A 55,462-nucleotide genomic window follows, 5' to 3' on the forward strand; every position below is an offset into this window, starting at 1 on the left:
CCTCAAGGAGGATCTCGTTCTTCTTGAGCGCGGGGCTGGCAACGTCTTCCACTACCAGGGTTTCGGCCGGGCCGAAGGCTTTGCACAGAACGGCTTTCATCACGAAATTTCCTCAGCGGGTTGATGGTCTGGCAGTGTAGGTGGCACGCTTGGCCGGTCAACGAGCATGCCCTGGCCTGATGCCGGTGTATAAGCGTTGGGCTTGGGTGCCAGCGCGGCAATGGCTATGCTAGTGCGCTGACTTGAACGTATTTCCAAGGCTGCACACTAGCGCCACACCTTCTTGAGGAACTGCCGTCGTGAAAATCTGCATCGCTCTGCTGTTGGCTCTGTCGTTGCCATTTACCGCTCTGGCCAGCGGTGGTGCAGAGGAAGAGCAGGAAGGCGAGAACGCGGCGCCCAAGGTGGCCTACTACAGCCTGGTGCCGGCTCTGGTTGGCAACTTTGGTGCAGGTCCCAAGCTGAAGGTCTACAAGGCCGATATCGCCCTGCGGGTGACCGGCACCGAGGCCGAAGAAAAGGTCGAGCATCATGAGCCGCTGATCCGCAACCAACTGGTGATGCTGTTCTCCCAGCAGACCGAAGCCAGCATGGGTAGCCAGGACGCCAAGGAAAAACTGCGCCTGGAAGCCCTCAAGCAGGTGCAGGACGCGCTCAATCAGGAAGAAGGCAAGCCCTACGTCGAGGACCTGCTGTTCAACAACCTGATCATCCAGTAACCCGCCACTGTTTGCCTCTCCATGCCGGGCGCGCCGTACGCACCAGCTGGCCCGCCAATGCCTTGATGCGCATGGCGTACCCCACAGCCACATATGCATGCGCAGTGCATCGACCCCTGCGATCCGCAACAGCTCGCATGACTTGGCGCAGGTTCTCAGGCGCCGGGGGATTCTGACGGGCTGTAGCCGGAGGCCTGTGCGGCGCTCCAGATGCGGGTCTGGTTGCGTCCGCTGTGTTTGGCCTGGTACAGCGCCTGGTCGCTGCGGGCGATCAGGCTGCCGGGGTGATCCTCGTTGGCCGGATCGGCGACGGCCAGGCCAATGCTCAGGGTCAGGTACTGCTGCGGGCTGCCGGGGTGGGGGATGGCCAGGTTGGCAATCAGTTCGTGGACCCGCGCTGCAACATGCTCGCCGCCATCCAGGCCGGTGTTGGCCAGGATGATGGAAAACTCCTCGCCACCGTAGCGGCAGGCCACGTCGCCCTCGCGTTGCAGGCATTCCTGCAGCACGCTGGCGACCTTGCGCAGCGCATCGTCGCCAGCCAGGTGGCCGAGCGCATCGTTGTAGGCCTTGAAGTGGTCGATATCGATCATCAGCAGGGTCAGCGGTGCGCCGATCCGGCGCAGGCGTCGCCATTCACCCTGCAGCTGTTGATCGAAGAAGCGCCGGTTGTACAGGCCGGTCAGGCCATCCAGCTGCGACAGGCGTTGCAGGCGGGCCTCCAGAGCCAGGCGCTCGCGGTTGTCGCGGGACACGGCGATCAGGTATTCGCGTTCATGCAGTTGCACCAGCTGGGTATTGATCTCGGCCGCCTGGCTGCTGCCGTCGCGCCGGCGCATCTCGCGCTGGAAGATGCGCGGCTGGTTGTCCTGCTGCGCGCTGCGGGCCTGTTTCAGCCAGGCGTGGAAGCCTGGCAGCAACTGTTCGGGGTCATTGCGCAGCAGCTGGGCGAAGTGTTCGGCACGGTAACCAAGGCTGGCATAGGTGGCCTGGTTCATGTGCAGCAGCTCGCGGCTTTCGGTATCGAAGATGAACAGGCTGTCCTGGCAGGAGTCGGTGAGGTCGAGCACCAGCTGCAGGCGCTCGCGGCTGTCGCGCAGGCGGCGTTCGACGGCTTCGCGGCGGGTGGCCTCGATTTTCAGCAGACGATTGCTCACCTGCAGCGCCTCGGCGCGCCGGGCATTTTCCAGGGCCAGGGCCAGGGCGGCGACCAGCAGCAGACTGATGGCCAGGCTGGCCCCCAGCACCACCCGGGGCAGTGGCGAATTGAGGCGCTGCAGAAGGGCCTGGGTCGGGTTCAGCTGCAGGCTGAAGGTGCGATTGTTGAGCAGTTGCAGGGCCACGCGCTGGGGCATCTGCGCCAGGCTGCCCGGCGCCTGGTGGCTGTACAGGGGGCTGTCGTTTTCCAGCAGCTGCACGCTGAACTCGCCGTTGTCGAGGCTGTCGAGCAATTGCGTCATCAGCGGCTCGACGCGAAACACGCCCTGCAGGAACCCATCGAACTGGCGCTGGCCCTGGGCATCCTGGAGGAACAGGGGGGTATAGAGGACGAAGCCGCGGCCGCCCTGGACCAGCTGGAAACTGTTGGAGAAGCGCTGTTCACCGCTGCTCTTGGCCTGCATGGCCAGAAGGTAGTTGGGATGGTCGGCGCTCAGGCGAAAACTTCGCGCCGCCTCGTTGCCGGCCAGCGGCAGCAGCCAGCGCATGCGCAGATCGGCGCCGACCCACTGGATCGACTGATAGGCTGGAAAGCCCTGCAGGGCCATGTTCGCCTCGTGCTCCCATGCGGCCTGTTGCAGGCGGCCCAGGTTGTTCCACAGGCGTGCGATGCGTTCGAGGCTTTGCACCTCGTTACTCAGGTTGTTTTCCAGTTGTCGGGCGAGGGTGCGTGCCTGGTAGCCGACGTGCTCCTCCAGGCGCTTGTGCTGGTCGCTTTCCAGCAGGCGCCAGAGCATCAGGCTGGCGCTGCACAGCACCAGGAGGAGGAGGGCCAGCGCCAGTCTTGCCGGCCAGACCGAGCGTGCGCGCATGAGGAAACTCCAGGAGCGTCTCAATCCTGATAGCACAGCGCCGCACGAGACTCAACGCATGGCCAGGATTGCCGCCCATTGCCCACTGCTGACCGGCATGACCGATAGCCGGCTGCCGCGTTGCACCAGGGCCAGTTCGCTGAGTTCGCCGGTGGCTTTCAGCTGGGCCAGTGGCAGCACGCGCGGGAAGGCTTCGACGAATTCCACGTCGATGGCGCTCCACGGGTTCTTATCATGGCTGGCCTTGGCGTCGAAGTAGTGGCTGGCGGGGTCCAGAGCGGTCGGGTCGGGGTAGGTGGCGCCGACGATGCGGGCAATCCCGGCGATGCCCGGTTCGGGGCAGCTGGAGTGATAAAAGAAGAATTCATCGCCCTCTTGCATGCTGCGCAGGAAGTTGCGCGCCTGGTAATTGCGCACGCCATCCCAGCGCGCGCGACCGAGGCGCTGCAGGTCATGGATCGACAGTTCGTCGGGTTCGGATTTCATCAGCCATTTCGGCATGAACTTTGCTCCTGTTTGCCGGTCTTCGGTGGCGTAGTTCAAATCGTTCTCGCTACCGACAGCTATAAGGTGCCAGCAGTGGTTCGGTCCAAAGTGCTCCGCAGAGAGCAGAAGGCCAGCCTGGCGCCTTGCATGACCAATAAGAACACCACCACCGGTCAGTCGATGCAGTGTGCCTGGAAAGGGGGAGGCAACCAATGAAGCGTAAAAAGCCGGATCTATTGTGGGTACTGGTGATCCTGTTCAGTCTGGGCATGGTTACCACGGGTTACACCCAGAACCTCTGGGAGCGTCAGGGCGAGCAGGCTGTCAGCCAGGCGCCGCAGTAAACGCAGCATGAACGAGCGCCGCAGGGATCGCGGTGCCATCGTTGTCTCTCGCCAGTAGGCGTTCAGCCGTACCAGCCGCCATCCGTCACCACCGCCTTTAGCCTTACATCCCAGCTGGCCAGTTCCAGCCTGTCCACTTTCTGACATTCATGGGCCAGTCCCAACAGTGTCGGCTTGTGCCAATTTTTGCGCAGTTGGCGATAGGCCAGCTCTCGATCATAGAAACCACCGCCCATGCCCAGGCGGCCGCCATGCTCGTCGAAGCCGACCAACGGTAGCAGGATCAGATCCAGGGTCCAGGCGCGGCGCTGGCGTTTGGGATTGGACAGGGGTTCGGCGATGCGGAAGCGATTGGCTGCCAATCGATCGTGCAGCTGCAGGCGCTGGAAGCGCATTCTGGTGCGTGGCCAGCAGCTGAGTACCGGCAGGTAGACGGCTTTGCCGCGTGACTGGGCGGCACGCAGCAGTGGGCGCGGGTCGATCTCGCCATCGTTGGGCAGGTACAGGGCGATATCGCGGGCGCGGCGAAACAGCGGGTGTTGGGCCAACTGCCGGTAGAGGGCGCGGGCGGCCTGTTGCTGTTGCAAGGGGGAGAGGTTGCGGCGCGCCTGGCGCAGCTGGCGGCGCAGGGCCGGGCGGGACAGATTGCCGGCTTCAAGCATGCGAGCCTGCTCAAGCTCTGCTGCGCATCGGTCATGCTGCGTTAAAACCGTCTTCGGAATGCTCATTTACAGCTCGTAAACTCCGCTTCCTCAGCCGCTTTTGCCTTGCCTGACCTTTGCTCGCGAAAGCTTGAGCAGGCTCGAAAAATGAGGACTCCCCGGTTGTGCCGCTGTCGGGTTAGCCCTTGAACCCGAAAGTTCAAGGTGGAGATTGCAGGAGGCGTTCAGGCTTTCCGTCAGGCGGACATGCACACCGGCCCCACTTGCAACCCCCGTGGTTGTGCGTATCGGCTCAGGGACATCACCGACTGGCAAACACACCAGGGAGCTGGCGCGAGTATACCCCAATCGCCCGCTCTGCAATCAGATGCCGAGGCCATCCTGATCGGTGGCCAGGGCGCTGTCGACGCGCGTCAGCAGGTCGCGCACCCGCTCGCGGGTGTGATCGGCCTCCTGGTCCAGGCGCTGCTGCTTGTGCAGCAGGTCATGGGTGATATTCAGTGCGGCCATCACGGCAATGCGGTCGGCGCCGATGACTTTGCCGCCGGAGCGGATCTCGCGCATCTTGCCGTCCAGATAGCGCGCGGCGCTTTCCAGATTGCTGCGTTCGTCTGGCGGGCAGGCGATGCAGTATTCCTTGTCGAGGATATGTACGGTGACAGTGTTCGGCTGGGTCATGTGTCCTGCTCCAGGGCTTTCAGGCGCGAAATCATCGATTCGACCTTGTGCCGGGCCAGTTCGTTCTTTTCGATCAGATGGGCGCGTTCCTCGCGCCAGGCCTTCTCACTGGCCAGCAGGGCACGGTTCTGCGACTTGAGCTGCTCCACGCGCTGGATCAACAGCTCCAGCTTGCGTGTAAGGGCTTGCAGTTCGAGGTCTTCCATGGGCTCCCTACCTGGGTGATGAGTGGCGGAACTATAAAGGATTGCCGGGCTTGCGCTGCGACCGGATCGCGATTCTCGCAGGCTCTGCCCGCGGCCCGCTGACGCAGGGCTTCGATGGTCTTGCCGCGCCTGCCGGTGCTAGGATACGAAGCCTCCATTCTAGACATTGCGCTGCTTAGCGCCTAGCTGCCCATGACCTCTTCGAATTCGCCGTACTCCGCTTTCGCCGCCCTGCTCGCCAGCAGTGGCAAACCCGTTTCCCCTGCCGAGCTGCACGGCCTGCTGCTCGGTCGCAGCTGCGCCGGTGCCGGCTTCGAACCCGAGGCCTGGATTCAGGACGCCGTCGAGCTGCTCGGCGACGAGCCGGCCGACAACGTGCGCCAGGCGCTGATCGGCCTGCAGGAAATGGTCAAGGGCGAGCTGACCAGCACTGACATCACCGTGGTCCTGCTGCTGCCCAGCGACGATGCGCCGCTGATCGAACGCGCCCAGGCGCTGGGTCAGTGGTGCCAGGGCTTTCTCGACGGTTTCGGCATGATCCTCGGCAGCACCGCGCTAAGCGGCGAAGCCATGGAGGTGCTGCAGGACCTGTCCGCCATCGCCCAGGTGCAGAGCGCCCTGGAAGAGTCCGAGGACGGCGAGAACGATTACATGGAAGTGATGGAATACCTGCGTGTTGCCCCGCTGCTGCTGTTCACCGAGTGCGCCAAGCTGGCGCCGGTGGCGGCGGCCAAACCTTCCCTGCATTAAGGTCGGATATCGCCATGATCAGCATCCCCAAGTCGGAATACGCCCGGCGGCGCAAGGCGCTGATGGCGCAAATGGAACCCAACAGCATCGCCATCCTGCCGGCGGCGCCGGTGTACATCCGCAACCGCGATGTCGAGCATATCTACCGCCAGGACAGCGACTTCCAGTACCTCAGCGGCTTCCCCGAGCCGGAAGCGGTGCTGGTACTGATCCCCGGCCGGGCCCATGGCGAATACGTGATGTTCTGTCGCGAGCGTGATCCGGAGCGTGAGCTGTGGGACGGCCTGCGCGCCGGCCAGGATGGCGCGATCAGCAACTTCGGCGCCGACGATGCCTTCCCTATCGGTGATATCGACGACATCCTGCCCGGCCTGATCGAAGGCCGCGAGCGGGTCTACTACGGCATCGGCCGTAACCAGGAGTTCGACCATCGGTTGATGGAGTGGGTCAACGTGATCCGCTCCAAGGCTCGCCAGGGCGCCACTCCACCGAATGAATTCGTCGCCCTCGACCATGTGCTGCACGACATGCGCCTGTACAAGTCGGCCAATGAAGTGAAGGTGATGAGGGAGGCCGCCGAGATCAGCTCGCGTGCGCACATCCGCGCCATGCAGACCAGCCGTGCCGGCCTCGCCGAGTACCACCTGGAAGCCGAGCTGGATTACGAGTTCCGCAAGGGCGGAGCGAAGATGCCGGCCTACGGCTCGATTGTCGCCGCCGGCCGCAACGCCTGCATCCTGCACTACCGCGAGAACGATGCACCACTCAAGGATGGCGATCTGGTGCTGATCGACGCCGGCTGCGAGATCGACTGCTACGCCAGCGACATCACCCGCACCTTCCCGGTCAGCGGTACGTTCTCAGCCGAGCAGAAGGCCATCTACGAGCTGGTGCTCAAGGCCAACGAGGAAGCGTTCAAGCACATCGCCCCGGGCAAGCACTGGAACGAAGCCCATGAGGCCACCGTGCGGGTGATCACTGCCGGCCTGGTCGAGCTGGGTCTGCTTGAAGGCGCGGTCGACGAGCTGATCGCGGCTGAAGCCTACAAGCCTTTCTACATGCACCGCGCCGGCCACTGGCTGGGCATGGACGTGCACGATGTCGGCGAATACAAGGTCGGCGGCGAGTGGCGCGTGCTCGAAGTGGGTATGGCGATGACCGTCGAGCCGGGCATCTATATCGCCGTGGACAACCAGAACGTGGCCAAGAAGTGGCGCGGCATCGGCGTGCGCATCGAGGACGACGTGGTGGTGACCAAGAGCGGTTGCGAAATCCTCACCACCGGCGTGCCGAAGACGGTCGCCGAGATCGAGGCGCTGATGGCTGCCGCCCGCAGCCAGGCGGCCTGAGTCGATGAAGCGTGTGCAGCTGGCCATTATTGGCGGGGGTATTGATCGGCTCGGCGCCAGCCTGATGCTGGTGTTGCCAGCGGGAGCGGCCTGATGGCGCGGGTACAGCTGGCCATTATCGGCGGTGGCCTGGTCGGCGCGAGCCTGGCCCTGGCCCTGCAGTCCGGGGCCAAGGCGCGTGGCTGGCAGATCGTGCTGGTCGAACCGTTCGCTCCCGGCGACAGTTACCAGCCCAGCTACGACGCGCGCTCCACGGCGCTGTCCTTCGGTACCCGGCAGATCTATGAGCGCCTCGGCCTGTGGCCGGCGATCAGCCCGCGCGCCGAGGCAATCACTCAGATCCATGTCTCCGACCGCGGCCGTTTCGGCGCCGCGCGCCTGAGTGCCGAGGACGAAGGCGTCGCGGCCCTCGGCTATGTGGTGGAAAACGCCTGGCTCGGCCACTGCCTGTGGCAGGCCCTCGACCGCGACGTGGTGAGCTGGCGCTGCCCGGCCGAAGTCACCCGCCTGCAAGCTCTCGGTGATGGCTACCGGCTGACCCTCAACGACGAGGAAATCCTCGACTGCGACCTTGCCGTGCTGGCCGATGGTGGGCGCTCCGGCCTGCGCGAGCAGCTGGGCATCGCGGTGCGCCACACGCCCTATGGGCAGACGGCGCTGATCGCCAATATCAGCCCTACCGAGCCACATGCCGGCCAGGCCTTCGAGCGTTTCACCGACCAAGGGCCGATGGCCATGCTGCCGCTGGCGGACAACCGCTGCGCGCTGGTCTGGACTCGCCCCGGCAATGACGCTGCGCGCCTGCAGGCGCTGGATGAGCGTGCCTTTCTCGGCGAGCTGCAGCAGGCCTTCGGCTACCGCCTCGGCGCCTTGCGTCAGGTCGGTGCCCGGCATACCTATCCGCTGGCGCTGGTAGAGGCCCAGGAGCAGGTGCGCCCGCACCTGGTGGTGCTCGGCAATGCCGCGCACAGCCTGCATCCGGTGGCGGGGCAGGGCTACAACCTGGCCCTGCGCGATACTTTGGCGCTGGCCGACTGCCTGCTGGCCAGCCCGGCGCCGCTCGGCGATTTCGCCACCCTGCAGCGCTACCTGAGTGTCCAGCAGCAGGACCAGGCGCTGACCGTCGGCTTCTCCGACCGGGTCACCCGTCTGTTCGGTCGTAACGAGTCGCTGCTGGTGGCCGGCCGCACCCTCGGCCTGCTCGGCCTCGATCTGCTGCCGCCGGCCAAGCGCTGGTTCGCCCGCCAGGCCATGGGCCTGGGCACCCGTACTCTTTAGGAAGGTCATGAGTAACCGCCGACTGGCCCGCAAGGCGCGTTTGCTGCGCTGGGCGATGAATCTCTACCCGCCCTATCTGGGTGCGGGTATCCGCGTATTGAAGATGGCCCCGGATCTGCGCGCGATCCGTATTCGCATGGGCCTGGGCTGGTACAACCGCAACTATGTTGGCACCCAGTTCGGCGGCTCGCTGTATTCCATGACCGATCCCTTCTTCATGCTGATGATCATGGAAAACCTCGGCCGCGATTACATTGTCTGGGACAAGGCCGCGCACATCGATTTCGTCGCGCCGGGCAAGGGCCCGGTGTATGCCGATTTCCATATCGACGAGACGCTGCTGAGCGACATCCGCAGCCATACCGCCCAGGGCGACAAGTATTTGCCCGAGCTCAAGGTGGAAGTGCGCGACGGCGCCGGCAGCCTGGTGGCCACCGTACACAAGACTCTCTACGTCCGCCTCAAGCCGCGTGTGCGGCAAGTGGCATAAGGAAAAGCGATGCAAGCGGATCTGATCATCGTGGGTGCCGGCATGGTTGGCAGTGCCCTGGCTCTGGCCCTGGAACACAGCGGCCTGGATATCCTGGTGGTCGACGGCGGCCCACTGAGCATCAAGCCTTTCGCGGCCGACGCCGCCTTCGAGCCGCGGGTCAGCGCGCTGTCCGCCGCCAGCCAGCGCATTCTCGAACGCCTCGATGTGTGGCCGGGGATCGCCGCGCGGCGTGCCTCGGCCTACTGCGACATGCAGGTGTGGGACGGCTCCGGCACCGGCAGCGTGCATTTCTCCGCCGCCAGCGTGCATGCCGATACCCTCGGCCATATCGTCGAGAACCGCGTGGTCCAGGATGCCCTGCTCGAACGTCTGCACGACAGCCGCCTGGGCCTGCTCGGCAATGCGCGCCTGGAGCAGCTACGGCGTTCCGGCGATGGCTGGCTGCTCAAGCTGGCCGATGGCCGCGAGCTGCGTTCGTCGCTGCTGGTGGCCGCCGACGGCGCCAACTCGGCGGTGCGCCGCCTGGCCGGTTGCGCCACCCGCGAGTGGGATTACCTGCACCACGCCATCGTCACCAGCGTGCGCTGCGCCCGTCCGCACCAGGCCACGGCCTGGCAGCGTTTCACCGACGACGGCCCGCTGGCCTTTCTGCCGCTACGGCGTGGCGACGATGAGCATTGGTGCTCGATCGTCTGGTCGGCTGTGCCGGCTGAGGCTGAGCGGCTGATGGCGCTGGACGATGAGGCGTTCCGCCACGAACTGGGCAAGGCCTTCGAGTGGCGCCTGGGCGAGGTCAGCCAGGTCGACCCGCGTCTGTGCATCCCGCTGCGCCAGCGCCATGCCAAGCGCTATGTGGAAAGCGGTCTGGCGCTGATCGGCGACGCCGCCCACAGCATCCATCCGCTGGCCGGGCAGGGCGTCAACCTCGGTTTCCTCGATGCCGCGGTGCTGGCCGAAGTGCTGCTGCATGCCCTCGAGCGCGGCGAGCAGCCGAACGACGTGCGCGTGCTCAGCCGCTATGAGCGCCGGCGCATGCCGCACAACCTGGCGATGATGGCGGCCATGGAAGGCTTCGAGCGCCTGTTCCAGGCCGATCCATTGCCACTGCGCTGGTTGCGCAACAGCGGCCTGAACTGGGTCGACGAGTTGCCGGAGGCCAAGGCGCTGTTCGTCCGCCAGGCCCTGGGGCTGTCGGGGGATCTGCCGCTGTTGGCGCGGGCCTGAGTTCAAAGCGATTGTTCTTCAAGGATGAAAGGGCAAAGTATGTTGAAACACATGTTCCGAGTAGCGCTGCCGTTGCTCTTGCTGGTTGCGGCTACGGGTTGTGGCACCTTGGTTGCGCGAGTGGGTGGGGCGGGAGCCTCATACCCGGTGGATACCTACAAGAGCACCAATAGCGATCTGTTGTATCTGGGCGTGCGCAGCGGCGTGAGCGGTAGTGGCAATCCCGAGGCGCTGATCTGCTGGATGATGATTGTCTGTCCGATTGTCGTCGTAGCCTCTCTTCCTGCAGATGTTTTGATCGATACCGTGCTCTTGCCGGTCGATGTGTTCGCCGAAGATGAGCAAGCAGAGTCGGTGCCTTTGTAACTGTGGCTGGCTTATTTGTTGAGAAGCTAAATAGTATTCACTACTATTCGACTCCTTCTTCTCAACATGAGGCGGCATCATGCAGGCTCGCACAGGTCTTATCGCTACCCTGGCTCTCACCGCACTGGCTACCAGCGTCCAGGCGGCCGATGAAGTGGTGGTCTACTCCGCGCGCATCGACGAGCTGATCAAGCCGGTGTTCGACGCCTACACCGCCAAGACCGGTACCCCGATCAAGTTCATCACCGACAAGGAAGCACCGCTGCTGGCGCGCCTCAAGGCCGAAGGGGCGAATACCCCGGCCGACCTGCTGATCACCGTGGATGCCGGCAACCTCTGGCAGGCCGAGCAGGAAGGCGTGCTCAAGCCGCTCGACTCGGCGGTGATCGAGGCCAACATCCCGGCCCAGTACCGCTCCAGCACCGGTGCCTGGACTGGCCTGTCGCTGCGCGCGCGGACCATTTTCTACTCCACCGAGCGGGTCAAGCCGGAAGAACTGTCGACCTACGAAGCCCTGGCTGACAGCAACTGGGAAGGCCGTCTGTGCCTGCGCACCAGCAAGAAGGTCTACAACCAGTCGCTGACCGCCACCCTGATCGAGGCCCATGGCGAAGCCAAGGCCGAAGAGATCGTCAAAGGCTGGGTCAACAACCTGGCCACCGACGTGTTCGCCGATGACACCGCCCTGCTCCAGGCCATCGACGCTGGCCAGTGCGACGTGGGCGTCACCAACACCTACTACTACGGCCGTCTGCACAAGCAGCAGCCGGATCTGAAGGTCAAGCCGTTCTGGCCGAACCAGGCCGACCGTGGCGTGCACGTCAACCTGTCCGGTGCCGGCGTGACCCTGCATGCACCGCATGCCGCCGAGGCGCAGAAGCTGCTGGAGTGGATGACCAGCGCCGAAGCGCAGAGCCTGTTCGCCGACGTCAACCAGGAATACCCGGCCAATCCGGCGGTCAAGCCGTCTGCCGAAGTGGCCGCCTGGGGCAGCTTCAAGGCCGACAGCGTGCCGATGGAAGTGGCGGGCAAGCGCCAGGCCGAGGCGACCAAGCTGATGGATCGCGCCGGCTGGAACTAAGCCTGGCCGCATAGGCGCTGCCCTGCGGCCGAGCGCCGCGCAGCGCCAACAAAGGTGAGTTCAACCGTTATACTCGACGCCCCGGCCAGTCCGGGGCGTTCTGTTTTCTGCCGTCGAGGAAGTTGCGTGGCCCATCCCGCCCAGCGTCGCTGGTATCCCATCGCCTTTGCCATCGCCGCCCTGGTTCTGCTGCCGCTGTCGGTGTTGCTGCTGTCCTGGCACGAGGTCGATCAGAGCATCTGGGCGCACCTGTGGCAGACGCAATTGCCGCGCCTGCTGGGTAATACCCTGCTGCTGGTGGTCGGTGTTGGCACCGGCGTGGTGCTGCTGGGTGTCAGCCTGGCCTGGCTGACCAGCCTTTGCGAGTTTCCCGGGCGGCGCTGGCTGGACTGGGCGCTGATGCTGCCATTCGCCATTCCCGCCTACGTGCTGGCCTTCGTCTTCGTCGGCCTGCTGGACTTTGCCGGGCCGCTGCAGACCCTGGCCCGCGACTGGTTCGGCAGCGGCCTGCGCTTTCCGCGGGTGCGCTCCAGCGGCGGTGTGATCATCGTCCTGGTGCTGGTGTTCTACCCCTACGTCTACCTGCTCGCCCGCGGCGCCTTTCTGGCCCAGGGCAAGGGCCTGATGGAGGCGGCACGGGTGCTCGGCCAGTCGCCCTGGCAGGCATTCTGGCGTGTCGCCCTGCCGATGGCGCGCCCGGCCATCGGTGCCGGCCTGGCGTTGGCGATCATGGAGACCCTGGCCGACTTCGGCGCGGTCTCGGTGTTCAACTTCGATACCTTCACCACGGCCATCTACAAGACCTGGTACAGCTTCTACAGTCTGTCCAGCGCCACCCAGCTGGCCAGCCTGCTGCTGCTGGCGGTGCTGCTTGTGCTCTATGGCGAGCGCCGTGCGCGGGGCGCCACACGGCCGGCCAGCGAGCGACCGCGGGGCAAGCCGCTGTACCACCTGCGCGGCTGGCAGGCGGCGCTGGCCAGCGGCTGGTGTGGCCTGGTGTTCACCTGCGCCTTCGTCGTGCCGATGGCGCAGTTGCTGGTGTGGTTTTTCCAGCGCGGTCGTTTCGATCTGGATGAGCGTTATGTTGGGCTGATCCTGCACACCCTTTATCTGGGTGGCCTGGCGGCCCTGCTCACCGTCAGTGTCGCCCTGCTGCTGGCCTTCGCTAGGCGCCAGGCACCGACCCGTGGTATCCACGCCGCGGTGGGCCTGGCCAACCTCGGCTATGCGCTGCCCGGCTCGGTGCTGGCGGTGGCGGTGATGCTGGCGTTCAGTTACCTGGACAATCACCTGGTCATCCCGCTCTCCAGCTGGCTGGGCGGGGCTGGCAAGCCGCTGTTGCTGGGCAGCCTGGGCGCTTTGCTGCTGGCCTACCTGGTGCGCTTCATGGCGGTCGCCTACGGGCCGCTGGAGAGCAGCCTGGCGCGCATTCGCCCGTCATTGCCGCAGGCTTCGCGCAGCCTCGGCGTAGGTGGCCCGCAGCTGTTCCTGCGGGTCTATCTGCCGCTGCTGGTGCCGGGCGCGCTGAGCGCCGCGCTGCTGGTGTTCGTCGATGTGCTCAAGGAAATGCCGGCGACCCTGCTGATGCGCCCCTTCGGCTGGGACACCCTGTCGGTACGGGTGTTCGAGATGACCAGCGAGGGCGAGTGGGCGCGTGCCGCGTTGCCGGCGCTGAGCCTGGTGCTGGTCGGCCTGTTGCCGGTGATCGGTCTGATTCGGCGCTCGGCGCGCCAGCCGGGACACTAACCCCAGGCGCTGTGCCTCGCTCGTCTGTGCTTCGCCGACCTTGACCGGGCGGTCATTTTGCGAGATGACCAGACGCCTTTGCGGGGCTACAATGCGCGCCTGCTGACGCAGCCCGACCATGAACCCCGCATCCGCTGCAGGCCCCGGCCGGCGCGGGCGGGCGTCTAGCGCAAGGAGTTACCCATGGGACAACGTACCCCTCTGTACGAACAGCATCTGGCGCTTGGCGCCAAGATGGTCGATTTCGGTGGCTGGGACATGCCACTGCACTACGGCTCGCAAGTCGAGGAGCACCATCAGGTGCGCCGTGACTGCGGCGTGTTCGACGTTTCCCACATGACCGTGGTCGATGTCACCGGCCCTCAGGCCCAGGCCTGGCTGCAGTACCTGCTGGCCAACGACGTGGCGCGTCTGAAAACTCCGGGCAAGGCCCTCTACAGCGGCATGCTCAACGAGCGCGGCGGCGTGGTCGACGACCTGATCGTCTACCTCACTGACTGGGGCTACCGCGTGGTGGTCAACGCCGCCACCCGCGACAAGGACCTGGCCTGGATGCAGGCACACACCGCCGGCTTCGACGTCACCCTGGCCGAGCGCGCCGAACTGGCCATGCTCGCCATCCAGGGCCCGCAGGCCCGCGCCAAGACCGCCGAACTGGTCAGCGCCGCGCGCGCCGCGATGATCAATGAACTCAAGGTGTTCCAGGGCCTGCCGGAAGGCGACTGGTTCATCGCCCGCACCGGCTACACCGGTGAAGACGGCCTGGAAATCATGTTGCCGGCCGAACAGGCCGCCGCCTTCCTCAGCGAGCTGGTCGGTGCCGGCATCGCCCCGATCGGCCTCGGCGCGCGCGATACCCTGCGCCTGGAAGCCGGCATGAATCTGTACGGCCAGGACATGACCGACGACGTTTCGCCGCTGGCCGCCAACATGGCCTGGACCATTGCCTGGGAGCCGGCCGGGCGCCAGTTCGTCGGTCGCGGCGCCCTGGAAAGCCAGCGCGCCGAAGGCAGCCAGCCCAAGCTGGTCGGCCTGGTGCTGGAAGAGCGCGGCGTGCTGCGTGCCCACCAGGTGGTGCGCATCGAAGGCGTTGGCGAAGGCGAGATCACCAGCGGCAGTTTCTCGCCGACCCTCGGCAAGTCCATTGCCCTGGCCCGCGTGCCAGCGGCCACCGGCGAACGCGCCGAAGTAGAGATTCGCGGCAAGTGGTACCCGGTGCGCGTCGTGCAAGCCAACTTTGTGCGTAACGGCAAAGCCACTATCTAACTGCTAACTTTCCCGGGCGGGCTACCCGCCACCTGATCCTGAGGACACCCTGATGAGCACTATTCCCGCCGATCTGCGTTTTGCTGCCAGCCACGAGTGGGCCCGCCTCGAAGCGGATGGCACCGTCACCGTGGGTATTTCCGACCACGCTCAGGAAGCCCTGGGTGACGTGGTCTACGTCGAACTGCCGGAAGTCGGCAAGCAGCTGGCCGCTGGCCAGGAAGCCGGTGTGGTGGAGTCGGTGAAAGCCGCTTCGGACATCTACGCACCGATCGCCGGTGAAGTCATCGCGGTCAACGAGGCGCTCAGCGACAGCCCCGAGCAGGTCAACGGCGAACCCTACGCCGCCTGGTTCTTCAAGCTGCAGCCGAGCAATGCCGCCGACCTCGACAGCCTGCTGGATGCCGCCGGCTACCAAGCCGCCTGCGACGCCGACGCTTAAGACGGCTTAAGTTCCGGCCTGAAACCCTGCTTGTAGAGCCTCGATTCGTCGAGGCTCTGTCATTTCCCGAGAGCCACACCATGTCCCAGACGCCCCGTCTCGCCCAGTTGCACCAGCCCGATGCCTTCCTCCGTCGTCACCTCGGCCCCGATGCCGGCGAGCAGCAAGCCATGCTCTCCGTCCTCGGCGTCGCCGACCGTGACGAACTGATCGTGCAGACGGTGCCACCGGCCATCCGCCTGAATGGCCCGCTGGCCCTGCCGGCGGCACTGGACGAGCAGGGCGCCCTGGCCAAGCTCAAGGGTTATGCGCAGCAGAACCAGCAGTGGACCAGCCTGATCGGCATGGGCTACCACGGCACCCTGACTCCGACCGTGATCCTGCGTAACGTGCTGGAGAACCCGGGCTGGTACACCGCCTACACCCCCTACCAGCCGGAAATCGCCCAGGGTCGCCTGGAGGCGCTGCTGAACTTCCAGCAGCTGACCATCGACCTCACCGGCCTCGACCTGGCCAGTGCCTCGCTGCTCGACGAAGCCACTGCCGCTGGCGAAGCCATGGCCCTGGCCAAGCGCGTGGCCAAATCGAAGAGCAATCTGTTCTTCGTCGACGAGAATTGCCACCCGCAGATCATCTCCGTGGTGCAGACCCGTGCCGAAGGTTTCGGCCTGGAAGTGCTGGTCGGCAACCTCGATGAGCTGAGCCAGCACCAGGTATTCGGCGCCCTGCTGCAGTACCCGGACACCCACGGCGAGATCCGCGACCTGCGTCCGATCATTGCCGCGCTGCACGCCCAGCAGGCCCTGGCCTGCGTCTCGGCCGACCTGCTGTCGCTGCTGCTGCTGACCCCGCCGGGTGAGCTGGGCGCCGACGTGGTGTTCGGTTCGGCCCAGCGCTTCGGCGTGCCGATGGGCTACGGCGGCCCGCACGCGGCGTTCTTCGCCACCAGCGATGCCTACAAGCGCGCCATGCCGGGCCGGATCATCGGCGTGTCCAAGGATGCCCGCGGCAACACCGCGCTGCGCATGGCCCTGCAGACCCGCGAGCAGCACATCCGCCGCGAGAAGGCCAACTCCAACATCTGCACCTCGCAGGTGCTGCTGGCCAACATCGCCAGCTGCTACGCCGTCTACCACGGCCCGCAAGGCCTCAAGCAGATCGCCCAGCGCGTGCACCGGCTGACCGCCATCCTCGCCGCCGGTCTGGCGCAGAAGGGTGTGCAGCGCGACAACCAGCACTTCTTCGACACCCTGACCCTGGAAGTGGGCGGCATGCAGACCGCCATCATCGAGTCGGCCAAGGCGGCGCGCATCAACCTGCGTATCCTCGGCCGCGGCAAGCTGGGTGTGAGCCTGGACGAGACCTGCAGCGCGCAGACCGTCGAGCAGCTGTTCGCCATCTTCCTCGGTGCTGACCACGGTCTGAGCGTGGCCGAACTGGATGCCGGTGAACTGCCGCAAGGCATCCCGAGCGAGCTGCTGCGCAGCTCGGCCTACCTGAGCCACCCGGTGTTCAACACGCACCACAGCGAAACCGCCATGCTGCGCTACCTCAAGCGCCTGGAGAACAAGGATCTGGCCCTCAACCAGTCGATGATCCCGCTGGGCTCCTGCACCATGAAGCTCAACGCCACCAGCGAGATGATCCCGATCACCTGGCCGGAATTCGCCAGCCTGCACCCCTTCGTGCCGACCGAGCAGGCCCAGGGTTACAAGCTGATGATCGACGAGCTGGAAGAGTGGCTGCGCGCCATCACCGGCTTCGACGCCATCTGCACCCAGCCCAACTCCGGCGCCCAGGGCGAATACGCCGGCCTGCTGGCGATCCGCAAGTACCACCAGAGCCGTGGCGATGGCCACCGCGACATCTGCCTGATTCCGGCTTCGGCCCACGGCACCAACCCGGCTACCGCGCAGATGCTGAGCATGCGCGTGGTGGTGGTGGACTGCGACGCCGCCGGCAACGTCGACTTTGATGACCTCAAACTCAAGGTGGCTGAGGCCGGCGACAAACTGGCCTGCCTGATGATCACCTACCCGTCGACCCACGGCGTGTACGAAGAAGGCATCCGCGACATCTGCGACGCGGTGCATGCCGCCGGTGGCCAGGTGTACATGGACGGCGCCAACCTCAACGCCCAGGTCGGCCTGGCCCGTCCGGCCGATATCGGCGCCGACGTGTCGCACATGAACCTGCACAAGACCTTCTGCATTCCCCACGGCGGTGGCGGCCCGGGCATGGGCCCGATCGGCGTGCGCGCACACCTGGCGCCGTTCGTCGCCAACCACCCGGTGATCGAGCTGCAGGGCCCGAACCCGCAGAACACCGCGGTCAGCGCCGCGCCCTGGGGCAGCGCGAGCATCCTGCCGATCAGCTGGATGTATATCGCCATGATGGGCCCGCAACTGGCCGATGCCACCGAAGTGGCGATCCTCAACGCCAACTACCTGGCCAGCCAGCTGACCGGTGCCTTCCCGGTGCTCTACACCGGCCGCAACGACCGCGTCGCCCATGAGTGCATCTTGGATCTGCGCCCACTCAAGGCGGAAACCGGGATCAGCGAGGAAGACGTCGCCAAGCGCCTGATGGACTACGGCTTCCACGCGCCGACCATGTCCTTCCCGGTGGCGGGCACGTTGATGATCGAGCCGACCGAGAGTGAGTCCAAGGAAGAGCTGGATCGCTTTATCAGCGCCATGCTCAGCATCCGTGCGGAGATCGCCAAGGTCGCCAGCGGCGAGTGGCCAGCCGAGAACAACCCGCTGAAGAACGCCCCGCACACCCTGGCCGACGTCACCGGCGTGTGGGAGCGGCCGTACAGCATCGAGGAAGCGGTCACGCCGTCCGCGCACACCCGCGCGCACAAGTACTGGCCGGCGGTGAACCGGATCGACAACGTGTTCGGCGACCGCAACCTGTTCTGCGCCTGCGTGCCGATGGACGACTACCGCGAGTAAATCGCGCGAGTGCCATGAAAACCGCCTTCGGGCGGTTTTTTATTGCCGGCGATTTCTCCTGCGCAAACGGCTGCAGCCGCGAATTCCTGCGTATATGGGTCAGGCTGCGGAGAAAAGCCGAAGCCCGCTCAAGGCTTTGCTACGCTCTTGATCTGGGGCAGTGCGGTAAATATTTCTGCAGTCATAGTGCCCCAGAGTAGCGGGCATGACGGATGCGGCGGGGGAGGCCGGCATCGTCAGGGTTAGTCCGCTGCACATCAGGCTACTCACATTCACGTTGCCTGCTTCCGGCTCCTGAGGTGCCGGCGCCGGTTGCGTGTGGCAATCGATCAGGGAGTCTTCGATGGCTGAAGCAAGCAAGAAAATGAGCCTGATGGGGCTTACCACCCTGGTGGCGGTGAACATGATGGGTTCCGGCATCATCATGCTGCCGTCGAGCATGGCGCAGCTGGGGGCGGTATCGCTGCTGTCATGGATCATCACGGCCATCGGTTCCATGGCCATCGCCTACTGCTTCGCCCAGTGCGGCATCTACTGCCCGCGTTCAGGTGGCATGTCGGCATACAGCGAGGAGGCACACGGCAAGTCGGCGTTCTTCCTCTGCTCGTTTCTCTACTTCCTCTCGCTGGCCATCGGCAACGTAGCCATCGGCATTTCCGCGGTGGGCTACCTGACGCCGTTCTTCCCCTGGCTGGGCAGCGGTGCGATTCCCTTGTGCTTGGGCACCATCGGATTGATCTGGCTGACCACGGTGGCCAATTTCGGCGGCCCGAGCATCACCGGCAAGATCGGTGCGATCACCGTCTGGGGCGTGATCATTCCGGTGGCGGGGCTCAGCGTGATCGGCTGGTTCTGGTTCGACAGTGCGGTGTTTGCCGCGGCCTGGAATCCGAACAACCTGGCCACCAGCGATGCCATCGCGCAGAGCATTCCACTGACCCTGTGGGCTTTTCTCGGCATGGAGTCGGCGGCGCAGAACTCCGATGCGGTGGACAATCCCAAGCGCAACGTGCCACTGGCCTGCCTGTTCGGCACCCTCGGTGCGGCGGTGGTGTACATCCTCTCGACCACGGTGATCCAGGGCATCATCCCCAACGCCGAGCTGGCCAACTCCAGCGCGCCGTTCGCTTATGTCTATGCGCAGATGTTCAACCCGCTGGTCGGCAACATCATCATGATCCTCGCGGTGATGGCTTGCGTCGGCTCCCTGCTGGGCTGGCAGTTCACCCTCGGCCAGACCGCCAAGGTCACCGCCGAAGAGGGCATGTTTCCCAAGTTGTTCGCCCGGGTCAGCAAGCTGGATGCGCCGATTATCGGCATGATCGCCTGTGCCGTTCTGCAGACTTTACTGGCCCTGTCGACCATCTCGCCGAATGCCAGCGAGCAGTTCAGCAAGCTGGTCAACCTGGCCGCGGTGACCAACCTGATCCCTTACGTCACGGCGCTCTCCGGGTTGCTGGTGATCATGTACAAGGCCCAGGTCGGCACGGCGATCTTTACCCGCAACGTGGCGGTGCTGCTGGTAGCGATGCTCTATTGCTATTACGCGCTGTACGCCTCCGGCAAGGATGCGGTGTTCGGTGCGGCCATCGTTCTGGTCATCGGTTACCTGCTCTATGGCTTTATCACCCGGCGCTTCGTCGAGCTGCCAGCGGGCGCTCCAGCGGCAGGCGAGAAACCTTAGCGTTGGAACAGCCATCAGTCTTCGGGGAACAGACCATGACAGAAAAACCGATCAAATCGACCATCCGGACACTGCTCTGCCTGTTGCTGGCGCTGCCGTTGCTGGCCGCTGCCGACACCCTCGAACGGGTGCGCAGCAGCAATAGCATGACCCTGGCGTTCGTGCCGGATGTGGCGCCGTTCAGCAGCCAGCAGGGCGAGCAGGTCAGTGGTTATGGCATCGACCTGTGCCGGCGTATCGCGCAGAGAATCCAGACCGAGCTGGGAACTGGTGAGCTCAAGCTGAATTTCCTGGCGGTCGAGGACGCGCAGAAGACTGCTGCGCTGGCCACCGGCAAGGCCGACATTCTCTGCACACCGAGCCCGGAAAGCCTGGCTGCACGCCAGGCGGTGAGCTTCTCGGTGCCGGTCTACACCGCCGGCTTGGGTGTGTTGGTGCGCGAGGATGCGCCGCAGACCCTGCTGGCCGTGCTCAGCGGCCAGCCCGCACATAGTGGACCGACCTGGCGGGCCACGGTCAATCGCGGCCTGGCCCAGCACACCTACGTGACCATGAAAGGCGGTGTCACTCAGGCGTGGATTCTGGAGAAAGTGCGCCGGCTGGGTGTGGTGGTCAAACTGCTAGCGGTCGACGATTACGAGCAGGGCGTGGAATTGATCAGCAGCGGCAAGGCCGATGCGTTCTTCTCCGAGCGCATGTTTCTCGAGCACTACCTGAAGACCCATGACGGTACCGAGCAGTTGCAGGTATTGCCGCGCATCTTCGAGTCGCTGCCGGTGGCGCTGGCTGTGCCGCGCGGTGACGAGGATTGGCGTCTGCTGGTCGATAGCGCATTGAGCGAACTGTACCGCTCCGGTGAGCTCGAACGGCTGTATAGCGAGCACCTGGGCAAGCCGGGCGAGGCGGAGCAGGCGCTGTTCAAGGTCTATGCGCTGCCTTAGAGGTTGTTGCCAATCTTTTGCGATCTCGCTGATGGCGAACACGCTGGTGGATAAGCAAAGCGTTATCCACCCGGCCTGATCCTGTAGGAGCCAGCTTGCTGGCGATAGGCAGATAGCGTCCCGCTGATCGCCAGCAAGCTGGCTCCTACAAAAGCTTGTGCTGAATAACAGTATCTACGGAGCTTGCAGGCTCTGTGTCGGGTGGAAAACTGCGGAGCATTCACCTCCACGTCATGGCGCAGGCGTGAGCCGGGTACATTGCGCGACTCAACAGATCGTGAATAGGCGCTCAGCGGCAGCCGCTGTCCGGCAACTCATTCAGCGCCCGCTGGATCAGCGCCTGGCTGCGTGGGCTGGCGAGGATGCTGGTGTGGTCTTCGGCCAGCAGGAACAGGTGCTGCGCTTCATCCTGGGCAGCGGCTCGCAGCTCGCTGGCCAGTGGCACCACGCCGTCGTTGGGTTGTTCCAGCAGCCGGCTGTTGCCGCTGTAGCTGACCAGCAGCCACTGGTTGATATGTGCCGGCAACGGCGTGGCGAAGAGCGTCTGCAGGTAGTGGCTGCCCGGCGCCAGATCGCGCCAGACCGGCGCTACCACCGGTGCGCGGGCGATGCCGTCGGCCGCCGACGGGTGACCATCCCAAGGCGTGGCCAGGGTCAGGAACAGGCATTGTCGGTCATTGCCGCCGCCGGCGCTGAGCAGTTGCACGGCGCGCCGGGCCACCAGCCCGCCCATGCTGTGGGCGAACACATGAAAGCGTGGCGGGCGCTGGCGCAGCTGCACATCGCGCAGCGCCTCGCCGAGCAGATAGGCGCTGTGGTTCAGCGGCAGGCCGCTGGGGTAGTGGAACAACACCAGCTGGAAACGCTCGCGGTCGATGCTTTCCGCCAGCGCGCGCCACACTGGCGGGCCGCTGTTGATCCCGTGCACCAGGATTATCGGTTCCTTGTTGGCGTCCCAGGGCTCCAGCAGGTACAGGCCGTAACCGACCTCGCTGAGGAAATCCAGCGGCTGCCAGGCGCCCTGGCTGACCCGTTGCGGCGAGAAGCGCGGGTCATCGAAGTCCACCACCTGCAGGTAGTTGTGCTGCAGGCGTGGCAGCTCGCGGTAGGCCTGGCTCAGATCGATGGCCGGCGGTGGGGCTGGCGAGTGGCTGGCGCGTTCGGGTTGCAGCAGGTTGAGCTGGCCGAGCTGGTTGCGCTGTTCGGCGCCTGGCTGTACCTGGAAGGGCGCGCTGCGGGCCTGCGGCAGCCAGTGGTGTGGCTCGTCGGCATCCAGGCGCAGATTGCCGTTGCGATCACTGAAGGCCAGCAACTGGTAATCGCCGGCGGGCATGCTGAAGTAGAACAGCCCGTCTGGCTGGACGATGCGGTAGGTCAACAGCCGATTCTGCGGGTCGAGCAGGGCGACTAGTGCCGGTTCCGAGCCCTGCAGGGTGCCGGGGATCAGCAGCAGTTCGCGCTGGGCGCTGGCGTACTGGCGATCCAGCTCCAGCAACTGGCAACCGCCCAGCAGGGCGAGCAGCCCCAGTGCAAGCAAGCGGGCCATCCATGCGCTCCATCCAGAGGGAATTGGCTGCAGTCTAGCTGCTCGTCAGCCGGCGCAAGGCCGATCGAGCAGCGCTTGCAACACGAGCCGCTAGCCTTGCGGGTTTACCGCTTCGACCTTGAGCAGCACGCCGTCCTGGCCCGTGACCTTGACGGCAGTGCCGGCAGGTAGATCGGGGCCTATCACCAGCCACAGGCTGTCGCCGGCCTTGATCTTGCCGCGTCCACCGACGATGGCCTCATGCAGGACGAACTGGCGTCCGAGCAGTTCGCTGCCGCGCTGGTTCAGGCCGGGCTGGTCGGAGGGCTTGCCGGCGCTGCGCTGGCGTTGCCACCAGAGTACGGCGGTGAGTACCGAGAGCACGGCGAACAGGATGAACTGCAGGGTCCACGGCAGCTCCGGGAAGAGGAAGGTCAGCACGCCGACGCTGGCGCCGGCCAGACCGATCCACAGCAGGTAGCCGCCGGCACCGAAGACCTCGAGGATCAGCAGTACGGTGCCGAAGGCCAGCCAGTCCCAGTAGGAGAGGTTCTGCAGGTAGGCCATCATTTTTGCTTGTCACCGAAGGTGGCCTTGACGATTTCGCCGATGCCGCCGACCGCCCCGATCACCTGGCTGGCTTCCAGCGGCATGAGGATCACCTTGCTGTTGTCGGCACTGGCCAGCTTGCCCAGGGCCTCGATGTACTTCTGCGCGACGAAGTAGTTGACCGCCTGCACGTTACCCTGGGCGATAGCCTCGGAGACCATGCGCGTGGCCTCGGCTTCGGCCTGGGCGGCACGTTCGCGCGCTTCGGCTTCGAGGAAAGCGGCCTGGCGCTGGCCTTCGGCCTTGAGGATGTCGCCCTGTTTCTGCCCTTCGGCGGTGAGGATGGCGGCGGCGCGCAGGCCCTCGGCTTCGAGAATCTGCGCGCGCTTGATCCGCTCGGCCTTCATCTGCCCGGACATGGCGGCCATCAGATCGGCGGGCGGGCTGATGTCCTTGATCTCGATGCGGGTGATCTTGATGCCCCAGGGCGCGGTGGCTTCATCCACGGTCTTGAGCAGGCGCTCGTTGATAGCGTCGCGCTGGCCGAGCATGGCGTCCAGCTCCATGGAGCCGAGCACGGTACGGATATTGGTCATCACCAGGTTGCGGATGGCGTGCTCGAGGTTGTTCACCTCGTAGGCGGCCTGGGCCGAATTGATGATCTGGAAGAAGCAGATGGCGTCGATCTGCACCGTGGCGTTGTCGGCGGTGATCACTTCCTGCGGCGGGATATCCAGCACGCTTTCCATCACGTTGAGCTTGCGGCCGATGCGATCCATCACCGGCACGATGATGTTGAGGCCCGGCTTGAGCGTGTTGGTGTAGCGACCGAAACGCTCCACCGTCCACTCGAAGCCCTGCGGCACCACCTTGAAGCCCATGAACACCACGGCCACGGCGAGGCCGACGAAAAGCAGCAGTACGCCACCAATTTCCATATTTATTCTCCTGTCTTGTTCATGGGATTAACGCATCTAAGCACAGCTGTCGCGACGTTGCTGCCTGGTCCACGTCAACTGCCACTGGCGAGCAGTGCCTTGATCAGTCGGGCATCGTGCTGGTAAGTGTCGGGGGCATAGCGCAGCTGGCCGTCGACATCCACTTCCACCGTCCAGTAGGCGATCAGCAGCGGCGCCGGCTGCGGCAGGCGGTATTGCTCGGTCTTGCCGCTGGCGATGCGGGTCTGCACGCTGGCCAGTTCCGCTTGTGGCAGCAGCCAGGTCAGCAGGTTGTCGACGGCCTCGACCCGCACGCAGCCGGAGCTGAACAGGCGCGGCGCCTTGTCGAACAGGGCGCGGCTGGGGGTGTCGTGCAGGTACACAGAAAACGGGTTGCCGAAGCGCAGGGCGACCTGGCCGAGCGGGTTTTTCGCCCCGGCAGCCTGGCGCAGGAGGATGGCGCCGGGGTTGTCCCAGTCGATCTGTTCGGGATCGAGCCAATTGCCGGCATGGTCGTAGACGTCCATTTCATGCTCGCTCAGGTAGCTGCGGTCGGCGCGGATGGCCGGCAGCTTGTCCTCGCGCAGGATGGTCGGCGGCACCGTCCAGGTCGGGTTGAGGGTCAGTCGGTTGATCCGCGAGGCCAGTAGCGGTGTCTGCCGTTCGACCCGGCCGACCTGGGTGCGGGTACGCCAGAGCTCTTCGCCTTGCTGCAAGACCAGCAGTTCGGCGGCGGCGACATTGATGGCCACCTGGGCCTGGCCGAGGTCGTCGGCCAGCCAGCGCAGGCGTTCCAGGTTGATGCGCAACTGCTCGCGGCGGGTCAGGGCATCGAGGTTCAGTTCGGTCAGGCTGGCCGGGCCGAGGATGCCATCGGGCTTGAGTCCGTGGCGGGCCTGGAAGTCTGCCAGGGCGCTGACGGTGCTCGGGTCATAGAGCTCGGCCTGGGCATCGTCGGCGGGCAGGTTGAGGCGCTCGCGCAGCAAGGGTACCCGCGCATCCTGCTTGCCCGGCCGTAGCAGCGGGCCTGTTGGCAATGCCGGCCAGCTGGGCAGGGGCTGCAGGCGTGCGGCCGCGTAGGCGGCGCGCAGACGCTGATATTGCGGCAGGCTGGGGCGGGTGGCGGCAAACGCGGCGGCGGGGTCGTCGAGTTGCAGCAGGGCGATGGACAGGGTCGCCAGCTGCGGGTCCGGTCGCGCCTGCTGTGGGTCGCGCCACAGCGGCTCCAGTTGTTGCTGGCTGAGGCGGCCGCGGCGCAGGTCGAGCAGGGCACGCAGGTAGCTGCTGCTGGCCTGCAGGTCGCTGCAGTGATCCGCGGTCTGCGCGAGTGGATAGTCGGCGGGGTTGAGGCCGTCGTCCGCCAGCTGTTCGAGCTGCTCCTGCAGTTGCTGGCGATGCGCCGCATCGCGCCAGGCCGGACGGCCGTCGCGTTGTGCATAGAAGTTGCTCAGCAGAGTTGCCGTGGAGTCGTCTAGGCTTGTCAGTACGGCCGTGCAGGGGCTGGCGGGCTGCATCAACAGCGGGCGCAGGTCGACCGGCTGGGCGTCGGGTGCCTCCATGGCGTTCGCGACCAGTGGCAGGGTGAGCATGAGAATGCTCGGGTAAGATGCACACTTTTTGAACAACATACTGCTCCAGTCCATGGCTCAGGGTGCTCCGTCAGCAGTGACGGGCGACTGCTATTCAGTATAAGTGGATTGGCGTCGGCTCTTGTTACAGGGCTCGACGGGCGTAGCGTTTTTTGAGGTATTGCGCGCATGTTTGGACGAGTAGGCCGCTTGGCCCTGATGGGGCTCTGGCTGTTTTGTGCACCGCTGCTGGCGGCGCCCACGGCGAATGACCAGCTGATCAAGGACCTCGCCCGCGTGGCGCCGGGCCTCAATCAGCAGGCGCTGCGGCATGCCGTGGCCGCCATGCAGTGCGCGGTCAACCACGGTGCCGAAGCGGCCAGCCGGCTGGCGGTGATCGATTATTCGCAGCCCTCCACGGCGCGCCGGCTGTGGATCTTCGATCTGCAGCGCAAACGCCTGCTGCTGAGTGACTACGTGGCTCACGGGCGGCGCTCCGGGGAAAACTTCGCGCAGAGCTTTTCCAACCGCGAGGGCAGCTACCAGAGCAGCCTCGGCCTGTTCCGTACCGCCGAGAGCTACCGTGGCAAGCATGGCTATTCGTTGCGCATGGATGGCCTGGAGCCCGGCCTGAACGATTTGGCCCGCGAGCGGGCGATCGTCATCCACGGCGCCAGCTACGTCGATCCACGGCTGGTGCGCAGCCAGGGCCGTATCGGTCGCAGCCTGGGCTGCCCGGCGGTGCGTCCGCAGGTGGCACGGATGGTGGTCGACAAGCTCAAGGGCGGGCAATTCCTCTTTGCCTGGCACTCGGATCGCCGCTGGCTGCGCAACTCCGCCTACCTGGACTGCAAGCCGCAGCGGGTGGCGAGCATCCTGGTCCGCCAGGCCCTGCCGAAAAGCTGAGCCTGGCTCTGCTGTCCTTTAGGCCCGCTATTTCTGTTCGCTCTGCGGGGTGACCCGCAGCACTTCCTCGATGGTGGTCAGGCCGGCGGCGACCTTCTGCGCGCCGGACAGGCGCAGGCTGCGCATACCTTCCTTGAACGCCTGGCGGCGCAGGGTGACCAGGTCGGTGTCAGCGGTGATCAGCGGCTTGATGCCGTCGTTGAGCAGCATGATCTCGTACACCCCGGCGCGGCCGCGGTAGCCGGTCTCGCGGCATTCCAGGCAGCCGACGGCGCGTTGCGCCTGGGTTGGCAGCGGCGAGCTCCAGGGCTTGGTCAGGCTCTGCCAGTCTTCCTCGCTGATCTGTACCGGCTCCTTGCAGTGCGGGCACAGGGTGCGCACCAGGCGCTGGGCCATGACGCCGAGGATGGTGGCCTTGAGCAGGTAGTGCGGCACGCCCAATTCGAGCAGGCGGGTGATGGCGCTGGGCGCGTCGTTGGTGTGCAGGGTGGAGAGCACCAGGTGGCCGGTGAGTGCCGCCTGGATCGCCATTTCGGCGGTTTCCAGGTCGCGGATCTCGCCGACCATGATGATGTCCGGGTCCTGGCGCATCAGCGCGCGCACGCCGCTGGCGAAGGTCAGGTCGATGTTGTGCTGCACCTGCATCTGGTTGAAGGCGCCCTCGATCATCTCGATCGGGTCTTCGATGGTGCAGACGTTCACTTCCGCCGTGGCCAGCTGCTTCAGCGTGGTGTACAGGGTGGTGGTCTTGCCCGAACCGGTGGGGCCGGTGACCAGGATGATGCCGTTGGGCTGGCCGGTCATGCTCTCCCAGCGGCGCAGGTCGTCGGGGGAGAAACCCAGCTGTTCCGGGCGCTTGAGCAGCACTTCCGGGTCGAAGATCCGCATCACCATCTTCTCGCCGAAGGCGGTGGGCAGGGTCGACAGGCGCAGTTCGACTTCACCGCCGTCCGGGGTCTTGGTCTTGATCCGGCCGTCCTGCGGCTTGCGCTTCTCGGCCACGTTCATCCGCCCCAGGCTCTTCAGGCGGCTGACGATGGCCACGGTGACCTGCGGCGGAAACTGATAGACGTTGTGCAACACGCCGTCGATGCGAAAACGCACGGTGCCCTGTTCGCGGCGCGGCTCGATGTGGATATCGCTGGCGCGCTGCTGGTAGGCGTACTGGAACAGCCAGTCGACGATATTGACGATGTGCGCGTCGTTGGCGTCCGGTTCCTGGTCGCTGGCGCCTAGGCTGAGCAGTTGCTCGAAGTTGCCGACGCCGCTGACCTTCTGGTCGGCCGCGTTGGCGCCGCTGACCGAACGGGCCAGGCGATAGAACTCGGTGGTGAAGCGCTGCAGGTCGGTGGGGTTGACCACCACGCGTTTGATCGGCCGCTTCAATACATGGGTCAGGTTGGCTTCCCAACTGTGCACGAAGGGCTGTGCGCTGGCGATGGTTACCGCTTCGCTGTCCACCGCCACGGCGAGGATCTTGTGGCGCTGGGCGAAGGCGTAGGACATCAGTGGGGTGACTGCGGCGACATTGATCTTCAACGGGTCGATGCGCAGATAGGGCTGCCCGGCCCAGGCAGCCAGCCACAGGGTCAGGCTTTCCAGATCGTGTTTCTTGCCCGGGTGCTGCAGGTCGTCGACCTGCTGCGCGGCGAGGAACTCCAGCGGGTGCAGCTTGGCGTTCTCCGCCCCGCGGCGCAGCATCAGGCACTGCTCGGCCTGTTCCTGCGACACGCGACCCTGGGCTATCAGCTCGCGCAGGATGTCGTTGAGATCCAGTGTGCGGTCCTGGGTCGACGAAGCTAGAGCGGACATGCGGTTCCCTTTTAGAGTCGGCTAGCCTGTCAGCTTATTGCACCAGCAGCTTCCAGGGTTTGAGCGTGGCCACAGTATGAGCCTGTGCCACCCGTGCGGCCAACACCTCGGCATCCAGGGGCTGCAAGGCCAGCTCATGCAGCTTGCACAGTTCGCCGTACAGCCGGTCGACTTCCGCCACTTCCAGAGTCTGCCGCGCCAGGTGCAGCCAGGCCTGGATACGCTCGATGCGCGGCAGCTGCTCGGCGAGGTCTTCCGGTTGCTGCTGGTAGCGCTTGAGTTGCAGGGCAGTGCCCTCTTCTTTCAGCAGGGTAGGCAGCCAGTTGCCCAGCACCGCTGCGCCCTGGCGATTGCCACGGTTGTTGCGCTCGGCCGTCCAGCTGCGCGCCAGCAACCAGCGCGACAGGTTCAGTGAGAACAGGCCCCAGCGGTTGCCCTGCAGCTCGGCGGCGAACAGCGCCGGGGCGTTCTTGCGCAGGCTGTCATCGTCCTGGCCGGCCAGCAGGCGCGGGCGCCAGTCGGCCAGCAGCTCGTCCAGCGCTTCGCGCAGGGTATGGCTGGAAGCGCGCGGTGCGGCCTGGCCGAGGCTGCCGAGCAGGGCGCGCAGTTCCACCAGTTTTTCCAGCCACTGCGCCAGCAGCTTCCAGTGACCGTTGAAGCGGTATTGCTCGGCCAGGCGCTGGCTGCTGCCGAGCAGGTGCCAGGCGAGGGCGCAGAAGGCGTCGTCCAGGCTCTGTTCGGCGTTCAGTTCGGGCGCCGGCAGGCTCAGGCTGTAGCTGCCCGAGTCGAACAGGCGGTAGCCGCGCTCGGCCTTGCTGATGTCGCAAGGCATCAGCGGCAGGTCGGCAGCCAGCTCGGCGGCCAGCTCCAGCAGGGCGGCCGGATCGCCTTCGCGCAGCTCCAGCTCCAGCTCGCAGATTTCTTCCTCGCCTTCGCCGGCGATCACCTTGCCCAGGTCCAGGGCGGCTTCGATGACCACCTTGGCCTTGCCACGGCCCCAGGCGATCTCGGCCTTCTGGCGGACGAAGTCGGTGGTGAAGATCGGCTTCAGCTGCTTCTTGTCCAGTTCGGCCAGGCTGGCCGGCCAGCATTCGTCGCTAAGTTTCTTGGTGTCCAGCTTGGCTTTGCTCAGGTACCAGTCCCACTCGTTGCGCTCGGACAGCCCGGCCACGCTTTGTCCGCGGGTCTTCAGGGTCTGGATGAACTGCTCGCCGTCACGGCGCAGGCGCAGGGCAACCTTGGCCTGGGCGAGGTCGCGCTCGGGGGTGTCGAAGTACTGGTTGAACAGCTCGCCGGTCTGCCAGCCGGACTTGTTGCGTTTCTTCAGCAGCGGATGATCACGCAGGGCGGCCAGGGTCTCGCGGCTTACGCGCAGCTTGATTTCGGTTTCTTTGACCATGGTCGACTCTTGGGAAAAAGGAAAAGAACTGTTCTGAGAGCTTGTTTACGAGCTTGCGAGCTAGAGCCAGGCAAGGCAAAAGCAGGCGAGGAAGCGCAGTTTACGAGTGGTAAATGAGCATTCCGAGCCTGCTTTTAACGCCGCATGGCCGACGCGCAGCAGGTCGTAGACAGGTTCTGATGCCACAAAGCCGCCCTAAGGCGGCTTTGTGTCGAGCCATGGCCAGCTTAGACGAACAACTTCACGCCCAGCCAGAACAGGCCAGCAGACAGTGCGATGGTGGTCGGCAGGGTCAGCACCCAGGCGGTGAGGATATTGCGCACGGTGCTGAACTGCAGGCCGCTCTTGTTGGCGACCATGGTGCCGGCCACGCCGGAGGACAGCACATGAGTGGTCGACACCGGCAGGCTGTAGACGTTGGCCAGGCCGATGGCGATGGACGCGGTGATCTGCGCGCTCATGCCCTGGGCGTAGGTCATGCCCTGCTTGCCAATCTTCTCGCCAACGGTCAGCACCACGCGTTTCCAGCCGACCATGGTGCCGATACCCAGCGCCAGGGCGACCGCGAGGATGACCCAGAACGGTGCGTATTCGGTGGTGGCGGTCAGGTCCTTGCGCAGCTTGGCCAGGTCGGCCACTTCACGCTTGGGCAGGTTTTCCAGCTTGCTGACCTTCTTCGCCGTGTCATCCAGGCACAGCAGGTAGCGGCGCGCCTGGGTGCGCTGCTCTTCGGACAGCTGCTCGTAGTGGGTGACGCCTTCGATGGTCTTCAACAGCGCGGCAATGGTCGGCTCGGTGAGCTTGGCATCGCACCGGAATTTCTTCGGCAGCTCGGTGGTGCCGTTCTTGCCCAGGGCCAGGTATTCGCTCAGCGAGTCGTTGTTGCGCTCGTAGAATTCCTGCAGGTGAATGGCGGCGTCGCGGGTGCGTTCGATCTGGTAAGTGGTGCTGTTCAGGTCGAGGACGAACTGGGCCGGCACGATACCGATCAGCACCAGCATGATCAGGCCGATACCCTTCTGCCCGTCGTTGGAGCCGTGCACGAAGCTCACGCCCATGGCCGAGGCGATCAGCACCACGCGGTTCCAGAACGGCGGCTTGTTCTTGCCCTTGATCTCCTTGCGGGTCTCGGGCGTCTCATGCATTTTCGAGCCGCCCCACATGCGCTTGAGCGCCAGCAGCAGCAACCCAGCCACGGCAAAGCCGGCCAGCGGGGAAAGCAGCAGGGACAGGCCGATATCGATCGCCTTCTGCCAGTTCACCCCTTCGCTCAGGGCGATGTCGGAGATCAGCGCGTGGGCCAGGCCGACACCGAGGATCGAACCGATCAGGGTGTGCGAGCTGGACGCCGGAATGCCGAAGTACCAGGTGCCGAGGTTCCAGGCGATCGCCGCGCTGAGCATGGAGAACACCATGACCAGGCCATAGGCGGTGTTGGAATTGATCAGCAGCTCGACCGGCAGCAGGTGCACGATTGCGTAGGCCACGCCGACGCCACCGAGCAGTACACCGAGGAAGTTGAAGATGCCGGAGAAGATCACGGCGAGGTGTGGGGGCATGGCCTTGGTATAAATCACCGTGGCAACCGCGTTGGCGGTGTCATGGAACCCGTTGATGAATTCGAAGGTCAGGACGAAGGCCAGGGCCAGGAGCAGGCTCACGGCGACCCAGATATCAAGCCCGCTGAATAGATCGAACATGACGGTTTTGTGACCGGTTAGCTATGGGGCGGCGGATTATGCCAGAACATCGATAACTGTGCTGATCGCTGGCCGGCCTGGCCGCTGGATCACGACAAGAGGTCATAGCGGCGGCGCGTCGTTGATGCAACTGTTTATCTTCTCGCCCACAGGCTTCTATGATGGCGTCACGCTGACGGAGACCGCCGATGTCCTTGCCCAACCTGAAAGACCAGCTGGCCGCGCTGATTGCCGCGCCGTCGGTGAGCTGCACCCAGCCGCGCTGGGATCAGTCCAACCGGGCGGTGATCGACCTGCTGGCCGGCTGGCTCGGCGACCTGGGTTTCACCTGTGAAATCCAGGATATCGCGCCGGGCAAGGTCAACCTGCTAGCCACCTATGGCAGTGGCCCCGGCGGCCTGGTGCTGGCCGGCCACAGCGACACCGTGCCGTTCGATGCCGCGCTGTGGCAGAGCGATCCGCTCAAACTGACCGAGCAGGGCGACCGCTGGATCGGCCTCGGCGTGTGCGACATGAAGGGTTTCTTTCCGCTGGTGATCGAGGCGGTGCGCGGCCTGCTCGACCAGCCGTTCCGCCAGCCGCTGCTGATCCTCGCCACTTGCGACGAGGAAAGTTCGATGTCCGGCGCCCGCGCCCTGGCCGCTGCCGGCAAGCCGCTGGGACGTGCCGCGGTGATCGGCGAGCCTACGGGCTTAAAGCCGATCCGCCTGCACAAGGGGGTGATGATGGAGCGCATCGACATCCTCGGCCAGAGCGGTCATTCCTCCGACCCCAGTCTCGGCCACAGTGCGCTGGAGGCCATGCAGGACGCCATGGGCGAGCTGCGGGCCCTGCGTAATCAGTGGCAGCGCGAGTTCAACAACCCGCAGTTTAGCGTGCCGCAGCCGACCCTCAACCTCGGTTGCATCCACGGCGGCGACAACCCCAATCGCATCTGCGGCCAGTGCGCGCTGGAGTTCGACCTGCGTCCGCTGCCGGGCATGGACCCCGAGCAGCTGCGCGCGGCGATCCGCAGCAAACTGCAGCCGCTGGCCGAGCGGCATCAGGTCAAGATCGACTTCGCTCCGCTGTTCGCCAACGTACCGCCCTTCGAGCAGAGCGCCGATTGCGAGCTGGTGCGCCTGGCGGAGAAGCTCACCGGGCATGCGGCGCAGTCGGTGGCATTTGGCACCGAAGCGCCGTATCTTCAGCAACTCGGTTGCGAGACCATCGTCCTCGGCCCCGGCGATATCGCCTGTGCCCACCAGCCGGGCGAGTTTCTCGAGCTGGCGCGTATCCAGCCGACGATCACGCTGCTGCGCCAGCTGATCCAGCACTACTGCCTCTAAGAACCTGTTTATGATCTTCTGAATTAGAGCCAGACAAGGCAAAAACGGCCGAGGAAGCGGAGTTTACGATCTGTAAATGAGCATTCCGAGGTCGTTTTTAACGCGGGATGGCCGCGAGTCAGGAGATCGTAAGCAGGTTCTAAACCTGTCTGAGCCATGAAGGAGCACCTGATGTTGCGACGAAGCTAGGTCGATTCCCTCTTTCCCTGGCGGGGAGACTTTCCATCGCTCGTCCATCCATCGTTCGACAGGCTTTTTCATGCACGACTACGTCAACTGGCTGCGCCACGCCACGCCCTATATCAACGCCCACCGGGACTGCACCTTCGTGGTCATGCTGCCCGGCGAAGGCGTCGAACACCCGAATTTCGGCAATATCGTCCACGACCTGGTGCTGCTGCACAGCCTCGGCGTGCGCCTGGTGCTGGTGCACGGCTCACGCCCGCAGATCGAGACGCGCCTGGCCGCTCGCGGCCTGACCCCGCGCTACCACCACAACCTGCGCATCACCGACGGGCCAACCCTGGAATGCGTGATCGACGCCGTCGGCCAGCTGCGCATCGCCATCGAGGCGCGCCTGTCGATGGATATCGCCGCCTCGCCGATGCAGGGCTCGCGCTTGCGCGTGACCGGCGGCAACTTTGTCACCGCGCGGCCGATCGGCGTGCTCGATGGTGTCGACTACCACCACACCGGCGAAGTACGGCGGGTCGATCGCAAGGGCATCGGCCGCCTGCTCGACGAGCGCAGCATCGTGCTGCTGTCGTCGCTCGGCTATTCGCCCACCGGGGAAATCTTCAACCTGGCCTGCGAAGACGTCGCCACCCGCGCCGCCATCGACCTGCAGGCCGACAAGTTGCTGCTGTTCAGTGCCGAGCGCGGCCTGCTCGACGAGAGCGGCAAGCTGGTGCGCGAACTGCGTCCGCAGCAGGTGCCGGCGCACCTGGCGCGGCTCGGCGCGTGCTACCAGGCCGAGCTGTTGGATGCCGCCGCCCAGGCTTGCCGGGGTGGGGTCAAGCGCAGCCACATCGTCAGCTACATGGACGATGGCTCGCTGCTCACCGAGCTGTTCACCCGCGACGGCGGCGGCACCCTGGTCGACCAGGAGCAGTTCGAGTCGCTGCGCGAGGCGACCATCGAGGACGTCGGCGGGCTGATCGACCTGATCACCCCACTGGAAGATCAGGGCATCCTGGTGCGCCGTTCGCGCGAAGTGCTGGAGCGCGAGATCGAGCAGTTCAGCATCGTCGAACGTGACGGCCTGATCATCGCCTGCGCGGCGCTGTACCAGATTGCTGACTCCGACTGCGGCGAGCTGGCCTGCCTGGCGGTGAACCCGGACTACCGCCATGGCGGGCGTGGCGACGAACTGCTCGAACGCATCGAGGAGCGCGCCCGCGCGCAGGGCCTGAAGACCCTGATCGTGCTCACCACGCGCACCGCCCACTGGTTCCAGGAGCGCGGCTTCGAGCCGAGCAGCGTCGAGCGCCTGCCGGCCGCGCGGGCCTCGCTGTACAACTACCAGCGTAACTCGAAGATATTCGAAAAGGCTCTCTAGGCCTGTGCAATTCGCGTAGGAGCCAGCTTGCTGGCGATCACGGGCCCGCCGGGGCTTGAATCGCCAGCAAGCTGGCTCCTACAAAAAAGCGCGCGTAGCCTGGCTGCAATAGGGGTGGCGGGGTGCGGGGAGATTCCCGGATTGCATCCGGGCTACGGCGACTCAGGCGCTGCGGCGCTGGTGCTGTTTGAACTGCTCGTTGCCGTCGTCCCAGCCGGCTTCCCAGGCCGCGGCCAGGACCTCGGCGGGGTAGGGTTGCTGGTGCTGCGGCTGGCCGGTGAGGCCGGCCATGTAGCCTTGCTGATAAGCCTTGTTCAGGCTTTCCAGGCTCCAGTGGCTGTCTTCGCTGTGCTGTTCGTCGGGCGGCGTCATCGGGCGTGGCCAATGCGGGTTTGCCACAGAGGTTAGCCGTCGCCGGGGGCGGCCGCGAGCCATTGGTCAGCGCTGAGCGGTCGAACTGGCGGATTTGTGACGGGCTACCCTTAATCGCTCCAGCCCGTCACCTAGGTCGCTGATTTCAAACACCAATACCGAGAATACTGGCCTGGTAGGCGGCGACGAAGGTGTCGAAGTCACCTTGCTCGGCGCTTTCCAGCTCGGCCTGCTCGGCCAGCGAGGTGTGCGCCATGGCCACGAAGCCGGCCTGTTCCTTGGCAGTCAGCGGTTGTGCGTGGAAATTCGCCGCATGTTCCTGGCTGTGGCGAAGGGCCATGGCACGGAAGCTCTCGCCGGTCTCGCGCAGTTCGGCCAGTACTCGCGCCGACGGCGTTTGCGCCGGGTCATCGATCTTGCGCTGCTGCAGGTGCAGGGCGGTCTGGTAGGCGTCGCCGCCATAGGCGCGGTCGAGCAGTGCGGCGATCGGCTTGAAGCGTTCGAGCAGCTCGGCGGCCCAGCTCTGCAGTTCCACCGGCTGGCCCTCGCGCTGCAGTTGCAGGCCAGGGCGGCGGCCTTCCTTGACCGTCTTGAGGAAGTTCTCGGTGCTGGCGCGGCACACGCCGCTGGCCAGCAGCGGGCTGTCTTCCAGGGCACAGAACAGGATGAAGGTGTCGAGGAAGCGTGCCTGATCCAGATCGATGCCCAGCGGCAGGTAGGGGTTGATGTCCAGGCAGCGCACTTCCACGTACTGCACGCCGCGGCTCATCAGCGCCTGGATCGGTCGCTCGCCCGAATAGGTGACGCGCTTGGGGCGGATGCTCGAGTAGTACTCGTTTTCGATCTGGATGATGTTGCTGTTGAGCTGCAGCCATTCGCCGGCGGCGTTCTTGGTGCCGATCGCGGCATAGGCCGGGTAGGGCGTGGCCACCGCCGAGCGCAGACTCTCGGTGTAGCTGGCCAGGTCGTTGTAGCAGGGCGTCAGGCCGGCCTGGGCGTTGCTCTGGTAGCCCAGGTCGCTCATGCGCAGGCTGGTGGCGTACGGCAGGAACAGGGTGTCGGCGTCGAGCTGCTGCAGCTGGTGCGGGCGACCGCGCATAAAGCTGATATCCAGCGCCGGCGAGGCACCGAACAGGTACATCAGCAGCCAGCTGTAGCGACGGAAGTTGCGGATCAGCGCGATGTAGTTGGCCGACTGGTAGTCGCGGGCGCTCTGGGTGTCGCCATCCAGCTGCTGCAACAGCGGCCACAGGCCTTCGGCCAGGCTGAAGTTGTAGTGGATGCCGGCGATGCACTGCATGGTCTTGCCGTAGCGCAGGGCCAGGCCCTGGCGGTAGACATACTTGAGGCGGCCGATATTCGAGCTGCCGTAGCGGGCGATAGGGATGTCTGCCTCGTCCGGCAGCAGGCCGGGCATCGACGGGCTCCACAGGTACTCGCCGTCCAACTGGCTGCTGGCGAAACGGTGGATACGCTCGAGGTCGGCGAGGGTGTCCGCCGGGTTCGCCTCGGCCGGGGTGATGAACTCCAGCAGGGCTTCGGAATAGTCGGTGGTGATCTGCGGGTGGGTCAGGGCCGAGCCCAGGGCGCGCGGGTGTTCGCTCTGCGCCAGGCTACCGTCGGCATTTACGCGCAGGCATTCGCGCTCAATGCCGTGCAGGTTCTGGGTCAACAGGGGCAGGGCGGCAGCATCGCCGAGCAACGCCAGGCGGCGGGAGAAAAGCTCGCTCAAGATGGTTATTCCTTCACTCGACGGTCGCCCTTATATGGGGGTGGAAACGTCGCTTACAAGTCGGAATGGACGGGCTGACCGGATGGCCTGACCGGAAAAGTGCAGGATGCGCCGAGCGGGGGGCTTGGTGCAATCCTGAGAGAGGCGCTGGCTGGTCTGCCGGCGACGCCCTCGTGCAGTCGTAGGGCGGGTGAAACCCGCGTAGCCCGGCGCGGGCTGCTCCCGCCCTACATTTACTTGCAGATAAAGGTGGCCTGGGCCGTGGCGATCAGCTTGCCGGCTTGTTCCACCTTGGCCTCCAGCACATGCACCTTGCGCCCGGCATTCAGCACGCGGGCCGTGCAGAGGATCTCGCCCTGCTCGACCGCGCGGATGTAGTTGACCTTGCACTCCAGGGTCATGCTGCCGGCCGCGCCGCCGAACAGGCTGTGGCTGGCCTGGCCGAGGGTGGTGTCGATCAGCGAGAACAGCGCGCCGCCGTGCATGCGTCCGTGCAGGTTGAGCAGGTGCTCCTGCATGCTCATGCGCGCCTGCGCTTCGCCGTTCTCGGCCTTGTCGATGACGATGCCCAGCAGCTTGCTGAAGTTGCTGTCCTGGCCAACGGGTGAGGGAGTGCTCATGGCTTACTTCTTCAATTGCTTGGCGTTGGCGAACAGCGCGGCCATGCCGGCATTGGTCGGGGCCGGCTTGTCCTGGCTGGAGTGGCGTTCGCTGCGCGGCTGGTTGCCGCCACGGTTCTGCCCGCCGTTGCCAGGGCGCGCGCCACCGCGCGGGCCGTCGACCTTCTCGCCGGGGGTGTCGCTCATGCGCATGGACAGGCCGACGCGGTTACGCGGGATGTCCACTTCCATGACCTTGACCTTGACGATATCGCCGGCCTTGACCACCTCGTACGGGTCCTTGACGAACTTCTCCGACAGGGCGCTGATGTGCACCAGGCCATCCTGGTGCACGCCGATGTCGACGAAGGCGCCGAAGTTGGTGACGTTGGTCACCACGCCTTCCAGCACCATGCCTGGCTGCAGGTCCTTGAGGGTTTCCACGCCGTCCTGGAACTCGGCGGTCTTGAACTCCGGGCGCGGGTCGCGGCCGGGTTTGTCGAGTTCCTTGAGGATGTCGGTGACGGTCGGCAGGCCGAAGCTTTCATCGGTGAACTGCTTGGGATCGAGGCGCTTGAGGAAGCTCGAGTCGCCGATCAGCGAGCGGATGTCGCGGCTGGTGCCTTCGGCGATGCGTTGCACCAGGCGGTAGGTTTCCGGGTGCACGCCGGAAGCGTCCAGCGGGTTGTCGCCGTTCATCACGCGGAGGAAGCCGGCGGCCTGCTCGAACGTCTTCTCGCCCAGGCGCGAGACCTTCTTCAGCTCGTCGCGGGTCTTGAACGCGCCGTTGGCGTCGCGGTGGCTGACGATATTTTGCGCCAGGGTCGCGTTGAGCCCGGAGATGCGTGCCAGCAGGGCAACGGAAGCGGTATTCACATCAACGCCGACGGCGTTCACACAGTCTTCCACCACCGCATCCAGCGAGCGCGCCAGCTTGAGCTGCGACACGTCGTGCTGGTACTGGCCGACGCCGATGGATTTCGGGTCGATCTTCACCAGCTCGGCCAGTGGGTCCTGCAGGCGGCGGGCGATGCTTACTGCGCCGCGCAGCGACACGTCCATGTCCGGGAATTCCTTGGCGGCCAGCTCGGAGGCCGAGTACACCGAGGCGCCGGCTTCGCTGACCATCACTTTGGTCAGCTTGAGGCCCGGCAGCTTCTTGATCAGGTCGGCGGCCAGCTTGTCGGTCTCGCGGCTGGCGGTGCCGTTGCCGATCGAGATCAGGTCCACGGCATGCTTGGCGCACAGCTTGGCGAGGATCGCCAGAGTGCCGTCCCAGTCGTTGCGCGGCGCGTGCGGGTAGACGGTGGCGGTTTCCAGCACCTTGCCGGTGGCGTCGACCACCGCCACCTTGCAGCCGGTACGCAGGCCCGGGTCCAGCGCCAGGGTGGCGCGCGGGCCGGCCGGGGCGGCCAGCAGCAGGTCGTGCAGGTTGCGGGCGAAGACGTTGATCGCCTCTTCCTCGGCCTTCTCGCGCAGCTCGCTGAACAGGTCGGTTTCCAGGTGGGTGTAGAGCTTGACCTTCCAGGTCCAGCGCACCACTTCGCCCAGCCACTTGTCGGCGGCGCGGCCACGGTTGTCGACGCCGAAGCGCTCGCCGATCATGCCTTCGCACGGGTGCATGCTGCCCGGTGCTTCGTCGCCGACCTTGAGGCTGGCGCCGAGGATGCCTTCGTTGCGCCCGCGGAAGATCGCCAGGGCACGGTGCGACGGTACGCCCTTGAAGGCTTCGTCGTGCTCGAAGTAGTCGCTGAACTTGGCGCCCTCGGTTTCCTTGCCGGCAACCAGGCGGGCGCTGAGGGTGGCGTTGTCCTTGAGGTAGCTGCGCAGGCGCTCGAGCAGGGTGGCGTCTTCGGCGAAGCGTTCCATGAGGATGTACTTGGCGCCTTCGAGCACGGCCTTGACGTCGGCGAAGCCTTTCTCGGCGTCGATGAAGCGCGCGGCTTCGCTCTCGGGATTCAGGTTCGGGTCGTTGAACAGGCCATCGGCCAGCTCGCCGAGGCCGGCTTCCAGGGCGATCTGGCCCTTGGTGCGGCGCTTCTGTTTGTACGGCAGGTAGAGGTCTTCCAGGCGCGTCTTGGTCTCGGCCAGGTTGATCTCGCGGGTCAGCTCGGGGGTCAGCTTGCCCTGCTCCTCGATGCTGGCGAGGATCGCCGTGCGGCGCTCGTCCAGTTCGCGCAGGTAGCGCAGGCGTTCTTCCAGGTTGCGCAGCTGGGTATCGTCGAGGCTGCCGGTGACTTCCTTACGGTAGCGGGCGATGAATGGCACGGTGGAGCCTTCATCGAGCAGGGCCACGGCGGCGGCAACCTGTTGCGGGCGCACGCCCAGCTCGTTGGCGATGCGAGTGTTGATACTGTCCATTTAAAACACCTGACGGAGAACACCAGCCGGCCGCCCTAAGGCTGCCCGGCACGAAAGCGCCGCATTATAAACACCGCCTTCTAAGGCCATGGGCACCGTTCGGGGAAAAATCTGCTAACAATGGGGCCAGCCGCCAATCATCGGTGCTGGGCAATAATGCCGGTACTTCGAATGGGAGAAATCATGAGCAGCACACCTGTAGTGGAAGGCGAGAAAATCCTTATCGTCGACGATGACCCCGGCCTGCGCCGCCTGCTGGAGCGCTTCCTCAGCGAGCAGGGCTACCGCGTGCGCGCCGTGGAGAACGTCGAGCAGATGGATCGCCTGCTGGCCCGCGAGCTGTTCCAGCTGCTGGTGCTCGACCTCATGCTGCCGGGCGAGGACGGCCTGTCCGCCTGCGGTCGCCTGCGCGCGGCGAACAACCAGCTGCCGATCATCATGCTCACCGCCAAGGGCGACGAAGCCAGCCGTATTCAGGGCCTGGAGCAGGGCGCCGACGACTACCTGGCCAAGCCGTTCAACCCGCGCGAGCTGCTGGCGCGGATCAAGGCCGTGCTACGCCGCCAGGCGCCGGTGGTGCCGGGCGCACCGGGCAGCGAGGACGAGAGTGTCAGCTTTGGCGAGTACGAACTGTCCCTGGCCACCCGCGAGCTGAAGAAGGGTGACGAGGTGCACATGCTCACCACCGGTGAGTTCGCCGTGCTCAAGGCCCTGGTCCAGCACGCCCGCGAGCCGCTGACCCGCGACAAGCTGATGAACCTGGCCCGTGGTCGTGAGTGGGACGCCCTGGAGCGCTCCATCGATGTGCAGATCTCGCGCCTGCGCCGGCTGATCGAGCCGGATCCGTCCAAGCCGCGCTATATCCAGACGGTGTGGGGCGTGGGCTATGTGTTTGTGCCGGATGGCAGCAAGTAACTCGGTATCACGCTCGTTCGGGGTGCTGTAGGAGCCAGCTTGCTGGCGATCCCGCTCACCCCATCGCCAGCAAGCTGGCTCCTACAGGTATCGCGTCGCCCTGATGAAAACCCCGCTCTGGTTTCCGCAAAGCTTCTTCGCTCGCACCCTCTGGCTGGTGCTGGTGGTCGTGTTGTTTTCCAAGGCGCTGACCCTGGTTTACCTGATGATGAACGAGGACGTGCTGGTCGATCGTCAGTACAGCCACGGTGCCGCGCTGACTCTGCGTGCCTACTGGGCAGCCGATCCGGAGGATCGTGCGCATATCGCCACTGCGGCGACCCTGAAGCAGGTGGCCGCCGACCAGGTGCCGCCGACCGAGCAGCACTGGCCCTATTCGGAGATATTCCTACGCCAGATGCAGGCCGAGTTGGGCCCGGACACCGAGGTGCGGGTACGGGTCAAGAGCCCGCCCGCGCTGTGGGTGCGTGCGCCAAATCTGGGGGACGGCTGGACCAAGGTGCCGCTGTATCCGCACCCGCTGCGTGGGCAGAAGATCTGGAGTGTGCTCGGCTGGTTCCTCGGCATCGGCCTGCTGTCGACGGCGGCGGCGTGGATCTTCGTGCGCCAGCTCAGTGCGCCGCTCAAGCGCCTGGTGTTTGCTGCCCGCCAGCTCGGCCAGGGGCGCAGCGTGCGCCTGCCGGTAAGCGACACGCCGAGCGAGATGACCGAGGTCTACCGCGCCTTCAACCAGATGGCCGAGGATGTCGAGCAGGGCGCGCGCGAGCGCGAGCTGATGCTGGCCGGGGTGTCCCATGACCTGCGCACACCGCTGACCCGCCTGCGCCTGTCGCTGGAGTTGCTCGACAGCGACTCGGAGCTGACCGAGGACATGATCCGCGATATCGAGGACATGGACGCCATTCTCGACCAGTTCCTCGCCTTCATCCGCGACGGCCGCGACGAGAAGCCGGAGTCCTGTGAGCTCAGCGAGCTGGTGCGCGAAGTGGTGGCGCCCTACAACCAGCAGCGCGAGCAGGTGCGCCTGTGTCTGGAGCAGGTGCCACCGTTCCCGCTGCGCCGGGTGTCGATGAAACGCCTGCTGACCAACCTGCTGGAAAACGCCCTGCGTTATGGCGGTAAGGGGGTCGAGGTGGTGGCCAACCTGTCCGGCGACAGCAGCGCGCCTTATGTGGTGCTCAGCGTGCTGGATCGCGGCCCGGGCATTGATCCGGCCGAGCTGGGCGAACTGTTCAACCCCTTTATCCGCGGCGATCGCGCGCGTGGTGGCAAGGGCACCGGACTTGGCCTGGCCATCGTCAAGCGCATTGCCGCGCTGCACGGCGGTAGCGTTGAACTGCGCAACCGTTCGGGCGGCGGCCTGGAGGCGCGTATCTGCCTGCCGCTGGGGTTGCTGCTGCCGCGCGATGCGGTATAGCGCTGGGCTTCTGCTATCCGGGTAAATTGCCGATCATGGGGCGGTGCAGGCAGAATGCCAGCCCCGCTGGAGTGATAGCGACTGAACATGGAGGTTTGTGCATGAATACCGTCGGCTTGCTGATCGCCCTGAGTGGTTTCATCTGGTCGGTTGCCCGTGGCATTCAGGTGTCGCTGCTGTGCTGCGTCCTGAATTTCATCTTCCCGCCCATTGCGCAGGCAATCTTTGCCATTTACGAGCCGGCGATCCGTTTCCCGTTGTTGGTTCTCGTCTCCGGGCTGGGTCTGATGTACGCCAGTGGCGGCTTGCAGTTCGGCTGAAAATCCACTGCCAACAAAAAAGCCCCGCACTAGGCGGGGCTTTTTGCATTGCGGCAAGGCTTACAGACCGGCGGCAGCGCGCAGGTCGGCGACTTTGTCGGTCTTTTCCCAGGTGAAGGTGGTGAAGCTGTCGCCAGCCACGGTCACTTCCTCAGGGGTACGGCCGAAGTGGCCGTAGGCCGCAGTGGCACGGTACATCGGGTGCAGCAGGTCGAGCATCTTGGTGATGGCGTACGGACGCAGGTCGAACACTTCGCGCACCAGCTGGATGATCTTGTCTTCGGCGATCTTGTGGGTGCCGAAGGTGTTGATCGAGATCGAGGTCGGCTGGGCCACGCCGATGGCGTAGGAGACCTGGATTTCGCAGCGATCGGCCAGGCCGGCGGCGACGATGTTCTTCGCCACATAGCGACCGGCATAGGCCGCCGAACGGTCAACCTTGGATGGGTCCTTGCCGGAGAATGCGCCGCCGCCGTGACGGGCCATGCCGCCGTAGCTGTCGACGATGATCTTGCGCCCAGTCAGGCCGCAATCGCCCACCGGGCCGCCGATCACGAAGTTACCGGTCGGGTTGATGTGGAACTGGGTGTCCTTGTGCAGCAGCTCTGCCGGCAGGGTGTGCTTGATGATCAGCTCCATCACCGCTTCGCGCAGGTCGCTCAGGCTGACCTCCGGGTTGTGCTGGGTGGACAGCACCACGGCGTCGATACCGACCACCTTGCCGTTCTCGTACTGGCAGGTGACCTGGCTCTTGGCATCCGGGCGCAGCCACGGCAGCAGGCCGGACTTGCGCGCTTCGGCCTGGCGCTCGACCAGAGCGTGAGACAGGCGGATCGGCGCCGGCATCAGCACGTCGGTTTCGTTGCTGGCGTAGCCGAACATCAGGCCCTGGTCGCCGGCACCCTGGTCTTCCGGCTTGGCGCGGTCGACACCCTGGTTGATGTCCGGGGACTGCTTGCCAATGATGTTCAGCACGCCGCAGGTGGCGCCGTCGAAGCCGACGTCGGAGTTGGTGTAACCGATGTCGCAGATCACGTCGCGGACGATCTGTTCCAGGTCGACCCAGGCGCTGGTGGTGACTTCGCCGGCGACGATGGCCACGCCGGTCTTGACCAGGGTTTCCACGGCCACGCGGGCGTGTTTGTCCTGGGCGATGATGGCGTCGAGGACGGCATCGGAAATCTGGTCGGCGATCTTGTCCGGATGGCCTTCGGACACGGACTCGGAGGTAAACAGGGAGTATTCGCTCATTTCAAAATCCTATTCCTATTCGTACCTGGTTTGGCGGGTTTGCTTCGCATCCGGCTTGGCGAAGTGCCGTACCTGAATCTGAAAGCCGTTTTTGAGGCCCACATAGAGGCTTTCGCCGGGCGTGAGCCCCGCGGCATCGGCCCAACGGGCCAAGTCTTCCTGTTCGAAGCCGAGCCAGAGATCGCCGCAGGCCGTCCTGGCCCAACTCTGGTCATGGCTGCACAGCTCGGTGATCAGCAGGCTGCCGGCCGGTTTGACCAGGCGCGCCAGCTGCTTCAGTGCCTCGGCCGGGGCGGCGAAATGGTGCAGGACCATGTTCACCACCACGCAGTCGGCGGCGCCGATGTCGTCGTTCAGGGCATCGGCAAGCTGCAGCTCGACGTTGTCCAGTTGTTCTTGCGCGCAGCGCTGGCGTGCCAGCTCCAGCATTGCCGCACTGTTGTCCAGCGCGGTCACCCGGCTGAAGCGGCGCGCCAGTTCCGGCAGGAAACCGCCGTCACCGGGGCCGACTTCCAGCGCCGTGGCGCCGGCGGCGAAGCCCAGGGCATCGAGCAGGGCCAGCACGCTGTCGCGGTACTGCGGCAGGCCGGCGATCAGGTCCTGCTGGGCCTGGAACTTGTCCGCCGTCTTGGCGAAGAAGTCGCGGCTGGCGGCGGCGCGCTGGGCGTGCACGGCGGCGATGCGCGCCTGCACTTCGGCCGGTAGCTGCAGTTCGTCGACCTCCGCCAGCAGCGCGCCATGCAGGGTGCCGCCGAGCAGTTCGCTGTGCGGCAGGGCGCGGCGGTAGAAGATCGCATTGCCTTCGCGGCGGGTGGCCACCAGGCCGGCCTGGGCCAGGACCTTGAGGTGGTGGCTCATGCCCGACTGGCCGATGGCGAAGATCTGCGCCAGCTCCAGCACGCCGAACGAGTCGTTGGCCAGCGCGCGCAGCACATTCAGGCGCAGCGGATCGCCGCCGGCCTTGCACAGGGCGGCGAGCTCATCGGCTGGCTCGAAACGGAGCTGGGGCACGCGCATATTCATAGTGGCGGCAGTCTAGTCGGTCACTTTTCATCCAGCAACATCAATATCAAAACTTTTTGATATTGATGTCTGGGCAGGTCGGCCGGCAGCTTTCGTCGATCTTTCATTGCCCCGCAGCGCCTGGCTGGGCGAAAATGCGCGCCTTTTTCCGCTTCTCTCATTTAGCAACAGTCCTTCCCAGGAGATTCAGCGATGTCCAGCCGTCGTGAGCGTGCCAATGCCATTCGTGCCCTCAGCATGGATGCTGTGCAGAAAGCCAACAGCGGCCACCCCGGTGCCCCCATGGGCATGGCGGACATCGCCGAAGTGCTGTGGCGCGACTATCTGCAGCACAACCCGAGCAACCCGAACTGGGCCGACCGCGACCGCTTCGTGCTGTCCAACGGCCACGGCTCGATGCTGATCTACTCGCTGCTGCACCTGACCGGCTACGACCTGGGCATCGACGATCTCAAGCAGTTCCGCCAGCTGCACAGCCGCACCCCGGGCCACCCGGAATACGGCTACACCCCGGGCGTCGAGACCACCACTGGCCCGCTGGGCCAGGGCATCGCCAACGCCGTTGGCTTCGCCATCGCCGAAAAAGTGCTGGGCGCGCAGTTCAACCGCGACGGCCATAACGTGGTCGATCACTTCACCTACGCCTTCCTCGGCGACGGCTGCATGATGGAAGGCATCAGCCACGAAGTCTGCTCGCTGGCCGGCACCCTGGGCCTGGGCAAGCTGGTCGCCTTCTACGACGACAACGGCATTTCCATCGACGGCGAAGTCCACGGCTGGTTCACCGACGACACCCCGGCTCGCTTCGAAGCCTACGGCTGGCAGGTGATCCGCAATGTCGACGGCCACGATGCCGACGAGATCAAGATCGCCATCGAGACCGCGCGCAAGTCCAGCGACCGTCCGACCCTGATCTGCTGCAAGACCATCATCGGCTTCGGTTCGCCGAACAAGCAGGGCAAGGAAGAGTGCCACGGAGCCGCGCTGGGCAACGATGAAATCGCCCTGACCCGCGCCGCCCTGGGCTGGAACCATGGCCCGTTTGAGATCCCTTCGGAAATCTACGCCGAGTGGGACGCCAAGGAAGCTGGCGCCGCCCGTGAAGCCGCCTGGAACGACAAGTTCGCCGCCTACGCCGCTGCCTACCCTGAGCTGGCCGCCGAACTCAAACGCCGCCTGGCTGGCGAGCTGCCGGCCGACTTCGCCGAGAAGTCCGCTGCCTATGTGCAGGAAGTGGCCGCCAAGGGCGAGACCATCGCCAGCCGCAAGGCCAGCCAGAACGCGCTGAACGCCTTTGGCCCGCTGTTGCCGGAATTCCTCGGTGGTTCCGCCGACCTGGCCGGCTCCAACCTGACCCTGTGGAAAGGCTGCAAAGGTGTCGAGGCCGCTGACGCGTCCGGCAACTACCTGTTCTATGGCGTGCGCGAGTTCGGCATGAGCGCGATCATGAACGGCATCGCCCTGCACGGTGGTTTCATCCCCTACGGCGCGACCTTCCTGATCTTCATGGAATACGCGCGCAACGCCGTGCGCATGGCTTCGCTGATGAAGCAGCGCGTGCTGTTCGTGTTCACCCACGACTCCATCGGTCTGGGCGAAGACGGCCCGACCCACCAGCCGATCGAGCAGCTGGCCAGCCTGCGTGGCACGCCGAACCTGGACACCTGGCGTCCGGCCGATGCGGTGGAATCCGCGGTGGCCTGGAAATACGCTATCGAGCGTGCCGACGGCCCGTCCGCGCTGATCTTCAGCCGGCAGAACCTGCCGCACCAGACGCGCGACGCCCAGCAGCTGGCCGACGTGGCCCGTGGTGCCTACGTACTCAAGGACTGCGCCGGCGAGCCGGAGCTGATCCTGATCGCCACCGGTTCGGAAGTCGGCCTGGCCGTGCAGGCCTTTGACCAGCTGAGCGAGCAGGGCAAGAAGGTGCGCGTCGTGTCCATGCCGTCGACCAGCGTGTTCGACCAGCAGGACGCCGCCTACAAGCAGGCCGTGCTGCCGCTGCAGGTCGGCGCGCGCATCGCCATCGAGGCCTCCCATGCGGACTACTGGTACAAGTACGTCGGCCTGGAAGGGCGCATCATCGGCATGACCACCTTCGGTGAGTCCGCCCCGGCGCCGGCGCTGTTCGAGGAGTTCGGCTTCACGGTCGAGAATCTCCTGGAAACCGCCGCCGAACTGCTGGACGCCTGACGGCCTGTGTAGGAGCGAGCTTGCTCGCGATGCTCAAACATTGATCGCGAGCAAGCTCGCTCCTACAGGTTGACTGCATTCGTGCCCAACATGCCCAACGCCAATCGCACCTACAAAGTCGCCCTCAACGGCTACGGCCGTATCGGTCGTTGCGTGCTGCGCGCCTTGCACGAGCGCGGTGCCGCGGCCGGTTTCGAGATCGTTGCGCTGAACGACCTAGCCGACCAGGCCAGCATCGAATACCTGACCCGCTTCGACTCCACCCACGGCCGCTTCCCCGGCGAGGTGAAGGTCGACGGCGACTGCCTGCATATCAATGGCAACTGCGTGAAGGTGCTGCGCCAGGCCACGCCCGAGGCCATCGACTGGGCCGCACTGGATATCGACCTGGTGCTGGAATGCTCCGGCGTCTACCACAGCCGCGCCGATGCCGAGCGCTTCCTGGCGGCCGGCGCGCCACGCGTGCTGTTCTCCCAGCCGATGGCCAGCGAAGCGGATATCGACGCCACCGTGGTGTTCGGCGTCAATCAGGCCTGCCTGAGCGGTGCCGAGAAGCTGGTGTCGAACGCTTCCTGCACCACCAACTGCGGGGTGCCGCTGCTCAAGCTGCTGAATGAGACGGTGGGGATCGAGTACGTTTCCATCACCACCATCCACTCGGCGATGAACGACCAGCCAGTGATCGACGCCTACCACCACGAAGACCTGCGCCGCACGCGCTCGGCCTTCCAGTCGGTGATCCCGGTATCCACCGGCCTGGCCCGCGGTATCGAGCGCCTGCTGCCGGAACTGACCGGGCGCATCCAGGCCAAGGCCATCCGCGTGCCGACGGTCAACGTGTCCTGCCTGGATATCACCCTGCAGACCGCTCGCGACACCAGTGCCGAAGAGATCAACCGGGTGCTGCGCGAGGCCGCCAGCAGCGGCCCGCTGCAGGGCCTGCTGGCCTACACCGAGCTGCCCCACGCCAGCTGCGACTTCAACCACGACGCCCATTCGGCGATTGTCGATGGCAGCCAGACCCGCGTATCCGGCCCGCGCCTGGTGAACCTGTTGGCCTGGTTCGACAACGAGTGGGGGTTTGCCAACCGCATGCTCGACGTTGCCCAACATTTTCTCGATGTTTCTGCCTGTTCCACCGAACAGAAAGCCACTAACCAGCCCCTTGTGAAGGACTGACCATGACTGTTTTGAAGATGACCGACCTCGACCTCGCCGGTAAGCGCGTGCTGATCCGCGAAGACCTCAACGTCCCGGTGAAAGACGGTGTGGTGAAGAGCGACGCGCGCATCCTCGCCTCCCTGCCGACCATCAAACTGGCCCTGGAGAAGGGCGCGGCAGTCATGGTCTGCTCGCACCTGGGTCGCCCGACCGAGGGCGAATTCAGTGCAGAGAACAGCCTGGCGCCGGTGGCGGCCTACCTGAGCAAGGCCCTCGGTCGTGACGTGCCGCTGGTGGCCGACTACCTCGGCGGCGTCGACGTGCAGCCGGGCCAGGTCGTGCTGTTCGAGAACGTGCGCTTCAACAAGGGCGAGAAGAAGAACGCCGACGAACTGGCACAGCAATACGCCGCCCTGTGCGACGTGTTCGTCATGGACGCCTTCGGTACCGCCCACCGCGCCGAGGGTTCGACCCACGGCGTGGCCAAGTTCGCCAAGGTCGCCGCTGCCGGCCCGCTGCTGGCTGCCGAGCTGGACGCTCTGGGCAAGGCCCTGGGCAACCCGGCCAAGCCGATGGCGGCGATCGTCGCCGGCTCCAAGGTGTCGACCAAGCTCGACGTACTCAACAGCCTGAGCCAGATCTGCGACCAGCTGATCGTCGGTGGCGGCATCGCCAACACCTTTCTCGCCGCCGCCGGTTTCCCGGTCGGCAAATCGCTGTACGAGGCCGACCTGATCGACACCGCCAAGGCCATCGCGGCCAAGGTCAGCGTGCCGCTGCCGGTCGATGTGGTAGTAGCCAAGGCCTTCGCCGAAGACGCCGAAGCCACCGTCAAGCTGGTCGCCGACGTGGCCGAAGACGACATGATCCTCGACATCGGCCCGCAAACTGCTGCGCAGTTCGCCGAGCTGCTGAAGTCGTCGAAGACCATCCTGTGGAACGGTCCGGTCGGCGTGTTCGAATTCGACCAGTTCGGCAACGGCACCAAGGTACTGGCCCAGGCCATCGCCGAAAGCCCGGCCTTCTCCATCGCCGGCGGTGGCGACACCCTGGCCGCCATCGACAAATACGGCGTCGGCGCGCAGATCAGCTATATCTCCACCGGTGGTGGTGCCTTCCTCGAGTTCGTCGAGGGCAAGGTGCTGCCGGCCGTGGCAGTGCTGGAACAACGCGCCAAGGCCTGAGTGGCCCCGAATACTTGAATAGCGCCTGCCCCTGCGGCAGGCTTGCACGATTAACGAGCCCCACCGGGAGAAAGAACACCATGGCACTTATCAGCATGCGCCAGATGCTCGACCACGCCGCCGAATTCGGCTACGGCGTGCCGGCCTTCAACGTCAACAACCTCGAGCAGATGCGCGCGATCATGGAAGCGGCCGACAAGACCGATTCCCCGGTGATCGTCCAGGCTTCCGCCGGCGCCCGCAAATACGCTGGCGCGCCGTTCCTGCGCCACCTGATCCTGGCCGCTATCGAAGAGTTCCCGCATATCCCGGTGTGCATGCACCAGGACCACGGCACCAGCCCGGACGTCTGCCAGCGCTCGATCCAGCTGGGCTTCAGCTCGGTAATGATGGACGGCTCGCTGAAGGAAGACGGCAAGACCCCGGCCGACTACGACTACAACGTCGCCGTCACCCAGCAGACCGTCGCCTTTGCCCACGCCTGCGGCGTATCGGTGGAAGGTGAACTGGGTTGCCTGGGCAGCCTGGAAACCGGCATGGCCGGCGAAGAAGACGGCGTTGGCGCCGAAGGCGTGCTCGATCACAGCCAGATGCTGACCGACCCGGAAGAAGCCGCCGACTTCGTCAAGCGCACCCAGGTCGATGCCCTGGCCATCGCCATCGGCACCAGCCACGGCGCCTACAAGTTCACCAAGCCGCCGACCGGTGACATCCTCGCCATCGACCGCATCAAGGAAATCCACAAGCGCATCCCCAACACCCACCTGGTGATGCACGGCTCTTCCTCGGTACCGCAGGAGTGGCTGGCGATCATCAACCAGTACGGCGGCGACATCAAAGAAACCTACGGCGTGCCGGTCGAAGAAATCGTCGAAGGCATCAAGTACGGCGTGCGCAAGGTCAACATCGACACCGACCTGCGCCTGGCGTCCACCGGTGCCATGCGCCGCCTGATGGCCACCAACCCGAGCGAGTTCGACCCGCGCAAGTTCTTCGGCGCCACCGTCACCGCCATGCGCGACATCTGCATCGCCCGCTACGAAGCCTTCGGCACCGCCGGCAATGCCTCGAAGATCAAGCCGATCTCCCTGGAAGGCATGTTCCAGCGCTATGCCAAGGGCGAGCTGACCGCCAAGGTCAACTAAGCCATCTGCTGCACCGAAAGCCCCGCTCTGCGGGGCTTTTGTTTATCGGGGGAAAGCTAATGCCGTCTATCGTTCGAGGCGCACTCTGCGCGGCCGTGCTGGCGCTCGTCGGCTGCGCCCAGCAGCCCGTTGTGGTGGCTCCTGCGCCGGCCGCCACGCCGTTGGAAACCGATCCGCAGCAGTGCCTGAGCCAGGCCGAATGCACCACCAAGACCTCGCGCACCCTGCTGTTCGTCTTCGACTATGCCGCCGCCGGAGGTGCCCTGGTACAGCGCCAAGGGCGTCTGCTGTTCACCCCGGCAGACGCAACGCGTGGCGAGTGGCCGGCCATCTACATCCGTCTGGCCGAGCCCATGGCTGGGCGCTTCGACTTCAATGCCGAGTGCCAGACGCCACGCTGTCGCTACAGCGCTGCGCAGTTGTTGCAGGTTTATCGCGACTATCTTGCGGGCAAGCCCGGCGCGCTGGCCCGTCTCTAGTTCGCGGCCTGCTTCCCGGCCAGCCGTAACCCGCGGCGCCCCTCATCTAGCACGATCGTGCATGACGTTCGTCTGATAAAACCCTGCGCTACTCGCGCCGCCATCAAGCCCTCGATACATATCCCGATACAGTGGCATCTCCATCTAGACTCTTTGCAGGAGCGTGTAGGAGAGGGACGTTAGCCGCTGTACGGCAGCGCACAGACCGGCATGAGCCGGCAGGTGGTGAGGTGTTGCATTACATCCACCGAAGCATTCGCAGATCGAGAGCCAGGAGTGAACCATGAGTTCGCTTAAAACAATTCAGGCCCGCTACACCCTTATCTTCATTGCCTTTATCGCCGTGATCTTTGTCCTGACTGAAGAGGGCATCCGCCACTTCATCACGCCACAGCTGAAAGCCTCGGAAGAGCAGCTGGTGCTAGGCAAGGTCAACAAGATCGCCGAGACCATCCTCTTCGAGCTGGCCAAGGTCGAAGCGCAGTCGCGCAGCATCACCCAGACCATTCCACTGCTCGACAGCGCCAGCATCGATAGCGTGGTGCCCGGCCTGGTCGACCAGTACGGTGATCCCAAGGTGTTCGGCGGCGGCATCTGGCCGCTGCCGCAAAAGCGCTCCGAACTCGCCAAGCACAGCACCTTCTTCCACCGCGATGCCAGCGGCAAGATGACGGTCAACACCTACTGGAACTCCGACGCCGCGCCTAACTACTACGAGCAGCCCTGGCACCGCGCCGGCCAGCAGGCGCCGGCCGGCCACTGCGCCTGGGCCGCGGCCTACAAGGACGATGCCAGTGCCCAGCCGCGCACCAACTGCGCCATGGCCATCAGCAAGGATGGTGCGCCGTTCGGCGTGTCGACCATCGACGTGACCCTGGGCTTCTTCAACAAGCTGGTGGCCGAGAAGGAAAAGGAAATCCAGGGCGAGGTGATGATCGTCGAGCCGGACGGCAAGATCCTCAGCAACCAGTCGAGTATCGGCGGCGAGATCGTGCTGAAGAACGTATCCGAGCTGGCTCGTCAGTCGTTGTTCGTCAACGAGATCCAGGAAGGGCTGGGCCAGATCGGCCGCGACGCCTTGTTCAAGCACCAGTTCCAGGCCAAGGACGGCGATGACTGGACCTTCTACCTGCAGCCGATCGAGGGTACGCCCTGGCTGCTGGCCGCGGCGCTGCCGACTCACCTGCTCACCGAGAACAGCGCCGGTGTGCTGAAGACCCTGGCCACCCTGCAGATTCCCCTGGTGATCCTGTTGCTGGCGATGATGCTGTTTTCCATCCGCCAACTGATGCAGCGCTTGCATGTGCTACGCGGCAATATCGACTCGCTGTCCGCTGGCGATGCCGACCTGACCCGGCGCATCGCCCTCAAGGGCGAGGACGAGATGGACGCGGTGGGCAGCTCGGTCAACCGTTTCATCGCCTACCTGCAGAACATGATCGCCGATGTCACCCAGGCTTCCGCGGTGATCGCCGAAGAACTTGGGCAACTGCAGCAGCAGTCGCGCCACACCAACGAAGTGCTGACCCGCCACGCCTCGGAAACCGATCAGGCGGTGACGGCCATCACCGAGATGAGCTCCACCGCCGACACCGTGGCACAGAGCGCGACCGAGACCGCCAGCTTCACCCGCGATGCCAACGACAAGGCCGAACAGTCCCGTGTGGTAGTGGCCGAAGCCTCGACCAGCGTGCTGGCCCTGGTCGACGAGGTGGAAAGCGCCACCGCGCGCGTGCAGGAGATGCAGCAGGACGCCCAGCGCATCAACGATGTGCTCGGCGTGATCGGCGAAATTGCCGGGCAGACCAACCTGCTGGCGCTCAACGCCGCCATCGAGGCGGCGCGTGCCGGTGAGCAGGGCCGTGGCTTTGCCGTGGTCGCCGACGAGGTGCGTGCCCTGGCCGGGCGCACCCAGCAGAGCACCTCGGAAATCAACGAGATGCTCAGCAAGCTGCAGCAGGGCGTCAGCTCGGCGGTGCAGGCCATGGAGAAGACCAAGGCCAGCTGCCAGGCCACGGCGGACAAGACCTCGCGGGTCAACGTCGGCCTCGACGACATGGCCTCTTCGGTGGGGCGCATCCATGACCTCAGCGCGCAGATCGCCACGGCTGCCGAGGAGCAGAGCGCGGTGACCGAGGAGATCAACCAGAACATGGTTGCCATCCGCCACATGGTCGATGACCTGGTCAGCAGCGGGCAGCAGGCGGACAAGAGCACCGACGCGCTGCTCGCCTCCAACCGCCGCCTGGTCGAGCTGGTCAACCGCTTCAAGGTGCGCTGAGTGGTCACTGCCCACGGGTGCCGCGCGGCCCCGTGGGCGGTAGACTGGCTACCCGTTCCCGCCGTACAGCCCGATGACCGCGCTCAGATACCTCCAGGCCTACCCGATGCACCTGCAGCAGCAGGTGATGCAGATGATCGCCGACGGCCGTCTCGGTGATTACCTGGACACGCGCTATCCGGCGCGCCACCAGATCCAGAGCGACAAGGCCCTGTATGCCTACACCCTGGGGCTCAAGCAGGAGCACCTGCGTAACGCGCCGAACATCGACAAGGTGCTCTACGACAACCGCCTCGACCTGACCCACCGCGCTCTTGGCCTGCACACGGCGGTATCGCGGGTGCAGGGCGGCAAGCTCAAGGCGAAGAAGGAGATCCGTGTGGCCGCGCTGTTCAAGGAGGCGGCGCCGGAATTCCTGCAGATGATCGTGGTGCACGAGCTGGCGCACCTGAAGGAAGTCGACCACAACAAGGCCTTCTACAAGCTCTGCGAATACATGCTGCCGGGCTACCACCAGCTGGAATTCGACCTGCGCGTGTACCTGACCTGGCGCGAATTGGTTGCACCGAACTGAGTGCGTGATCAATCTGCAAGCCGAGTCGTACAAGAACTGAACAGCAGGGTGCAGCCCACGGCTGACCGGGCCTGGACGGGATCATGCGCAGGTTATCCACAGAGTCATCCCCGCCGGCTGTGCATAAGCTATCCGACCAGCGTCAGCGCCAGGATGATGGCCAAGCGCTATGGTTAAGCTATGCCATCGGCAATGGAGCCCCCTTCCCGCGCAAGGCCGCGTCTTCTCGCGGAGTACAGCCCATGAGTAGTTCAACGCTCAGCATCGAACAGCTGAGCAGCTTCAGTCCGATGGACTTCCTCACCCCGCATTACCGCCAGCAGCTGCATGCCAGCCTGACATACCTGCAGCGCCCGGCCGGTACCCTGCTATTGCAGAAGGGTGAGCGCTCGCTGGCGCAGTACTACCTGCTCAGCGGCAAGGTGGCGGTGGATGCCGGTCCGGCCAAGCAGACCTTCGAAGGCGGTTCGCCGCAGGCGCACATGCCGCTCAACGGGGCTCAGCCCAATCCGGCCACGGTCAAGGCACTGACCGATGTCAGCCTGTTCGCCGTCGAGCACCAGTTGCTCGAGCGCCTGCTTGGCTGGAGCCAGGAAGCCGCCTATCAGGTCGACAGCCTGGGCGGTGGCATGCAGGTGGATGAGGATGACGGCGAGGACTGGCTGGCGCGTTTGCTCGGTACTCCACTGTTCGGCCGCCTGGCGCCCTCGCACCTGCATGCCCTGCTGGCGCGTTTCGAGTATGTCGAGGCCAAGGCCGGTGACAACGTGGTCAGCTACGGTGAGCCGGGCGAGCACTTCTACGTGATCAAGCGCGGGCGCGCGCGTATCAGCCTGCCACCGGCTTACCGCGAACAGCCGGCGCTGAGCCTGGAGAGCGGTGACTTCTTCGGCGAGGAGGCGCTGGTCAGTGGCTCGGTGCGTTCGGCCAGCGTGACCATGCTCGAAGATGGCGAGCTGGCGCGCTTGCACCGTGACGACTTCGTCGAGCTGGTGCGACCGACCCTGATCCCGCGGATCAGCGGCAAGGAGCTGGAAAAGATCGGCCAACAGGCCGGGCGCAAGTACCTGCTGCTCGATGTGCGCCTGGCTGTCGAGTACCGCCTGGGCCATCTGCCGGAGAGCTTCAACCTGCCGGTGGCCAACCTGCGCACCCACGCCGACAGCCTCGATCGTGGCACCTGCTATGTGGTCACCCCGGAAGGCGGCATCCGCAGCGAACTGGCCGTGCACCTGCTCAACCAGCTCGGCTTCGACGCCTACCTGCTGGGCGAGGCTTCATCGGCTGCGGCCTGAGCCTGGCGCTGCAGGCGGGATGGGCGTGGTCTCGCCAGCCGGTCTTCACGGCCTGCGCGCGGCTGCGCGTCAGACGGCCTGCAGGATCTGCCAACGCTGCGGGCCGCTGCTTACCTCGTCCCCCACGCCGAGCCCCAGCAGTTGCTGCCCGAGCGGTGCGCGCGGGGTGATCAGCATGACCTCGCCCCATGCGCTCGGTAGTTTCAGGCCGGCGCCATCCGGGCCGAGCAGCAGGCACTGGCGCCGCCCGTCGGCCGTCTGCAGCAACACCAGGGCGCCGAGCTGAATGCCCTGTTCCTCGTCGAAGTCGCGCATCTGCAGGGTTCGCCAGGCGTGCAGTGCCTGGCGAATCTCCTCCACCCGCCGCGCCTGCCCGGCAGCCAGGTAGGAGGCCTCCAGGCCGAGGGTGTCGTACTTGTTCTCGGCGATATTTTCTTCGTGGGTGGCTGCTTCGTGGGCGGTTTGCGCTGCGCGCACGGCCATGGCCAGATCGGCCTCCAGGTGCTCGCACACCTGTTGTTGCAGAAGGGTCTTGTCCATGGTCGTGGCGGGCAGTGAACGGGCGTGCAGGGTAGCAGGCCACCCTGGCCGGGGTCTTGTGTCCATGCGCTGGTCTAGACTCAGGCAGATTCCGCAAGGTGATCTCCCATGCGCACTCTTCGCTGCTGCCTGCTGTGCCTGATGTTCTGCTACGCCGGCCTGGGGTTGGCGGCCGAGCCCCTGCAGCTGTACACCGAGGAGTACCCGCCGCTGAATTTCAGCCAGGCGGGCAAGCCTGCCGGGCTCGGTGTTGAGGTGGTGGAGGAAATCCTCCGGCGCACCGGGCAACAGGCGCGTATCAGCGTGGTGCCCTGGGCGCGTGGCTACCAGGCGGCGCAAACCGAGCCGAATACCGGGCTGTTCGTCGCCATGCGTACCGAGGAGCGCGAGCAGCTGTTCAAGTGGGTCGGCCCGCTGACCGTGGTCGCCACCAGTTTCTATGCCCTCAAGGGTTCCGGCTTGACCATCTCCAGCCTGGAAGACGCCAGCAAGGTCGGCACCATCGCCGTGCCGCGCCAGTGGTACAGCTACCAGACGCTTGAAGCCAAGGGCCTGCCCAACCTCTACGGAGTGATCGGGCCGAGGCAAATGATGACCATGCTGCGCCATCGGCGGGTGCCGGTGGTGGTGGCGGA

Annotated in this window: 51 protein-coding genes, 1 other RNA gene and 1 pseudogene (2 of these 53 running past the window's edge); 31 read left to right on the forward strand and 22 right to left on the reverse strand. The window is 65.2% G+C overall.

The genetic code is table 11. The features are described 5' to 3' along the window. On the reverse strand, positions 1-100 hold the beginning of the coding sequence (locus tag LRS11_RS06660; protein ID WP_260496081.1) for an NADPH:quinone oxidoreductase family protein. The gene continues 878 nt to the left of window position 1, outside the view; the window shows 100 of its 978 coding nt (coding positions 1-100); it begins with the start codon at positions 98-100; its stop codon lies off the left edge, out of view. 199 nt (positions 101-299) lie between these two features. On the opposite strand from LRS11_RS06660, the gene LRS11_RS06665 reads away from it, so the two are divergent. Further along, entirely contained in the window at positions 300-719 is a 420-nt protein-coding gene (locus LRS11_RS06665; RefSeq protein WP_260496082.1) for a flagellar basal body-associated protein FliL, read from the forward strand. 155 nt (positions 720-874) lie between these two features. Here LRS11_RS06665 and LRS11_RS06670 read toward each other — a convergent pair whose 3' ends face one another. Both LRS11_RS06670 and LRS11_RS06675 read right to left on the reverse strand, forming a co-directional pair. Next, the gene (locus tag LRS11_RS06670; RefSeq protein ID WP_260496083.1) at positions 875-2,749 is read right to left on the reverse strand and encodes a diguanylate cyclase domain-containing protein; all 1,875 of its coding nucleotides are present in this window, start codon (positions 2,747-2,749) and stop codon (positions 875-877) included. A 51-nt stretch (positions 2,750-2,800) separates the two neighbouring features. Beyond that, positions 2,801-3,250, reverse strand: a complete 450-nt coding sequence (locus LRS11_RS06675) for an EVE domain-containing protein (protein WP_260496084.1) — start codon at positions 3,248-3,250, stop codon at positions 2,801-2,803. Positions 3,251-3,447: 197 nt separating this feature from the next. On the opposite strand from LRS11_RS06675, the gene LRS11_RS06680 reads away from it, so the two are divergent. Further along, positions 3,448-3,579: a hypothetical protein gene (locus LRS11_RS06680; RefSeq protein WP_260496085.1), complete on the forward strand. Its 132-nt coding sequence runs from the start codon at positions 3,448-3,450 to the stop codon at positions 3,577-3,579. Positions 3,580-3,641: 62 nt separating this feature from the next. Here LRS11_RS06680 and LRS11_RS06685 read toward each other — a convergent pair whose 3' ends face one another. The 4 genes from LRS11_RS06685 to LRS11_RS06700 all read right to left on the reverse strand — a co-directional run bounded on the left by LRS11_RS06685 (position 3,642) and on the right by LRS11_RS06700 (position 5,125). Then, positions 3,642-4,241, reverse strand: coding sequence for a 5-formyltetrahydrofolate cyclo-ligase (locus tag LRS11_RS06685; RefSeq protein WP_260496086.1), 600 nt, complete (start codon positions 4,239-4,241; stop codon positions 3,642-3,644). Between the two features lie 151 nt (positions 4,242-4,392). Further along, positions 4,393-4,571: non-coding RNA, 6S RNA (ssrS, locus tag LRS11_RS06690), on the reverse strand. A 33-nt stretch (positions 4,572-4,604) separates the two neighbouring features. Continuing rightward, positions 4,605-4,919 (reverse strand): cell division protein ZapA, encoded by a 315-nt coding sequence (locus LRS11_RS06695; protein WP_260496087.1) that lies wholly within the window; start codon positions 4,917-4,919, stop codon positions 4,605-4,607. Then, positions 4,916-5,125, reverse strand: a complete 210-nt coding sequence (locus tag LRS11_RS06700) for a TIGR02449 family protein (RefSeq protein WP_182832366.1) — start codon at positions 5,123-5,125, stop codon at positions 4,916-4,918. The genes LRS11_RS06695 and LRS11_RS06700 overlap by 4 nt, the downstream gene beginning before the upstream one ends. Before the next feature lie 192 nt (positions 5,126-5,317). On the opposite strand from LRS11_RS06700, the gene LRS11_RS06705 reads away from it, so the two are divergent. The 13 genes from LRS11_RS06705 (at position 5,318) to LRS11_RS06765 (ending at position 20,702) form a co-directional block, all read left to right on the forward strand. Then, entirely contained in the window at positions 5,318-5,875 is a 558-nt protein-coding gene (locus tag LRS11_RS06705) for a YecA family protein (protein WP_260496088.1), read from the forward strand. Positions 5,876-5,889: 14 nt separating this feature from the next. After that, a complete protein-coding gene (pepP, locus tag LRS11_RS06710; RefSeq protein ID WP_260496089.1) occupies positions 5,890-7,224 on the forward strand; it encodes a Xaa-Pro aminopeptidase in 1,335 nt (444 codons plus the stop codon). Between the two features lie 93 nt (positions 7,225-7,317). After that, positions 7,318-8,502: a 2-octaprenyl-6-methoxyphenyl hydroxylase gene (gene ubiH, locus LRS11_RS06715; protein ID WP_260496090.1), complete on the forward strand. Its 1,185-nt coding sequence runs from the start codon at positions 7,318-7,320 to the stop codon at positions 8,500-8,502. 7 nt (positions 8,503-8,509) lie between these two features. Then, a complete protein-coding gene (locus LRS11_RS06720) occupies positions 8,510-8,992 on the forward strand; it encodes a DUF4442 domain-containing protein (protein WP_260496091.1) in 483 nt (160 codons plus the stop codon). A 9-nt stretch (positions 8,993-9,001) separates the two neighbouring features. Continuing rightward, positions 9,002-10,219, forward strand: a complete 1,218-nt coding sequence (locus LRS11_RS06725) for a 2-octaprenyl-3-methyl-6-methoxy-1,4-benzoquinol hydroxylase (protein ID WP_260496092.1) — start codon at positions 9,002-9,004, stop codon at positions 10,217-10,219. Between the two features lie 147 nt (positions 10,220-10,366). Next, on the forward strand, positions 10,367-10,585 hold the full coding sequence (locus LRS11_RS06730; RefSeq protein ID WP_260496093.1) for a YceK/YidQ family lipoprotein: 219 nt from the start codon (positions 10,367-10,369) through the stop codon (positions 10,583-10,585). A gap of 79 nt (positions 10,586-10,664) precedes the next feature. Then, positions 10,665-11,666: an extracellular solute-binding protein gene (locus LRS11_RS06735; RefSeq protein WP_260496094.1), complete on the forward strand. Its 1,002-nt coding sequence runs from the start codon at positions 10,665-10,667 to the stop codon at positions 11,664-11,666. Positions 11,667-11,792: 126 nt separating this feature from the next. Beyond that, a complete protein-coding gene (locus LRS11_RS06740) occupies positions 11,793-13,412 on the forward strand; it encodes an iron ABC transporter permease (protein WP_260496095.1) in 1,620 nt (539 codons plus the stop codon). A gap of 183 nt (positions 13,413-13,595) precedes the next feature. After that, the gene (gene gcvT / locus LRS11_RS06745) at positions 13,596-14,678 is read left to right on the forward strand and encodes a glycine cleavage system aminomethyltransferase GcvT (RefSeq protein ID WP_260496096.1); all 1,083 of its coding nucleotides are present in this window, start codon (positions 13,596-13,598) and stop codon (positions 14,676-14,678) included. A 52-nt stretch (positions 14,679-14,730) separates the two neighbouring features. Continuing rightward, positions 14,731-15,120, forward strand: a complete 390-nt coding sequence (gcvH, locus tag LRS11_RS06750) for a glycine cleavage system protein GcvH (RefSeq protein ID WP_260496097.1) — start codon at positions 14,731-14,733, stop codon at positions 15,118-15,120. Between the two features lie 80 nt (positions 15,121-15,200). Next, positions 15,201-18,077 carry an aminomethyl-transferring glycine dehydrogenase gene (gcvP, locus tag LRS11_RS06755; RefSeq protein WP_260496098.1) on the forward strand — a complete coding sequence of 959 codons (2,877 nt, stop codon included), beginning with the start codon at positions 15,201-15,203 and terminating at the stop codon, positions 18,075-18,077. Positions 18,078-18,420: 343 nt separating this feature from the next. Then, positions 18,421-19,761, forward strand: coding sequence for a putrescine-ornithine antiporter (gene potE, locus LRS11_RS06760; RefSeq protein ID WP_260496099.1), 1,341 nt, complete (start codon positions 18,421-18,423; stop codon positions 19,759-19,761). A 35-nt stretch (positions 19,762-19,796) separates the two neighbouring features. Continuing rightward, a complete protein-coding gene (locus LRS11_RS06765) occupies positions 19,797-20,702 on the forward strand; it encodes an amino acid ABC transporter substrate-binding protein (protein ID WP_260496100.1) in 906 nt (301 codons plus the stop codon). A gap of 289 nt (positions 20,703-20,991) precedes the next feature. Here the strand turns inward: LRS11_RS06765 and LRS11_RS06770 are convergent, their stop codons facing one another. The 4 genes from LRS11_RS06770 to LRS11_RS06785 all read right to left on the reverse strand — a co-directional run bounded on the left by LRS11_RS06770 (position 20,992) and on the right by LRS11_RS06785 (position 25,303). Next, the gene (locus LRS11_RS06770) at positions 20,992-22,248 is read right to left on the reverse strand and encodes an esterase/lipase family protein (protein WP_260496101.1); all 1,257 of its coding nucleotides are present in this window, start codon (positions 22,246-22,248) and stop codon (positions 20,992-20,994) included. Positions 22,249-22,338: 90 nt separating this feature from the next. Next, positions 22,339-22,797 (reverse strand): NfeD family protein, encoded by a 459-nt coding sequence (locus LRS11_RS06775; protein ID WP_260496102.1) that lies wholly within the window; start codon positions 22,795-22,797, stop codon positions 22,339-22,341. Further along, complete coding sequence (locus LRS11_RS06780; RefSeq protein ID WP_260496103.1) at positions 22,794-23,714, reverse strand: SPFH domain-containing protein; 921 nt, start codon at positions 23,712-23,714, stop codon at positions 22,794-22,796. The genes LRS11_RS06775 and LRS11_RS06780 overlap by 4 nt, the downstream gene beginning before the upstream one ends. Before the next feature lie 74 nt (positions 23,715-23,788). Continuing rightward, a complete protein-coding gene (locus tag LRS11_RS06785; RefSeq protein WP_260496104.1) occupies positions 23,789-25,303 on the reverse strand; it encodes a murein L,D-transpeptidase in 1,515 nt (504 codons plus the stop codon). A gap of 168 nt (positions 25,304-25,471) precedes the next feature. On the opposite strand from LRS11_RS06785, the gene LRS11_RS06790 reads away from it, so the two are divergent. Next, positions 25,472-26,188, forward strand: coding sequence for a murein L,D-transpeptidase catalytic domain family protein (locus tag LRS11_RS06790; protein WP_260496105.1), 717 nt, complete (start codon positions 25,472-25,474; stop codon positions 26,186-26,188). Between the two features lie 27 nt (positions 26,189-26,215). Here the strand turns inward: LRS11_RS06790 and LRS11_RS06795 are convergent, their stop codons facing one another. From LRS11_RS06795 to LRS11_RS06805, 3 genes are all read right to left on the reverse strand, one after another. After that, a complete protein-coding gene (locus LRS11_RS06795; RefSeq protein ID WP_260496106.1) occupies positions 26,216-28,000 on the reverse strand; it encodes a GspE/PulE family protein in 1,785 nt (594 codons plus the stop codon). Positions 28,001-28,034: 34 nt separating this feature from the next. Then, positions 28,035-29,399 (reverse strand): inorganic triphosphatase, encoded by a 1,365-nt coding sequence (locus LRS11_RS06800; protein WP_260496107.1) that lies wholly within the window; start codon positions 29,397-29,399, stop codon positions 28,035-28,037. A 227-nt stretch (positions 29,400-29,626) separates the two neighbouring features. Continuing rightward, positions 29,627-31,099, reverse strand: a complete 1,473-nt coding sequence (locus LRS11_RS06805) for an inorganic phosphate transporter (protein ID WP_260496108.1) — start codon at positions 31,097-31,099, stop codon at positions 29,627-29,629. A 188-nt stretch (positions 31,100-31,287) separates the two neighbouring features. On the opposite strand from LRS11_RS06805, the gene argE reads away from it, so the two are divergent. Together argE and argA are read left to right on the forward strand one after the other, a co-directional pair. Beyond that, positions 31,288-32,427 (forward strand): acetylornithine deacetylase, encoded by a 1,140-nt coding sequence (gene argE / locus LRS11_RS06810; RefSeq protein WP_260496109.1) that lies wholly within the window; start codon positions 31,288-31,290, stop codon positions 32,425-32,427. Positions 32,428-32,686: 259 nt separating this feature from the next. Further along, positions 32,687-33,985, forward strand: a complete 1,299-nt coding sequence (gene argA / locus LRS11_RS06815) for an amino-acid N-acetyltransferase (protein ID WP_260496110.1) — start codon at positions 32,687-32,689, stop codon at positions 33,983-33,985. A gap of 162 nt (positions 33,986-34,147) precedes the next feature. Here the strand turns inward: argA and rmf are convergent, their stop codons facing one another. The 4 genes from rmf to LRS11_RS06835 all read right to left on the reverse strand — a co-directional run bounded on the left by rmf (position 34,148) and on the right by LRS11_RS06835 (position 39,049). Then, positions 34,148-34,357 (reverse strand): ribosome modulation factor, encoded by a 210-nt coding sequence (rmf, locus tag LRS11_RS06820; RefSeq protein ID WP_260496111.1) that lies wholly within the window; start codon positions 34,355-34,357, stop codon positions 34,148-34,150. 145 nt (positions 34,358-34,502) lie between these two features. Further along, a complete protein-coding gene (gene gshA, locus LRS11_RS06825; RefSeq protein ID WP_260496112.1) occupies positions 34,503-36,089 on the reverse strand; it encodes a glutamate--cysteine ligase in 1,587 nt (528 codons plus the stop codon). A gap of 233 nt (positions 36,090-36,322) precedes the next feature. Beyond that, positions 36,323-36,709 (reverse strand): PaaI family thioesterase, encoded by a 387-nt coding sequence (locus LRS11_RS06830; protein ID WP_260496113.1) that lies wholly within the window; start codon positions 36,707-36,709, stop codon positions 36,323-36,325. Between the two features lie 3 nt (positions 36,710-36,712). Next, on the reverse strand, positions 36,713-39,049 hold the full coding sequence (locus LRS11_RS06835; RefSeq protein ID WP_260496114.1) for a Tex family protein: 2,337 nt from the start codon (positions 39,047-39,049) through the stop codon (positions 36,713-36,715). Positions 39,050-39,232: 183 nt separating this feature from the next. Here LRS11_RS06835 and ompR point away from each other — a divergent pair, with 183 nt between their 5' ends. From ompR to LRS11_RS06850, 3 genes are all read left to right on the forward strand, one after another. Further along, a complete protein-coding gene (ompR, locus tag LRS11_RS06840; RefSeq protein WP_173210161.1) occupies positions 39,233-39,964 on the forward strand; it encodes a two-component system response regulator OmpR in 732 nt (243 codons plus the stop codon). A gap of 103 nt (positions 39,965-40,067) precedes the next feature. Beyond that, complete coding sequence (locus LRS11_RS06845) at positions 40,068-41,381, forward strand: ATP-binding protein (RefSeq protein ID WP_260496115.1); 1,314 nt, start codon at positions 40,068-40,070, stop codon at positions 41,379-41,381. 101 nt (positions 41,382-41,482) lie between these two features. Further along, on the forward strand, positions 41,483-41,701 hold the full coding sequence (locus LRS11_RS06850; RefSeq protein WP_182832338.1) for a hypothetical protein: 219 nt from the start codon (positions 41,483-41,485) through the stop codon (positions 41,699-41,701). A gap of 60 nt (positions 41,702-41,761) precedes the next feature. Here LRS11_RS06850 and metK read toward each other — a convergent pair whose 3' ends face one another. From metK to LRS11_RS06865, 3 genes are read right to left on the reverse strand one after another with little or no spacing between them, the layout of a single operon-like run. Beyond that, on the reverse strand, positions 41,762-42,952 hold the full coding sequence (metK, locus tag LRS11_RS06855; RefSeq protein WP_260496116.1) for a methionine adenosyltransferase: 1,191 nt from the start codon (positions 42,950-42,952) through the stop codon (positions 41,762-41,764). 15 nt (positions 42,953-42,967) lie between these two features. Further along, on the reverse strand, positions 42,968-43,975 hold the full coding sequence (locus tag LRS11_RS06860) for an ArsR/SmtB family transcription factor (protein ID WP_260496117.1): 1,008 nt from the start codon (positions 43,973-43,975) through the stop codon (positions 42,968-42,970). A gap of 20 nt (positions 43,976-43,995) precedes the next feature. Further along, the gene (locus LRS11_RS06865) at positions 43,996-44,136 is read right to left on the reverse strand and encodes a hypothetical protein (RefSeq protein ID WP_260496118.1); all 141 of its coding nucleotides are present in this window, start codon (positions 44,134-44,136) and stop codon (positions 43,996-43,998) included. A 31-nt stretch (positions 44,137-44,167) separates the two neighbouring features. On the opposite strand from LRS11_RS06865, the gene tkt reads away from it, so the two are divergent. From tkt to LRS11_RS06905, 9 genes and pseudogenes are all read left to right on the forward strand, one after another. After that, positions 44,168-46,168 carry a transketolase gene (gene tkt, locus LRS11_RS06870; protein WP_260496119.1) on the forward strand — a complete coding sequence of 667 codons (2,001 nt, stop codon included), beginning with the start codon at positions 44,168-44,170 and terminating at the stop codon, positions 46,166-46,168. Positions 46,169-46,258: 90 nt separating this feature from the next. Further along, positions 46,259-47,347: an erythrose-4-phosphate dehydrogenase gene (gene epd, locus LRS11_RS06875; protein ID WP_260496120.1), complete on the forward strand. Its 1,089-nt coding sequence runs from the start codon at positions 46,259-46,261 to the stop codon at positions 47,345-47,347. A gap of 2 nt (positions 47,348-47,349) precedes the next feature. Beyond that, positions 47,350-48,513 (forward strand): phosphoglycerate kinase, encoded by a 1,164-nt coding sequence (locus LRS11_RS06880; RefSeq protein ID WP_260496121.1) that lies wholly within the window; start codon positions 47,350-47,352, stop codon positions 48,511-48,513. 80 nt (positions 48,514-48,593) lie between these two features. Then, the gene (fba, locus tag LRS11_RS06885) at positions 48,594-49,658 is read left to right on the forward strand and encodes a class II fructose-bisphosphate aldolase (protein WP_173210141.1); all 1,065 of its coding nucleotides are present in this window, start codon (positions 48,594-48,596) and stop codon (positions 49,656-49,658) included. A gap of 59 nt (positions 49,659-49,717) precedes the next feature. Further along, positions 49,718-50,137: a hypothetical protein gene (locus tag LRS11_RS06890; protein ID WP_260496122.1), complete on the forward strand. Its 420-nt coding sequence runs from the start codon at positions 49,718-49,720 to the stop codon at positions 50,135-50,137. Between the two features lie 283 nt (positions 50,138-50,420). Then, positions 50,421-51,557: pseudogene (locus tag LRS11_RS22445) on the forward strand (cache domain-containing protein); the annotation flags it as partial. Between the two features lie 15 nt (positions 51,558-51,572). Continuing rightward, positions 51,573-52,418: a methyl-accepting chemotaxis protein gene (locus tag LRS11_RS22450; RefSeq protein WP_409519806.1), complete on the forward strand. Its 846-nt coding sequence runs from the start codon at positions 51,573-51,575 to the stop codon at positions 52,416-52,418. A gap of 73 nt (positions 52,419-52,491) precedes the next feature. Next, entirely contained in the window at positions 52,492-52,992 is a 501-nt protein-coding gene (locus tag LRS11_RS06900; RefSeq protein WP_260496124.1) for a YgjP-like metallopeptidase domain-containing protein, read from the forward strand. Between the two features lie 242 nt (positions 52,993-53,234). Next, entirely contained in the window at positions 53,235-54,287 is a 1,053-nt protein-coding gene (locus tag LRS11_RS06905) for a cyclic nucleotide-binding domain-containing protein (RefSeq protein ID WP_260496125.1), read from the forward strand. Between the two features lie 69 nt (positions 54,288-54,356). Here LRS11_RS06905 and LRS11_RS06910 read toward each other — a convergent pair whose 3' ends face one another. Then, on the reverse strand, positions 54,357-54,827 hold the full coding sequence (locus tag LRS11_RS06910; protein ID WP_260496126.1) for a transcription elongation factor GreAB: 471 nt from the start codon (positions 54,825-54,827) through the stop codon (positions 54,357-54,359). A 108-nt stretch (positions 54,828-54,935) separates the two neighbouring features. Between LRS11_RS06910 and LRS11_RS06915 the strand changes: the two genes are divergently transcribed. Beyond that, positions 54,936-55,462: the 5' portion of a substrate-binding periplasmic protein gene (locus tag LRS11_RS06915; protein ID WP_260496127.1), read on the forward strand. It continues 223 nt past the right edge of the window; the window shows 527 of its 750 coding nt (coding positions 1-527); it begins with the start codon at positions 54,936-54,938; the stop codon falls past the right edge of the window.

Origin of the sequence: Pseudomonas sp. J452, from assembly GCF_024666525.1 — a bacterium.
GTDB lineage: Bacteria > Pseudomonadota > Gammaproteobacteria > Pseudomonadales > Pseudomonadaceae > Aquipseudomonas.

Excerpts from the sequence above, each read along its gene's own strand:
- ubiH (WP_260496090.1), top strand. The coding sequence starts at position 7,318 with ATGGCGCGGGTACAGCTGGCCATTATCGGCGGTGGCCTGGTCGGCGCG.
- LRS11_RS06680 (WP_260496085.1), top strand. The coding sequence starts at position 3,448 with ATGAAGCGTAAAAAGCCGGATCTATTGTGGGTACTGGTGATCCTGTTC.
- argE (WP_260496109.1), top strand. The coding sequence starts at position 31,288 with ATGTCCTTGCCCAACCTGAAAGACCAGCTGGCCGCGCTGATTGCCGCG.
- LRS11_RS06845 (WP_260496115.1), top strand. The coding sequence starts at position 40,068 with ATGAAAACCCCGCTCTGGTTTCCGCAAAGCTTCTTCGCTCGCACCCTC.
- argA (WP_260496110.1), top strand. The coding sequence starts at position 32,687 with ATGCACGACTACGTCAACTGGCTGCGCCACGCCACGCCCTATATCAAC.
- LRS11_RS06720 (WP_260496091.1), top strand. The coding sequence starts at position 8,510 with ATGAGTAACCGCCGACTGGCCCGCAAGGCGCGTTTGCTGCGCTGGGCG.
- metK (WP_260496116.1), bottom strand. The coding sequence starts at position 42,952 with ATGAGCGAATACTCCCTGTTTACCTCCGAGTCCGTGTCCGAAGGCCAT.
- LRS11_RS06890 (WP_260496122.1), top strand. The coding sequence starts at position 49,718 with ATGCCGTCTATCGTTCGAGGCGCACTCTGCGCGGCCGTGCTGGCGCTC.
- LRS11_RS06860 (WP_260496117.1), bottom strand. The coding sequence starts at position 43,975 with ATGAATATGCGCGTGCCCCAGCTCCGTTTCGAGCCAGCCGATGAGCTC.
- LRS11_RS06670 (WP_260496083.1), bottom strand. The coding sequence starts at position 2,749 with ATGCGCGCACGCTCGGTCTGGCCGGCAAGACTGGCGCTGGCCCTCCTC.
- LRS11_RS06780 (WP_260496103.1), bottom strand. The coding sequence starts at position 23,714 with ATGGAAATTGGTGGCGTACTGCTGCTTTTCGTCGGCCTCGCCGTGGCC.
- LRS11_RS06675 (WP_260496084.1), bottom strand. The coding sequence starts at position 3,250 with ATGCCGAAATGGCTGATGAAATCCGAACCCGACGAACTGTCGATCCAT.
- LRS11_RS06695 (WP_260496087.1), bottom strand. The coding sequence starts at position 4,919 with ATGACCCAGCCGAACACTGTCACCGTACATATCCTCGACAAGGAATAC.
- LRS11_RS06850 (WP_182832338.1), top strand. The coding sequence starts at position 41,483 with ATGAATACCGTCGGCTTGCTGATCGCCCTGAGTGGTTTCATCTGGTCG.
- LRS11_RS06910 (WP_260496126.1), bottom strand. The coding sequence starts at position 54,827 with ATGGACAAGACCCTTCTGCAACAACAGGTGTGCGAGCACCTGGAGGCC.
- LRS11_RS06865 (WP_260496118.1), bottom strand. The coding sequence starts at position 44,136 with ATGAGAGAAGCGGAAAAAGGCGCGCATTTTCGCCCAGCCAGGCGCTGC.
- pepP (WP_260496089.1), top strand. The coding sequence starts at position 5,890 with ATGATCAGCATCCCCAAGTCGGAATACGCCCGGCGGCGCAAGGCGCTG.
- LRS11_RS06785 (WP_260496104.1), bottom strand. The coding sequence starts at position 25,303 with ATGCTCACCCTGCCACTGGTCGCGAACGCCATGGAGGCACCCGACGCC.
- LRS11_RS06805 (WP_260496108.1), bottom strand. The coding sequence starts at position 31,099 with ATGTTCGATCTATTCAGCGGGCTTGATATCTGGGTCGCCGTGAGCCTG.
- LRS11_RS06770 (WP_260496101.1), bottom strand. The coding sequence starts at position 22,248 with ATGGCCCGCTTGCTTGCACTGGGGCTGCTCGCCCTGCTGGGCGGTTGC.
- LRS11_RS06835 (WP_260496114.1), bottom strand. The coding sequence starts at position 39,049 with ATGGACAGTATCAACACTCGCATCGCCAACGAGCTGGGCGTGCGCCCG.
- LRS11_RS06880 (WP_260496121.1), top strand. The coding sequence starts at position 47,350 with ATGACTGTTTTGAAGATGACCGACCTCGACCTCGCCGGTAAGCGCGTG.
- LRS11_RS06685 (WP_260496086.1), bottom strand. The coding sequence starts at position 4,241 with ATGCTTGAAGCCGGCAATCTGTCCCGCCCGGCCCTGCGCCGCCAGCTG.
- LRS11_RS06725 (WP_260496092.1), top strand. The coding sequence starts at position 9,002 with ATGCAAGCGGATCTGATCATCGTGGGTGCCGGCATGGTTGGCAGTGCC.
- LRS11_RS06795 (WP_260496106.1), bottom strand. The coding sequence starts at position 28,000 with ATGTCCGCTCTAGCTTCGTCGACCCAGGACCGCACACTGGATCTCAAC.
- gcvH (WP_260496097.1), top strand. The coding sequence starts at position 14,731 with ATGAGCACTATTCCCGCCGATCTGCGTTTTGCTGCCAGCCACGAGTGG.
- LRS11_RS06775 (WP_260496102.1), bottom strand. The coding sequence starts at position 22,797 with ATGATGGCCTACCTGCAGAACCTCTCCTACTGGGACTGGCTGGCCTTC.
- potE (WP_260496099.1), top strand. The coding sequence starts at position 18,421 with ATGGCTGAAGCAAGCAAGAAAATGAGCCTGATGGGGCTTACCACCCTG.
- gcvP (WP_260496098.1), top strand. The coding sequence starts at position 15,201 with ATGTCCCAGACGCCCCGTCTCGCCCAGTTGCACCAGCCCGATGCCTTC.
- LRS11_RS06900 (WP_260496124.1), top strand. The coding sequence starts at position 52,492 with ATGACCGCGCTCAGATACCTCCAGGCCTACCCGATGCACCTGCAGCAG.
- LRS11_RS06700 (WP_182832366.1), bottom strand. The coding sequence starts at position 5,125 with ATGGAAGACCTCGAACTGCAAGCCCTTACACGCAAGCTGGAGCTGTTG.
- LRS11_RS22450 (WP_409519806.1), top strand. The coding sequence starts at position 51,573 with ATGATCGCCGATGTCACCCAGGCTTCCGCGGTGATCGCCGAAGAACTT.
- LRS11_RS06765 (WP_260496100.1), top strand. The coding sequence starts at position 19,797 with ATGACAGAAAAACCGATCAAATCGACCATCCGGACACTGCTCTGCCTG.
- gcvT (WP_260496096.1), top strand. The coding sequence starts at position 13,596 with ATGGGACAACGTACCCCTCTGTACGAACAGCATCTGGCGCTTGGCGCC.
- ompR (WP_173210161.1), top strand. The coding sequence starts at position 39,233 with ATGAGCAGCACACCTGTAGTGGAAGGCGAGAAAATCCTTATCGTCGAC.
- LRS11_RS06735 (WP_260496094.1), top strand. The coding sequence starts at position 10,665 with ATGCAGGCTCGCACAGGTCTTATCGCTACCCTGGCTCTCACCGCACTG.
- LRS11_RS06830 (WP_260496113.1), bottom strand. The coding sequence starts at position 36,709 with ATGAGCACTCCCTCACCCGTTGGCCAGGACAGCAACTTCAGCAAGCTG.
- epd (WP_260496120.1), top strand. The coding sequence starts at position 46,259 with ATGCCCAACGCCAATCGCACCTACAAAGTCGCCCTCAACGGCTACGGC.
- LRS11_RS06800 (WP_260496107.1), bottom strand. The coding sequence starts at position 29,399 with ATGGTCAAAGAAACCGAAATCAAGCTGCGCGTAAGCCGCGAGACCCTG.
- tkt (WP_260496119.1), top strand. The coding sequence starts at position 44,168 with ATGTCCAGCCGTCGTGAGCGTGCCAATGCCATTCGTGCCCTCAGCATG.
- rmf (WP_260496111.1), bottom strand. The coding sequence starts at position 34,357 with ATGACGCCGCCCGACGAACAGCACAGCGAAGACAGCCACTGGAGCCTG.
- LRS11_RS06905 (WP_260496125.1), top strand. The coding sequence starts at position 53,235 with ATGAGTAGTTCAACGCTCAGCATCGAACAGCTGAGCAGCTTCAGTCCG.
- LRS11_RS06705 (WP_260496088.1), top strand. The coding sequence starts at position 5,318 with ATGACCTCTTCGAATTCGCCGTACTCCGCTTTCGCCGCCCTGCTCGCC.
- LRS11_RS06790 (WP_260496105.1), top strand. The coding sequence starts at position 25,472 with ATGTTTGGACGAGTAGGCCGCTTGGCCCTGATGGGGCTCTGGCTGTTT.
- fba (WP_173210141.1), top strand. The coding sequence starts at position 48,594 with ATGGCACTTATCAGCATGCGCCAGATGCTCGACCACGCCGCCGAATTC.